The organism is Candidatus Kryptoniota bacterium, from assembly GCA_036567965.1.
Lineage (GTDB): Bacteria > Bacteroidota > Ignavibacteria > Kryptoniales > JAKASW01 > JAKASW01.
Genome location: DATCTN010000008.1, coordinates 1 through 57671, shown reverse-complemented (window position 1 = coordinate 57671; position 57671 = coordinate 1). Strand labels below are relative to the sequence as shown.

The 57671-nt window shown below is 50.2% G+C and carries 53 protein-coding genes and 1 pseudogene (1 of these 54 running past the window's edge); 33 read left to right on the top strand and 21 right to left on the bottom strand.

The annotated features are described in order from the left end of the window. The 12 genes from VIS48_03225 to VIS48_03170 all read left to right on the top strand — a co-directional run. Positions 1-582 carry the 3' portion of an FtsQ-type POTRA domain-containing protein gene (locus VIS48_03225; GenBank protein HEY9165153.1) on the top strand. Its footprint begins 210 nt before the window's first position, so the window shows 582 of its 792 coding nt (coding positions 211-792); its start codon lies beyond the left edge, outside the window; its stop codon occupies positions 580-582. 9 nt (positions 583-591) lie between these two features. Then, positions 592-1884 (top strand): cell division protein FtsA, encoded by a 1293-nt coding sequence (ftsA, locus tag VIS48_03220; GenBank protein HEY9165152.1) that lies wholly within the window; start codon positions 592-594, stop codon positions 1882-1884. Positions 1885-1901: 17 nt separating this feature from the next. Beyond that, entirely contained in the window at positions 1902-3143 is a 1242-nt protein-coding gene (ftsZ, locus tag VIS48_03215) for a cell division protein FtsZ (GenBank protein HEY9165151.1), read from the top strand. Between the two features lie 68 nt (positions 3144-3211). Further along, on the top strand, positions 3212-3901 hold the full coding sequence (locus tag VIS48_03210) for a response regulator (GenBank protein ID HEY9165150.1): 690 nt from the start codon (positions 3212-3214) through the stop codon (positions 3899-3901). Between the two features lie 4 nt (positions 3902-3905). Continuing rightward, on the top strand, positions 3906-5261 hold the full coding sequence (locus tag VIS48_03205) for a sigma-54 dependent transcriptional regulator (protein ID HEY9165149.1): 1356 nt from the start codon (positions 3906-3908) through the stop codon (positions 5259-5261). 166 nt (positions 5262-5427) lie between these two features. Next, positions 5428-5790 (top strand): metalloregulator ArsR/SmtB family transcription factor, encoded by a 363-nt coding sequence (locus VIS48_03200; protein HEY9165148.1) that lies wholly within the window; start codon positions 5428-5430, stop codon positions 5788-5790. 49 nt (positions 5791-5839) lie between these two features. After that, the gene (gene arsM / locus VIS48_03195; protein HEY9165147.1) at positions 5840-6598 is read left to right on the top strand and encodes an arsenite methyltransferase; all 759 of its coding nucleotides are present in this window, start codon (positions 5840-5842) and stop codon (positions 6596-6598) included. A gap of 88 nt (positions 6599-6686) precedes the next feature. Further along, entirely contained in the window at positions 6687-7127 is a 441-nt protein-coding gene (locus tag VIS48_03190; protein ID HEY9165146.1) for an arsenate reductase ArsC, read from the top strand. Next, a complete protein-coding gene (gene arsB, locus VIS48_03185) occupies positions 7124-8194 on the top strand; it encodes an ACR3 family arsenite efflux transporter (GenBank protein ID HEY9165145.1) in 1071 nt (356 codons plus the stop codon). Before VIS48_03190 ends, arsB begins: the two co-directional genes overlap by 4 nt. A gap of 91 nt (positions 8195-8285) precedes the next feature. Then, complete coding sequence (locus tag VIS48_03180) at positions 8286-8930, top strand: ferredoxin family protein (protein ID HEY9165144.1); 645 nt, start codon at positions 8286-8288, stop codon at positions 8928-8930. 47 nt (positions 8931-8977) lie between these two features. Further along, a complete protein-coding gene (locus VIS48_03175) occupies positions 8978-9229 on the top strand; it encodes a thioredoxin family protein (GenBank protein ID HEY9165143.1) in 252 nt (83 codons plus the stop codon). A 16-nt stretch (positions 9230-9245) separates the two neighbouring features. Then, on the top strand, positions 9246-10301 hold the full coding sequence (locus tag VIS48_03170) for a permease (GenBank protein ID HEY9165142.1): 1056 nt from the start codon (positions 9246-9248) through the stop codon (positions 10299-10301). A gap of 257 nt (positions 10302-10558) precedes the next feature. Here VIS48_03170 and pstS (VIS48_03165) read toward each other — a convergent pair whose 3' ends face one another. The 15 genes from pstS (VIS48_03165) to VIS48_03095 all read right to left on the bottom strand — a co-directional run bounded on the left by pstS (VIS48_03165) (position 10559) and on the right by VIS48_03095 (position 26419). Next, complete coding sequence (gene pstS, locus VIS48_03165; protein ID HEY9165141.1) at positions 10559-11605, bottom strand: phosphate ABC transporter substrate-binding protein PstS; 1047 nt, start codon at positions 11603-11605, stop codon at positions 10559-10561. 289 nt (positions 11606-11894) lie between these two features. Further along, positions 11895-12938 (bottom strand): phosphate ABC transporter substrate-binding protein PstS, encoded by a 1044-nt coding sequence (gene pstS / locus VIS48_03160; GenBank protein ID HEY9165140.1) that lies wholly within the window; start codon positions 12936-12938, stop codon positions 11895-11897. Between the two features lie 66 nt (positions 12939-13004). Beyond that, entirely contained in the window at positions 13005-14027 is a 1023-nt protein-coding gene (locus VIS48_03155; protein ID HEY9165139.1) for a hypothetical protein, read from the bottom strand. Between the two features lie 395 nt (positions 14028-14422). After that, complete coding sequence (locus tag VIS48_03150) at positions 14423-15460, bottom strand: lysylphosphatidylglycerol synthase transmembrane domain-containing protein (protein HEY9165138.1); 1038 nt, start codon at positions 15458-15460, stop codon at positions 14423-14425. Between the two features lie 40 nt (positions 15461-15500). Beyond that, complete coding sequence (lolA, locus tag VIS48_03145) at positions 15501-16178, bottom strand: outer membrane lipoprotein chaperone LolA (GenBank protein ID HEY9165137.1); 678 nt, start codon at positions 16176-16178, stop codon at positions 15501-15503. Positions 16179-16183: 5 nt separating this feature from the next. Beyond that, positions 16184-18682: a DNA translocase FtsK gene (locus VIS48_03140; protein ID HEY9165136.1), complete on the bottom strand. Its 2499-nt coding sequence runs from the start codon at positions 18680-18682 to the stop codon at positions 16184-16186. Position 18683: 1 nt separating this feature from the next. Then, complete coding sequence (locus tag VIS48_03135; GenBank protein ID HEY9165135.1) at positions 18684-19424, bottom strand: 2-phosphosulfolactate phosphatase; 741 nt, start codon at positions 19422-19424, stop codon at positions 18684-18686. A gap of 8 nt (positions 19425-19432) precedes the next feature. Beyond that, positions 19433-20548, bottom strand: coding sequence for a glycine cleavage system aminomethyltransferase GcvT (gene gcvT, locus VIS48_03130; GenBank protein ID HEY9165134.1), 1116 nt, complete (start codon positions 20546-20548; stop codon positions 19433-19435). Further along, positions 20545-21198 carry a fructose-6-phosphate aldolase gene (gene fsa, locus VIS48_03125; GenBank protein HEY9165133.1) on the bottom strand — a complete coding sequence of 218 codons (654 nt, stop codon included), beginning with the start codon at positions 21196-21198 and terminating at the stop codon, positions 20545-20547. Before fsa ends, gcvT begins: the two co-directional genes overlap by 4 nt. A gap of 187 nt (positions 21199-21385) precedes the next feature. Next, entirely contained in the window at positions 21386-23002 is a 1617-nt protein-coding gene (locus VIS48_03120) for a CTP synthase (protein ID HEY9165132.1), read from the bottom strand. Then, positions 22995-23801, bottom strand: a complete 807-nt coding sequence (gene kdsB / locus VIS48_03115) for a 3-deoxy-manno-octulosonate cytidylyltransferase (protein HEY9165131.1) — start codon at positions 23799-23801, stop codon at positions 22995-22997. Before kdsB ends, VIS48_03120 begins: the two co-directional genes overlap by 8 nt. Then, positions 23801-24160, bottom strand: coding sequence for a four helix bundle protein (locus VIS48_03110; GenBank protein ID HEY9165130.1), 360 nt, complete (start codon positions 24158-24160; stop codon positions 23801-23803). The genes kdsB and VIS48_03110 overlap by 1 nt, the downstream gene beginning before the upstream one ends. Positions 24161-24210: 50 nt before the next feature. Next, positions 24211-24501 carry an Asp-tRNA(Asn)/Glu-tRNA(Gln) amidotransferase subunit GatC gene (gatC, locus tag VIS48_03105; protein ID HEY9165129.1) on the bottom strand — a complete coding sequence of 97 codons (291 nt, stop codon included), beginning with the start codon at positions 24499-24501 and terminating at the stop codon, positions 24211-24213. A 32-nt stretch (positions 24502-24533) separates the two neighbouring features. Further along, positions 24534-25268 carry a lysophospholipid acyltransferase family protein gene (locus VIS48_03100; protein HEY9165128.1) on the bottom strand — a complete coding sequence of 245 codons (735 nt, stop codon included), beginning with the start codon at positions 25266-25268 and terminating at the stop codon, positions 24534-24536. After that, a complete protein-coding gene (locus tag VIS48_03095) occupies positions 25265-26419 on the bottom strand; it encodes a M48 family metallopeptidase (protein ID HEY9165127.1) in 1155 nt (384 codons plus the stop codon). The genes VIS48_03100 and VIS48_03095 overlap by 4 nt, the downstream gene beginning before the upstream one ends. Before the next feature lie 153 nt (positions 26420-26572). On the opposite strand from VIS48_03095, the gene VIS48_03090 reads away from it, so the two are divergent. The 10 genes from VIS48_03090 to VIS48_03045 all read left to right on the top strand — a co-directional run bounded on the left by VIS48_03090 (position 26573) and on the right by VIS48_03045 (position 36588). Beyond that, complete coding sequence (locus tag VIS48_03090) at positions 26573-27574, top strand: Gfo/Idh/MocA family oxidoreductase (GenBank protein ID HEY9165126.1); 1002 nt, start codon at positions 26573-26575, stop codon at positions 27572-27574. Positions 27575-27618: 44 nt separating this feature from the next. After that, positions 27619-28119: a hypothetical protein gene (locus VIS48_03085; GenBank protein ID HEY9165125.1), complete on the top strand. Its 501-nt coding sequence runs from the start codon at positions 27619-27621 to the stop codon at positions 28117-28119. Positions 28120-28314: 195 nt separating this feature from the next. Beyond that, complete coding sequence (locus VIS48_03080) at positions 28315-29235, top strand: NAD(+)/NADH kinase (protein HEY9165124.1); 921 nt, start codon at positions 28315-28317, stop codon at positions 29233-29235. After that, the gene (locus VIS48_03075) at positions 29232-29726 is read left to right on the top strand and encodes a hypothetical protein (GenBank protein ID HEY9165123.1); all 495 of its coding nucleotides are present in this window, start codon (positions 29232-29234) and stop codon (positions 29724-29726) included. The genes VIS48_03080 and VIS48_03075 overlap by 4 nt, the downstream gene beginning before the upstream one ends. Positions 29727-29805: 79 nt before the next feature. Continuing rightward, entirely contained in the window at positions 29806-30696 is an 891-nt protein-coding gene (gene prmC, locus VIS48_03070) for a peptide chain release factor N(5)-glutamine methyltransferase (GenBank protein HEY9165122.1), read from the top strand. Next, positions 30693-31148 (top strand): D-aminoacyl-tRNA deacylase, encoded by a 456-nt coding sequence (gene dtd, locus VIS48_03065; GenBank protein ID HEY9165121.1) that lies wholly within the window; start codon positions 30693-30695, stop codon positions 31146-31148. The genes prmC and dtd overlap by 4 nt, the downstream gene beginning before the upstream one ends. Next, positions 31141-31872 (top strand): hypothetical protein, encoded by a 732-nt coding sequence (locus VIS48_03060; protein ID HEY9165120.1) that lies wholly within the window; start codon positions 31141-31143, stop codon positions 31870-31872. Before dtd ends, VIS48_03060 begins: the two co-directional genes overlap by 8 nt. Before the next feature lie 24 nt (positions 31873-31896). Beyond that, positions 31897-32820, top strand: coding sequence for a metalloenzyme (locus VIS48_03055; protein HEY9165119.1), 924 nt, complete (start codon positions 31897-31899; stop codon positions 32818-32820). Positions 32821-32961: 141 nt separating this feature from the next. Continuing rightward, positions 32962-34800 (top strand): DUF4038 domain-containing protein, encoded by a 1839-nt coding sequence (locus tag VIS48_03050; protein HEY9165118.1) that lies wholly within the window; start codon positions 32962-32964, stop codon positions 34798-34800. An 870-nt stretch (positions 34801-35670) separates the two neighbouring features. Further along, the gene (locus VIS48_03045) at positions 35671-36588 is read left to right on the top strand and encodes a hypothetical protein (protein ID HEY9165117.1); all 918 of its coding nucleotides are present in this window, start codon (positions 35671-35673) and stop codon (positions 36586-36588) included. A 72-nt stretch (positions 36589-36660) separates the two neighbouring features. Here the strand turns inward: VIS48_03045 and VIS48_03040 are convergent, their stop codons facing one another. The 5 genes from VIS48_03040 to sufB form a co-directional block, all read right to left on the bottom strand. Further along, a complete protein-coding gene (locus VIS48_03040; GenBank protein HEY9165116.1) occupies positions 36661-37140 on the bottom strand; it encodes an Rrf2 family transcriptional regulator in 480 nt (159 codons plus the stop codon). Positions 37141-37201: 61 nt separating this feature from the next. Beyond that, positions 37202-37522 (bottom strand): SUF system Fe-S cluster assembly protein, encoded by a 321-nt coding sequence (locus VIS48_03035; GenBank protein HEY9165115.1) that lies wholly within the window; start codon positions 37520-37522, stop codon positions 37202-37204. A gap of 42 nt (positions 37523-37564) precedes the next feature. Continuing rightward, a complete protein-coding gene (gene sufD / locus VIS48_03030; protein HEY9165114.1) occupies positions 37565-38887 on the bottom strand; it encodes a Fe-S cluster assembly protein SufD in 1323 nt (440 codons plus the stop codon). Between the two features lie 30 nt (positions 38888-38917). Then, the gene (gene sufC / locus VIS48_03025) at positions 38918-39682 is read right to left on the bottom strand and encodes a Fe-S cluster assembly ATPase SufC (GenBank protein HEY9165113.1); all 765 of its coding nucleotides are present in this window, start codon (positions 39680-39682) and stop codon (positions 38918-38920) included. Positions 39683-39815: 133 nt separating this feature from the next. Then, complete coding sequence (gene sufB / locus VIS48_03020) at positions 39816-41267, bottom strand: Fe-S cluster assembly protein SufB (GenBank protein HEY9165112.1); 1452 nt, start codon at positions 41265-41267, stop codon at positions 39816-39818. Between the two features lie 404 nt (positions 41268-41671). On the opposite strand from sufB, the gene VIS48_03015 reads away from it, so the two are divergent. The 11 genes and pseudogenes from VIS48_03015 (at position 41672) to VIS48_02965 (ending at position 57423) form a co-directional block, all read left to right on the top strand. Next, positions 41672-43711, top strand: a complete 2040-nt coding sequence (locus tag VIS48_03015) for a S9 family peptidase (GenBank protein HEY9165111.1) — start codon at positions 41672-41674, stop codon at positions 43709-43711. Between the two features lie 180 nt (positions 43712-43891). Then, positions 43892-44380 carry a DUF2721 domain-containing protein gene (locus VIS48_03010; GenBank protein ID HEY9165110.1) on the top strand — a complete coding sequence of 163 codons (489 nt, stop codon included), beginning with the start codon at positions 43892-43894 and terminating at the stop codon, positions 44378-44380. 24 nt (positions 44381-44404) lie between these two features. Further along, on the top strand, positions 44405-45112 hold the full coding sequence (locus tag VIS48_03005) for a ribonuclease H-like domain-containing protein (protein ID HEY9165109.1): 708 nt from the start codon (positions 44405-44407) through the stop codon (positions 45110-45112). Next, entirely contained in the window at positions 45106-48672 is a 3567-nt protein-coding gene (locus tag VIS48_03000; protein ID HEY9165108.1) for a UvrD-helicase domain-containing protein, read from the top strand. The genes VIS48_03005 and VIS48_03000 overlap by 7 nt, the downstream gene beginning before the upstream one ends. 321 nt (positions 48673-48993) lie before the next feature. After that, complete coding sequence (locus VIS48_02995; GenBank protein ID HEY9165107.1) at positions 48994-49560, top strand: hypothetical protein; 567 nt, start codon at positions 48994-48996, stop codon at positions 49558-49560. A gap of 523 nt (positions 49561-50083) precedes the next feature. Next, entirely contained in the window at positions 50084-51619 is a 1536-nt protein-coding gene (locus VIS48_02990) for a carboxypeptidase (GenBank protein HEY9165106.1), read from the top strand. A 359-nt stretch (positions 51620-51978) separates the two neighbouring features. Continuing rightward, the gene (locus tag VIS48_02985) at positions 51979-52890 is read left to right on the top strand and encodes a hypothetical protein (protein HEY9165105.1); all 912 of its coding nucleotides are present in this window, start codon (positions 51979-51981) and stop codon (positions 52888-52890) included. Positions 52891-52962: 72 nt separating this feature from the next. After that, positions 52963-53496 (top strand): hypothetical protein, encoded by a 534-nt coding sequence (locus VIS48_02980; GenBank protein HEY9165104.1) that lies wholly within the window; start codon positions 52963-52965, stop codon positions 53494-53496. Beyond that, on the top strand, positions 53493-54920 hold the full coding sequence (locus VIS48_02975; GenBank protein ID HEY9165103.1) for an ATP-binding protein: 1428 nt from the start codon (positions 53493-53495) through the stop codon (positions 54918-54920). Before VIS48_02980 ends, VIS48_02975 begins: the two co-directional genes overlap by 4 nt. A 218-nt stretch (positions 54921-55138) precedes the next feature. Continuing rightward, positions 55139-55816, top strand: coding sequence for a hypothetical protein (locus VIS48_02970; protein ID HEY9165102.1), 678 nt, complete (start codon positions 55139-55141; stop codon positions 55814-55816). A gap of 1349 nt (positions 55817-57165) precedes the next feature. Further along, positions 57166-57423, top strand: a pseudogene (locus tag VIS48_02965) (transposase). Between the two features lie 142 nt (positions 57424-57565). Here VIS48_02965 and VIS48_02960 read toward each other — a convergent pair. After that, positions 57566-57671 (bottom strand): IS3 family transposase (locus tag VIS48_02960; GenBank protein HEY9165101.1); only part of this gene is annotated, 106 nt, incomplete at its 5' end.

Here is a 57671-nt window from a genome sequence, read left to right as displayed (position 1 = left end):
TCGAAGCGTGTCGAGAAGAATCCGTTCGTAAAACAGGCCATCGTGGTGCGGGCTATTCCGTACGATCTGACGATTACGATCCGTGAACGCAATCCGATAGGTCTTGTGGCCGCAAGCGGCCAGGTTCTTTCCGTGGACGACGCAGGCATCATCCTCCCGCTTCCGCTTGGTCGGAAAAACGATCTTCCGGTGATTACTAATGTGTATAGCAGCGTACAGGTGGGCGATACTGCCAAGGGTAGCTTGATGCAGGCGGTCAAGTTTCTCACCGATGCAAAACGTATCAGCCCGTCGATCAGTGCAGGTATTTCAGAGGTCAGGCTGGCGGGGGACGGACTTGTGGCTTACACCACCTCCGCGTCTCTTCCTGTCTTCATTGGAAAGAACGACTTTGATAGGAAACTTCTTTACTTGCAGGAATTTTTCTTGAAGCTCGCCGCCGGTGGCCTGCAATGCAGTTATGTCGATCTCAGATACAACGGACAGATTATCGTGGGAACCGATTCGGAAAGCTCTCTTGAGAAAGTTTCCTCGGAAGCCGTAGCGTCACAATCTCGGGGATCGGCTGGTAAAGTAAACTGAGGAGTGTAAATGAATAGTAACATTATCGTGGCGCTGGATATCGGGACGACGAAAGTCTGTGTACTTGTAGTTGAGAGTGACCAGAACGGGAAACTGAACGTCCTCGGCATCGGAACAAGCAAGTCCGGCGGGATGAGCCGCGGTGTCGTCGCGAATATCGATAGAACGGTCAAGTCGATTCAGGAAGCAATTCAGATTGCGGAATCGAAACCGGGCACGAAAATCAAGAGCGCTATCGTCGGGATTGCCGGCGAGCACATAGACAGTTTCAAGACGAACAGCATTATCACGATCAGCAATCCCGATCACGAAATTACCGAATCTGATATCGACCGGCTCATCGAAGATTCCCGGCGGGTCCATCTCTCGCGCGACAGGGAAATCATACATATCATACCACAGGAATTCGTGATCGATGGTCAGACCGTGACTCATGATCCGATCGGAATGGCAGGCGTCAGAGTGGAAGCATCCATGCACGTCGTCACCGGGCTCGTTACCGCCGCGCAGAACATCCACAAGTGCGTCGAGAGAGCGGGATTGAAAGTGGACGAGCTCGTGCTCCAGCCGCTCGCGTCGAGTTACGCCGTCCTGACCGAAGACGAGAAGGAAGTCGGCGTCGCACTTCTCGACATCGGCGGCGGAACGACAGACCTGGCTGTTTTCGAAGACAGGACAATCAGGCACACAGCAGTAATCCCTATCGCCGGCGATCACATAACGACGGACATTAGAAAAGGTCTGGGGATTCTGCCGGAGCAGGCCGAGGACCTAAAGGTGAACCACGGCTACGCGATGGTGTCGGAGGTCGTGGACGATGAACCGATATTAATTCCGGGAATCGGCGGCCGCAAGCCGATCGAGATAAACAAGAAACTCCTGGCGCAGATAATTCAGCCGCGCGTCGAGGAGCTGCTCGACATCGTGGCGATGGAAGTGAAGAGGTCAGGTTATTCACGGCATCTGTCTGCGGGAATTGTCTTGACCGGTGGAGGCGCGCTCCTGAAAGGGATGCCGGAATTGGTCGAATACGTGCTGGGCGTACCCGCAAAGATCGGGATACCGCAATCATTCGACGGCGGATTTGCGAGGGAAGTGGAGAACCCGATTTATGCCACCGCAGTCGGACTGGTTCAGTACGGTCTCAAGAGAGGCATGGGAAAATCGACGATCGAGTTTGCAGAAAAACAGCAGGCAGAGCGTGCAGAAGAGAAGGCTAATCGTCAGGAAGGCAAAGGCATCTTCGGCAAGGGAATGCAGTTTCTGAAAAAGTTTATTAATAAAAACATCGACAATGTTTAAAAAGGAGGCATAACAACGTGTTCGAACTTGACACAGAAAAACAAGGCCCGCGGATCAGAGTCGTAGGCATTGGCGGATGCGGCGGAAATGCTGTAAACAGCATCGCCAAGCGCGGCATCCACGGTGTTGATCTGATCGCGATGAACACCGACTTACAGGATCTCGAGCGAAGCGTTGTACAGAACAAGATCCAGATCGGGAAGAACACTACTCGCGGATTGGGTGCAGGTTCGAACCCCGACATCGGCAGGCGTGCCGCTATCGAAGCGCGTGAAGATATTTACCGCGCGCTGAAGGACAGCGACATGGTGTTTGTCACCGCCGGAATGGGCGGAGGAACAGGCACAGGCGCCGCGCCGATTGTTGCCAGCATTCTCAAAGGCCTCGACCGGGACGACGTCAAGAAAGAAGTCCAGGACGAGCGTACTCCCCTCGTAGTTGCGGTGGTAACAAAGCCGTTCGTGAACGAGGCGAAAGAGAGGATGCGGAATGCCGACAGCGGCATTGAAGAACTGAAGAAATATGTCGATGCATTAATTGTCATCCCGAATGAGAAACTTCTCACAATTTCGGACAAAACTGCGGGTTATCTTGCTTCCCTGCAGAGAATATACGATGTCCTCTACGACGCGATCAGAGGGATATCCGAGATTATCACGAAACCCGGCTTTGTCAATGTCGATTTCGCAGATGTGCGGACGGTCCTAGCCTCCAGGGGCGACGCAATAATCGGAACCGGCGTGGCAAGCGGAGAAAGACGCGCGGCGGAAGCGGCATCGGCAGCAATCTCCAACCCGCTCCTTGAGGAAGTTTCACTGGAACGCGTCGAAGGGATTCTCGTCAGCATCACTGCCGGCACCAGTTTCAGTCTCCATGAGTTCGATGAGATCGTCAAGACCGTAAGAAGCGTCGCGAAAAATGGAGACGACGAGACTAAAGTGATCGTCGGCGTATCTATCGATGAAAAACTCGAGAAGGACGTCATGGTCACCGTCATCGCAGCCGGACTTAACAGCCGTCCGCAGACTCTGCCGACACCGACGCCGGATCCGAGAAAACGCCTCACGTTTAAGGAGAAGGATCGGGCGAAAGAACAGACGTGGAGCATCAAAGACTGGCGTTCGTTCGACGAACCGACGTTCGAAAGAAATGGAATTAATATTCATCTCAACAAACTTGACGAAGAAAACGAATCCGGTCAGCCTGTGGAACAAAAGACGGGAGAAAGGCCGGCGTTTCTTAGGAAGGTGATGGATTGACAATTGACAATTGGATTAATCAAATGGAAGCTTTAAACTCTGTAACCGAGATAAGGAAGCTTTTTGCTATGGAAAAGCGCGAATTAAATATTATGATGATCGAAGACGATCCGGATATTCCGAAACTGGCGCGTCTTTACCTCAAACCTTATAAAGATGCCGAATTCAATCTCGTGTGGGTTGAGACCGGTGAAGATGCGATGAAGTTTTTGCAGGATAGTCAGAATCTCGATATCATCTTAGTCGACTATCAGCTTCCCGGAATGAACGGTCTCGAGACCACAAGGTTGATTCGCGAAAAAGGACTCAAGGCTCCGATAGTCTTTCTGACGAACGCGATCGATTTCAAACTCGCTATCGAAGCGATGAAGCTCGATGTGGAAGACTATCTCCTGAAAGAAGAGGCGATAACTTCGATTCTTCCGAGCATCATTCTCAATGTAGTTGAGCGTGTAAGGCTTCGTGAAAAATTGGCTGAGGCTGAAGTCAACAAGGTTGCTCAGCGTGAAAGGATCGACGGCATAAAGAGTCTGATCGTCACTATTTCTCACGAGCTGAACAATCCACTCGCGGCTTTGAAGCTTGCAATAAATGTTCTCCAGCGCAAGCAGCTTTCGCCCGATATCATGAGTTACCTTGCCATCATGAAGGAAAACACCGAACGCATTGAAGGTGTGGTTGCCAAACTCAGAGATCTCAAGGGCGACAAGGTGACGGCTTATATCGGCAACATCAAGATGATAGACCTGTCTGAATGACGAAATGGCCGACATTGTACAGGCGCTTGTAGTCGATGATGAAAAGAACGTAACCGATCTTCTCAAGCTTCAACTCGTAGAAATCGGTTATTCCGTCGACACGGCGGGCGACGGTGCAGTAGCTATCAACAAAATTCAGGCCAAGCACTATGATGTAATTTTGCTTGATCTGAAAATGCCGCGCATAAACGGGATAGAAGTCCTTAAATTCGCTAAGGAGAACCAGCCGGACGCGCAAGTAATCATTCTGACCGGCTATGGGGACATTAAAACTGCGGTAGACACGATAAAACTCGGCGCCTTCGATTTCATCACAAAACCGTATAATTTTGACGAGCTCCTCGTTTCAATTAAGAACGCCATAGAGATGCGGCGCCTCCTTGTCGACAACAAACTGATGAAGCTTCAGCTTGACGACGGGAAGTACGAGATTATCGGAGACAGCCCTGCGCTCAAAAGCGTTGTGGATCTAGCGCTGAAGGTGGCACAGAGCGACGCCTCGGTCATGATCACCGGTCCGAGCGGCTCTGGAAAAGAGCTGATAGCACATCTCATCCACCGCAACAGCGAGAGGGCCCAAAAGCCGTTTGTCGCAGTTAACTGCGCTTCAATCCCCGACACGCTTATAGAGAGCGAGTTGTTCGGCCACGAAAAAGGCGCCTTTACCGACGCGCACTCCCTCAAACAGGGACTCACGGAAATTGCCGATGGCGGCACCCTCTTTCTCGATGAAGTCGGCGACATCAGTTACTTGGTCCAACCGAAGCTTCTCCGGTTCATCGAAACCGGAACATTCAGGAGAGTTGGCGGCACGGTGGAAATGCTTGTCAATACAAGAATCATCTCGGCGACAAACAAGGATATTGAGCGCGAAGTAGAGGACGGGAAGTTCCGGGAAGATCTGTTGTACCGCTTGAATGTTGTGCACGTCGAAATCCCGCCTCTCAACCAACGGCGCGAAGATATTCCTCTTCTTGTCGATCACTTTCTTTCGAAAAAACAAACGTCGCGTCGTGTGAGAAACATATCACCAGAGGCACTCAAGCTTTTGATGAATTACGACTGGCCTGGAAATATCCGCGAGCTCGAAAACGTGATTGAGCGCGCCGCAATTCTCGCGACAGCTGAAGAGATCACACCTGAGTTCATCGCACTCGCGGCCAGGACGAGGACACCCGACCTGAGGAGGATTCCCACCAGACTTTCGATTGCCGAGCTCGAAAAGATTCACATAGAGAACGTACTTAAAGCAAACGGGTACAACAGGGCGCACTCTGCTCAGGCTCTCGGAATAAGCCTGAAGACGCTCTACTTAAAGATCAAGAGCTATAATATTCAAACCCCCACCGCAAAAGGCTGACTCTCCTTCGCTGCTTCCTGGGCTGAATCCAAAACTTCCTTTCATTTATCGCTGATGCCAGGAGCTTATTCCGCATTCCTCCGCCGGTAAAAAATCTCTTTCTGGAGTTGTACTTGCTTCTTAAATGGCGGTTGATTATCATATCAATACAAATTGATATGACTACATGGATAAAGTTCTAATATCGATCAAGGCCGTCTCCGAAGAGATCCGTGTAAGGCTGCTCATGCTTCTGATGGACCGGGAAGCATGCGTATGCGAGCTGATGTCGGTGTTCGGAATGGCCCAATCGAAACTCTCGCATCACCTCATCACCCTCCGCGATGCGGGGCTGCTGCAGGATGAGAAGCGCGGCAAATGGAATTACTACCGTGCCACGACGAAAGCTCTCGACACGTTAAACCGCGAGTTGGTAATCTCACTGTCACGCTGGCTTGTAAACGATGAGACACTCGAAAAAGACCGGAAGTCCCTCCTGAAGGCGAAACAGTGCAGCACTGTAGGTTCGTATAGGAAAATGCACGCCTGAAAAATTTTTTGTCAAAACGCATCAACTTAGTTTGATGAAAGGAGTTGTCATGAAAAGTGATTCTCAGATCAAGGAAGAAGTGAGAGAAAAGTATGCAGAAATAGCGAGGGGGGACATGAAGTCGATCAAGAACACTTCAAAATCCTGCAGCTGCGGAAGCAAGGAAGTCGTCGACCTTTCTCTTCACTACAAGGACTCGGACACCGCTTCCATCCCTGACGGAGCCGATCTAGGACTTGGCTGCGGGACTCCTACCGCGTTCGCGGACATCCTGGAAGGAATGACCGTGCTTGATCTCGGCTCCGGCGCCGGAGTCGATTGCTTCATTGCGGCGAAAGAGGTCGGGCCGCGCGGAAAAGTCATCGGAGTTGACATGACGAAAGAGATGATCGACAAAGCGAACCAAAATAAGGCTAAGATTAATGCCGGCAATGTCGAATTCCGACTTGGCGAAATCGAATCACTTCCTGTCGAAGAAAATACGGTCGACCGCGTCATCAGCAATTGTGTAATTAATCTTGTACCGAACAAGGAAAAGGCATTCGGCGAAATCTGTCGTGTCTTGAAAAAGGGCGGCAAGCTCACGGTTTCGGACATTGTGACAGACGGCCAGATCACAGAAGCAGAACGGCTCGACGCGTCGTTATGGGCGGGGTGCGTAAGCGGTGCGCTTGACAAGAAGGAATATCTGAACATCATTACCAACGCAGGCTTTGAAGATGTTCGTGTCACGGCTGAAAGCAAGACCGACTACCAGTTGTCAAGCGGAGCAAGTGTCTACTCGATAACAGTAACAGCAACTAAGTAGTGGTTTTCAATCGATCCCTCGATCGCAGTTGTGCGTCGGGGCGTTTAGAACGGATGAACAAAATAGGTTGGAGGTCCAGTTGGATATAATGAAAGTGCTCTTTGTCTGCGTTCACAACAGCGCAAGAAGCCAGATGGCTGAAGCGTTCCTCAACAAGTACGGCGGAGGAAAATTTGTGGCCGAGAGCGCCGGTCTCGAGCCGGGGAAACTTAATCCCATCGTTGTTCAGGCAATGAGTGAGATCGGAATAGATATATCTCGTAATGAAACGAAAAGTGTCTTGGAATTCTTCAAGCAGGGAAGAAGGTACAGTTATGTCATCACGGTCTGCGACGAATCAAATTCCGAGAAGTGCCCGATTTTTCCGGGGGCATTGAAGACGCTTCATTGGAGTTTCAACGATCCCTCGGTGCTGACGGGAAGTCGCGAGGAGAAACTTGCGGGGACAAGGATAATTAGAGATGAGATTAGCACCCGCGTGCAACAGTGGGTCAAAGAATTGGCTGCCGACCAGGTCGTTGTGAGATGAAACCGGATACACGCAGGCTCTCGTTCCTGGACAGATATTTGACGTTGTGGATATTCGGAGTAATGTTTTTAGGAGTATCGGCAGGATATTTCTTCACTTCAGTAGCCGGCTTCTGGAGTGAGTTCCAGAGCGGCACAACTAACATTCCCATCGCCGTCGGATTGATATTGATGATGTATCCGCCGCTGGCGAAGGTGAAATACGAGGAATTAGGGAAAGTCTTTCGGAACGGTAAGATTCTGTCGCTTTCTCTGATTCAGAACTGGGTGATTGGACCGATAGTCATGTTCCTGCTCGCGGTGATCTTCCTTCACAATTATCCTGAATACATGGCGGGATTGATATTGATCGGGCTTGCGCGCTGCATCGCGATGGTGATAGTCTGGAACGAGCTTGCACAGGGGAACACGGAGTATGCCGCCGGACTTGTCGCGCTCAATTCGATATTCCAGGTCCTGTTTTACTCGCTCTACGCTTATGTTTTCCTGACGATTCTTCCCAACTGGTTGGGACTGAACTCATTCAAGGTTGATGTGACCATTCGACAGATAGCTGAGAGTGTTTTCGTCTATCTTGGAATTCCGTTCATCGCTGGTATCATTACGCGGTTTACTCTTATCAGAGTCAAAGGAAAAGAATGGTATCATATCAAGTTCATTCCAAAGATCAGTCCGATTACACTGATCGCGCTGCTGTTCACAATCTTCGTCATGTTTTCGCTGAAAGGAAGATTGATCGTCCAGATACCGGTGGACGTGGTCAGGATCGCAGTGCCGCTCATATTGTATTTTGTGGCGATGTTCTTCGTCTCATTCTGGATGGGAAAGAGAGTCGGCGCAGATTACAGTAAGACGGCAACCCTTTCATTCACAGCAGCGAGCAACAACTTTGAGCTGGCGATAGCAGTAGCGATTGCCGTCTTCGGCATCAATTCAGGCGAGGCTTTTGCGGCGGTGATCGGGCCACTTGTCGAAGTGCCGGTGTTGATCAGCCTCGTAAATATGTCGCTTAGGTTTCAAAAAAAGTATTTCCATTCAAAGGAACGGCTAGAAACCTTGTCAGATTAACAAACGATCGAAATCTTCAGAAATAAATATTAGTCGGGGAGCTAAAAATGAAAATCAAAGTTTTCGATAGTGAAATCGAAGGGAGAAAAACATGTCAAAGGATTTGACCCAACTTAAATGGCACGGAATTCCACGGAGAGATATCCCATGGTTCCCAACACTTGATGAAGAAGCATGCATTGGCTGCGGTCTCTGCTACGTCTCGTGCGGCCGTGAAGTGTATGAGTACGACGACAAAAATCGTCATGTAGATGTTCCTCGCCCGTATAATTGTATGGTCGGCTGCTCGACCTGTGCAACTGTGTGTCCAACACAGGCGATTAGCTTCCCGCAGCGGGACGCCGTTTGGAAGATTGAGCGGGAGTTTAAGATATTTGGGATCGTGCGGCAAGCAGCGCGTACAAAAAAAGAAAAAGAGACCGTTCAGCGAGCACGCGAACAAGCACAGGAACAACTAAATAACCTCACCACGCATGTGCACATCGAGCTTGCAGGGGCATTTGGTGAAAAGAAATTTCTCGTGAAACTCCAGAGTCTGATTGCGGACAACCCGTATGATATCGTCAACCTAAAAATGGAAGTCCCGACTGTAAAAGGCTCTACAGAAGGTGCCCCCTCATACATGTCGTATGACCTGACATCAACAGGGCAGGAAGACGTGACTGGTTTTATGGATAAATTACGCAAGCTAATAAAAGATAACGGACTCGTTTTGGTCAATGAGATAAAGGCATAAGTTCGCTTTCAATAAAGCGAATTAACAAATAACAAAAAGAGAAAACAATGAAAATCAAAATTCTTGGTTCGGGATGTATGAATTGTCAGACTTTGGAAAAGAGAATGATCACCGCATTGAATGAGTTGAAGGTCGATGCCACGATCGATAAGATCCAGTCGTTCCAGGATATTGCCGCATACGGCGTTATGTCCACGCCTGCGCTGGTGATCGACGAGAAGGTCATATTTCAGGGAATGGTTCCGAAGATCGAAGCACTAAAGGAGATCGTCGCAAGGTTCAATAGCGCGCACGCTTAATAAAGAGAGAAGAGAAATGGCTTTAGCGGCTGCCGAAAAGCAAGATCATCCCGGTAACTTGAGGAAAAAAGCTCTTATCATATCAAGTCTGCTGCTCGTGTGGATAATCGTATATGTTTCTCTCCAATCGATCAGCGACGGAATAGTCTTCGGAATTATCAAAATGCAGCCGGCGAGTCGTGTGACTGAAACGGTTCGCTTTTTCCTTTTTGAAGCACCGAAGGTATTGATGTTGCTGGTCCTAATCGTGTTCGGAATTGGAATAATCCGGACGTACTTTTCTCCGGAAAAGACAAAGAGACTTTTAGGTGGAAAGAAAACTTTCGTTGGGAATATTCTTGCGGCTGCGCTCGGCATAGTGACGCCGTTCTGTTCATGTTCAGCGGTTCCGCTCTTCATAGGATTTGTCGAAGCGGGCGTTCCGCTCGGTGTGACTTTCTCATTCCTTATCTCGGCACCAATGATAAATGAAATTGCACTGGTTCTGTTATTCGGGTTGTTCGGCTGGAAAACCGCACTTCTTTATATCTCGACTGGACTGGTTATTGCAATCGCGTCTGGATTTGTAATCGGCCGTCTGCGAATGGAGAAGCACGTTGAGGATTGGGTTTACAAAACGAGAGCCGGCAACTCTGGAGAACTCGAAGAAACCTTGACTTTTTCTGACAGAATCAACCGTGGCATCTATTCGGTGAATGAAATCGTCGGAAAAGTCTGGCCGTATGTCCTCGCAGGCATAGCAGTCGGCGCATGGATTCACGGTTACGTACCTGAAAACTTCATGGCTGGGTTAATGGGAAAGTCTGCATGGTGGTCGGTGCCCGCTGCGGTAGCCATCGGCATTCCGCTTTACTCGAATGCAGCAGGGATCATCCCAATAGTTCAGGCGCTTCTCGAGAAGGGGGCATCGCTCGGCACTGTGCTGGCATTCATGATGTCGGTGATCGGTCTGTCACTACCCGAGACAATCATCCTTCGTAAGGTGCTGAAGCTTCGCCTTATTCTCATATTTGTCGGAGTCGTTGCCGTCGGCATTATTATCGTAGGCTATCTGTTCAATCTTATCTATTAGTAAGTCGGTCTTTGATTCTGGAAGGCGTGAGACCGCCAGGAAAAGTATGCCGGGAGTCGGGCGTTCCCGGATGCGAATAACTCGGAGGTGATCCTGTTTTTTTCCAGCTGCACCGCGTCATCTTTCCGCTGGCATCGAGCGAATCGTGCTTGTAACCACTCGCGGCGCTTTAGGTCTTGTGGATGAGTGAAGATAAGAAACGGAGCCTGAGCTTTCGCTTTCGGCTCCGCACTCATTCGGTTTAGCGGTTTGGCTGGTTACTTTAAGATGCTGCTTCCGTTGTACTCTACCATTTTGAGTTTTTGAACATCCAGCTCCTGGATCTTTTTTGGAAGCGGTGCATAGTCCAATGCAGTCGAATATTGCTGTCCTTCGGTGACTACCCACTTCATAAACTCGACTGTCGCCTTTCCAAGTTCGTAGTTCGTCTGGTGAACGTAAATAAGGAGCCATGTTGCACTGGAGATCGGATAGGAATCTTTTCCCGGCGCGTTCGTGATCGAGAATCTCAAGTCTTCTGGTAATGTCTTCGCAGCGTTCGCAAGAGCTTCTGTAACTCCCTTGATTGAAGGGTGAACGAACACACCCTCCACATTCTTAACGTCCGCAAATGGAATGTTGTTTTGAAGAGCGTAAATCAACTCGATGTATCCGATTGCTCCTGGCGTACGAGAAACCTGTCCGGACACTCCTTCGTTGCCTTTTCCACCGATTCCGACCGGCCAGTTCACGCTTGTTCCTTTGCCGACTTTGTCGTTCCACTCTTTCGAAACTTTGCAAAGGTAGTCCACGAAGATGTACGTTGTTCCGCTTCCGTCTGCGCGATGAACGACGATGATCTGTTGGTTAGGAAGATCGACTTTTGGATTCAGCTTCTTTATGCTTTCGTCGTTCCACATCGTTATCTTTCCGAGAAAAATATCTGCAATTGTTTCTGCGTCGAATTTCAAAATCTCATTGACGCCGGGGAGGTTGTAGGCAATGACATCGGCACCCAGAGTTTCAGGAATATGAAGGATCGGGCCGTGCGCCGAGTCGGCAGCATGGAGCTGTTCGTCGTTAAGTGGAGCGTCACTGGCTCCCCAATTTACCGTTCCGGCAATCATCTGTTTTATGCCGCCGCCGCTGCCGATCGATTGATAGTTGATCTGTACATCCGGCTTGAGGTTGTGGTACTCGTTGGACCACTTCGAAATCAACGGATAAGGAAAGGTAGCGCCGGCACCGTTTATGATTGTCTGTGCGTCCGTAAGGGCTGCGCAGAGTGCCACAATTGCAAACGCCAACATCACTCGCTTAAGCATATTATGTCTCCTAATTTTACTGTTATGGAAGTGTGTTTATTTTGCTGCGGAAACTTAAACCGCTCGCAATAAAGGATGCTTGTGGTGCCCAATTGCTCGCGATAATTTAACTGGTTGGTATGAAGTATGCGTTAATCCTCCGTTAAGGAGAAGTGAAACGCGGTTGAGAACCCGTGTGGAGACTCTTGGAAGTGGGGATAGGAAATGCCGGCCGGCGTCTCTAAAAATAGAAGCGGAGCCTTGGCTTTCGCTTTCGGCCCCGCATCCTCTTGCCCCGATGTTGCTAAGACTATTTCAACAGTTTCTTCCCGTTGTACCTGATGAGGCTCAGTTTCACCAAGTCCAATTTTTCGAGTTGCTTTGGTATTGGAGCATAATCAAGATCTGCGCAGTACTTCTGGCCGTTGGTGATCACCCAATGGATGAACTCCACGCTTGCTTTCCCGGACGCATAATCCGTCTGATTCTCGAAAACGAGAAGCCATGTTGCGCTCGAAATGGGGTACGATGCCTTTCCCGGCGCATCAGTGATAGAAAACCTGAGATCCTTGGGGAAGCTCTTTGCTGCTGCGGCAGCCGCAGCCGTGACGCCGTCAAGGCTCGGGTGGATGTAAACGCCAGCAGCGTTCTTCACATCTCCATAGCTTATGTTATTTTGGAGTGCGTAGATTAAGTCTGCATAACCGATCGCACCCGGAGTCCTTTCGACTTGGCCCGCCACACCCTCGCTTCCCTTCGCGCCGAGACCAACAGGCCAGTTTAGACTTGTTGAAACGCCGACTTGGTTCTTCCAGTCTGAGCTGATCTTTGACAGGTAGTCGGCAAATATATATGTCGTGCCACTGCCGTCAGCGCGATGCACCGGGATAATCGGTGTACTGGGGAAATTCACGCCGGGATTAAGATCCTTCAATCTCTGATCATCCCACGACTTGATCTTGCCGAGGTAGATGTCCGCGATGGTCGGACCGTCAAATTTCAACGTCTGGTTTACACCCGGGATATTGTACATCATTACTACTCCACCCATTGTCTCGGGAATGTGGAGCACCGGCCCGTGAGCTTTTTCCGCCGTTGCAGTTTGCTGGTCGGTCAGTGGTGCATCGCTTGCGCCGATGTTTACCGTGCCGGCAATAAGCTGTTGTATCCCACCTCCACTGCCAATAGACTGGTAATTGATCTGAATATCGGGTTTCATCTTATGATATTCTTCCGACCACTTTGAGAATAGCGGATAGACGAATGTGGACCCCGCTCCATTGACCACTGTCTGTGCCTGTGAAGCAGCTGCAATGAAAACAGCTGCTACCAGTATTAGAAACTTCTTCGGCATCTCTTTCCTCCTCCTAAGTTATGTGCTTTGTTATCTTTTTAGGATCGTAAAATTTCACGAGCCGGTCTAAAAGGTGATGAAAAAGGTCGCTCGCAGAATCGCGTCCGCCTTGCTGCCGGACAAGCCATAAGCGGTATAATAGAAGTTCGGCATTAAGTGAACGTTCTTCCTTACACTCCAATCGAGTCCGGCGAGTATGAAACTCTGTGTGCTGGTAGCAAACGTCGTGTTTTTTATGTCGGCGTTCGGCGTGTAATTGTCGAACCTGGCGACTAGCCGCAACTCATCCATGAATGCGACCCAGCCGTTTATGCTGAAACCGTTTCTCTTCAATGTGGTTCCACCGGCCTGGTTTATGCCATTCATGAAATATTGTCCGCCGAGGCTGAACATGCTGTTTGCATAGTTAATAATGATATCAGCGGTCCTGTTGAAGAGATCGACACCGGCGCCGTTGTATTGCCCGTTTAAGAGAATTGTGAATTCTTTCATCGGGTTGTACTGAACGTAAAGGTAGGCAGCCTTGTATTTATTGCCAGGTACGCTGTTACCGCTGTTGTTTCCTACAAGTAACCCAGCCATGAACTCGTCGGAGAATTTCTGATTGTACGAAACGCCGAGATCTCTCGATGACGAAATTCCGTGTAGATCCTGGATCGTCTTCTCCAAAGACCTGTAGCCGAATATTCCTTCCGCCATGTTTATTTCCGGCGTTCCCTGCAGACCGATCATGACGTTGCCACCGTCGGTGATATTCTTCCAGTTGATGAAAGCGTCCTTGACCATTGTGGTCAGCTTACCGTTTCCTAAGGCTGATGCGGTCGGATCAGACTCGAGGCGAAACCTCGCAGCGAAATCCTGTGCGATATCGTAGTCGGCTGTAAGATAGATCCGCCTGTACTCGAACTGTTGCATGGAGGTCTGAAGCGGAGTAGCCGTGAAGCTTCCAAGCGGATTACTCGGATCGTGCGCTAGCACGTAGTAGTAATCGCCGAAGAACAATCCTGAAAATTTGGGAAGATTTTGAGCGGATGCCAGTCCTGAAAACATCAGGATGGCGGCAAGAGTGTACGTCTTACGCAAATGCACGTTATCTCCTTTTTTGAAAATAAGATATTCCCAAGCTTTGACGTGTTTGTTAAAGTTGTGTTAAGGATTTGTGAACCGGTGTGGGTTATTCGGAGACGAATAATTTTCGAATTGAATGGGAATCAGCGATGCATGGCGCGTATTTTCGCCCTGAATGGCGGCGAAGCTCTGACAGCGTGCCATCAAATACTAGAACCAGAAGTCTGCATGCGTATAGGTGTTTGGACCCGTCGCGTAAAACACCCGAAGCGCTCTTTCTGCCCGGCCGCCGAAAGTCGCAGCCATTAAGGACGGGAATTCCAAATGTGAAACTATTTTACATTGAGGGGAAGAGGGGTCCGAACTCATTTGGCAGCAACCGGATGCAAAATTTAAATCGTTCCGGGCAGGGAGGATCAATGTGGTTTCTCAATTTCTTCGCTCCCCTGCCATAACCTGCGGATTGATCTCACTTTCAGTTTTTGTGCAAACGCGAACAGAAAGATCGAACCCACTACAGTGATTGCCACATACCCAAACAAATGAGTCAAAGTTGCATAGGCGAGAGCCTGGTCAGGGGAAACGCCGAAGAGTTTTATCAGAGACTGCGAGACAAAAAGGTGGTACACACCTACCGCGCCCGGTGTGGGGATCATCCAGGCAATGGAAGTAATCAGGATTAGAATGAACGCGTCGTATAGAGTAAGTCCTGACGTGGCGCCGAAAGCGAAGAACGGAATGTAGAGAGTGAAAACATAAGCGATCCAGACAAAGGCTGTATAGATTGAAATTTCCAGCATGCATCGCGGAGAACGCAGAAGCGAGAACGACGTCAGGAACGACCCGACAGTGTCTTCGGCGCGGTCATGAAAACGTTTCGGTAGAAGAAACTTCACGGCGGTCATCAACCATCCTCTCGCCTTCGGAAAGGTAGTCGCGATGTAGAGTGTCGCGCCTGCAGCGACCGATCCGGCGATGAGAATAAATCCCGCAAATTTAAGGAACGGAAAAGTCTGTGTGATATGGCCACTGTAAGTTGAGAGGGCGAGGCCGAATAGTATACCCGCCGACAGCATGTCGAAGAGTCTCTCCAATACGATTGTTCCAAAGACACCGCTGACACTGATGCTCTCAAGCCGTCCGGTGGAGTAGGCGCGCACAAGTTCTCCGAGCCGCGGGACAAAATTATTGGCAAGATACCCAACCATCACGCTTCCCCAGGTATCTATCAATGAGATTTCTTTCTTCAGCTCCCGGAGTATTACGCGCCAGCGGAGCGCGCGGATAACGTGACTCGAAAGGACAACCGCGGTTGTCAGAAGCAGAATTCCGAAGTTGGCCTTGAGCGCGTCTCTGATCAATGAGCTGAAGGATATATCTTTAAACGCAATGAAAACGAAAAGGAGGGCTATAATTATCCCGACCAGCGATCGCTTCCAGCTCGATTGCTTCAATGATTAATTTCCGTAAACAGAGATGATGAAGATTCTCAATTCAGCGGCTTCTCATGTCCACGACCTGGGCGTCCTTCGGGGGAATGAATTTGAAATCAGAATCTGATAATCCCGTGTTGATCTTCAGATCGTCGACAGTGTAAGTGGATTTCGTATCGTTCATGTCGGAGACTTCCGCTCTGCGCACCGTCCAGCTTCCGTCGATCGAAATCTTTATGGCGCGAATGAATGAGTCGTCACTCTTCGGGGTGAGGCGAAGGATGTAAGTCGTATCTTTGTCGGACTTCTGTGTCGCGAGGAGGACGGCAAAATAGTCCGTCGGGACATCGAGGAGGAATCTGTCGGGGTTCACCGTGTTCTTGTCGTCGCGGTAATTGTCGATGACGACCTGCTTCGGTCCGGCAAGATAGAACCAAGAGGTTTTGCCGTCGGTGACAACGATCCGGTTTTCCGATTCTATCCTGTATTTGTTTCCCTTCTTGAGATAAAGAGTTCCCTCGGTAGTTTTCACGATCTTCGAAAGCGGAAGTACAACTGTCTGTGTAAATTTTATTACCGCGTCATCGATCTGCTTGTACTTGTCCTGAACGTTCCGGACGATTTCGGAAGCCGTGGGATTGTCCCCCGCCCGGGATAATTGAATAGGAGAGAAATAGAATAAGAAGAATTGCGCCGACGAAATCAGGAGGAGTCGGACTTTGAAGTTCCGGCTTGGCATGGGCATTATATTCCCATCTCGCGAAGTTTCTGGTCGAGTTGTTCCTCGTTTTCAACGAGGACTTCTCGTCCTTTACTTCCCTCGAACGGTCCGATGATGCCGGCATTCTCGAGTTCGTCTATCACCCTCGCTGCTCTTCCGTAACCAAGTTTCAGACGTCTTTGAAGGAACGAGGTCGATGCTTGCTGATGTCTGACAACCAGGATAGCGGCTTCCTCAAACATATCGTCGAATTCGCCCGTCTCGCCGCCGCCGTTCTTCTTTCTTGTGAGGACCGAAGGGAGCTGGTAGGGCCTCGAGTAACCTTTCTGGGCTGCAATAAAGTCTACCACCTTTTCGATTTCGTCAGACGTGAGGAACGAGTTCTGCATTCTTTCCGGCTTGGAGCTGCCGGCGGGAAGATAAAGCATGTCGCCGTTCCCGAGAAGTTGTTCCGCTCCATTCTGGTCGAGAATCGTGCGGGAATCTATGCGCGACGCAACCTGGTACGCAATACGGGCAGGAAAGTTTGCTTTGATGAGCCCGGTGATGACATCCACTGAAGGTCGCTGTGTCGCGAGGACGAGATGTATCCCTACCGCTCTTGCGAGCTGTGCCAGCCTGGTGATTGGGTCCTCAACTTCGTGCGCGGCGGTCAGCATAAGGTCGGCGAGCTCGTCGATTACAATCACGATATATGGTAGTTTAATGAACTTCGACTCTTCGGAGTCTTTCAGTTTGCCATCTTCGAGTTTCTTGTTGAAATCCTGAATATTTCTGACGCCGGCTTTCGCGAGAAGCGAATATCGCGCGTCCATTTCCGCCTCGGCCGATTTCAACGCGAGTACCGCGTTGCCGGCTTCCGTTATGATTTCCTCCGGGACATCCGGCGACACCGCGAGAAAATGTCTGTTGAGTTTCCTGTACAGCGACAGCTCGATTTTTTTCGGATCTATAATTACAAATTTGATTTCGCTCGGATGAAGCTTATAGATCATGCTCATCATTATCGTGTTGATCCCGACGCTCTTGCCTGATCCCGTCGCACCGGCGATCAGGAGATGCGGCATGCGTGACAGATCGTCGACAAAGATTTCACCGGTGATGGTCTTCCCCATTGCGATGGGAAGATTGAAGCGGAGGTCCTGGAATTTTGCGGATGATACCACGCTTCGGAAATTAACGAGCTGCGGCTTGTGGTTCGGGATCTCGACTCCCACGGCGCCTTTTCCCGGTATCGGCGCGATTATCCTGATGCCGCGAGCCTGAAGCGCGAGCGCCAGATCGTCTGAGAGACTTGTGATACGGCTGATCTTCACCCCGCTTGCCGGCACAAGTTCGTAAAGGGTCACCACCGGTCCGGGGATTACGCTGACGCTCTCTATCTGGATATCGAAGACTTCGAGTTTTGATCGCAGGAGCTCCGCGTTCGCGCGTAGTTCCTCGTCCGGGATTTTGTCCACCTGTATCGGAATATCGAGCAGGTCGAGCGGCGGCGCGGTATATTCGATCTCTTCCTCGACATTCCCGGCAGTCGATTCGTCGGCTTCATCCCGAACCGGCACGCTCTTCCTCGTGTAAAGCGTGCGTTCCCCGGCCTCTTCCTCCTCCGGCTCCTCTTCCGGAACCGGCTCTTCCTCGTCTTCGGTTCTGGAAAGGGTCCTTCTCACAAGTTCCTTCGCTTCATCGATGAGGCCGGTATCAGGTTTCGATTTCAAATCGTCGCGGACGATCTTGACCTGTGTTTCCTCCTCACGTGAGGACCTCGGCTGGTCGGCCGGTTTCGCGATTCTGATTCCTTCTGCTTGAGTCTTCCTCGAGAAAATTGAAACCGCAGCGTTCCTTATACCGGCGGCAAGAGTTGCTGCGGCCCAGCCGAACGCGGAGATCAATTCCTGCGGCGAGATCTTCAGCGTAAACACCACAAGAGCAAAGATAAGGAGGAAGATGACGGCTCCCCCGCCTACGGCACCGAACGCCCGGACGAGTGTAAGCGCCGAAAATTCGCCGACGAGTCCGTACCACTCTTTTCCGAATTTATCGGTACCGAACAGGGTCTTCAAATATCCCGACAAAACCGCAATTGCAATCGAGTAAATCAATACCATCGTGCTGACGCGGGCGGCTTTCTTAAAGTCCTTCTTCAGAAGTGCGGTCCAGCTGAATACAAACAGGATTAGCGGGAATCCGATCGCGAAATACCCCAGCGTTGAATTGACAAAGAATTCAGCGATGTACGCGCCGAAAATTCCAAGCCAGTTATGCACGGTGTCTGCAGTCGTACGTATGCTTTCGTCGCCGATAAGGAGTTTGAAAATGTTTTTGAACATATCGGTGAATCCGGATCCGATTTGATCCAGCTTCGAGTCGTCCGCTTGAGAGTAGGAACAGATGCTAAGAGTTACGAGGATTGAAATCACGATCAGGGAAAAGTTAATTAATTCTGATCGGAGGGATTTTTTCGGCTTTCTTTCTTTCGGCGCGCTGTCCTGCGCCTTTTGATTTTTCTTAGGCGATTCTTTTATTTCAACCATTTGCCGCAAGTTTATTTGCCTTCAGTTTTACTCCGAGCCCGTCCGCCGAAGGAAGCACCGGTACGCTATCTACGGCCGCGCAAAATTCCAGATCGTCGGCGAACCCGATGGAGATTAGATACTTCCCGTGAGCAGACTTTCTCAACATGCCTAAAATGCTTTTCTTATAATTCTTGTAGAGAATGACCGCGTTCAGTCCCGCGTCATCCGTCTCAACTTCCGATACCGCTTCGACTTTTGAAATGATCATTCCGGCACATGTCGCGTCTTCGACAGAGAATGATCCCTGCTGTCCGGAGCAGAGAATCGTCCACGTCCCGCCTACGTCGACAATTGCCTGGACCACTGAGGAGACATTAACGAAACTTCCTATGAGCGCCATTGACGCGTACCGACATTTGTGAATCGCGCCGGCTCCGTTGGTGGTAGTAAACACGACGGTCTTGCCCCCGACTACAAGGGGAGTGTATTCGAGTGGGGAATTCCCAAGGTCGAAGCCGTCGATCTTCTTTCCCATGCGCTCACCGCCGAGAAGTTTCGACTCGGCGCTCAGGTTTGATGAGATCTTGGTCGCGTTTTCCAGGTCAGGTGTTGGGATGATTTCGCGCGCACCGTTTCGGAGAGCTGTGCAGATCGTCGTGGTCGCGCGCAAGACATCGATGATGACAACGTTCCTGCCGCGCATGCCGAGTTCGTCCACACCCGCGGGTGAAAAGAAAACTTCAATCTTCATCTATCCTCTCAGTTTTTCTTTGGCACAAATGGCAGCTTTACGACTTGCGCCCGGGCCTTCTTGCCGCGAATATCGACGAGTATCTCGCTGTTTTCCGCCGCGTGTTTTATTTGAACGTATCCCATTCCAATACCGCGTTCCAGGCTTGGTGAGAATGTTCCGCTCGTAACGCCGCCGATTTTTCCGCTCTCCGTGTGGATCTCGTAGCCGTGGCGGGGAATGGCGCTCTTACCGCGGACGGGATCTTCGATTTCCATTCTAAATCCCACCAGCCTGCGAGAAATGTTCTGCTTTGCTTTTAATATTGCATCTCTACCGACGAATTCACCTTTGTCGATTTTGGTGATCCAACCTAAACCGGCTTCAATGGGGTTAGTCGTTTCGTCTATGTCGTTTCCGTAAAGACAATAGCCCATCTCAAGCCTTAACGTATCTCTCGCGCCCAGCCCGATCGGCATGATTCCGAATTCTTTCCCCGCTTCGAAAATCGAATTCCACATCTTATCTGAATTTGTTCCGTCAACCGTGAAGAATATTTCAAATCCGATTTCGCCTGTATAACCCGTTCGTGAAATCATAGACTGTATGCCTGCGATCTTTCCCTCGACAAAATGATAATATTGAATCGATGCGAGATCGACGCTTGTAAGTTTCTGCAACGTCGAAACGGATGCGGGTCCCTGAACCGACAAAAGCGCGGTACGGTCGCTCGCGTCCTCGAGCTTCGCATCACCTGAGACGCGCGACGAGAAAGCTTTGAAATCCTTGTCAACGTTCGCCGCGTTCGCAACGATCATGTGACTGCAATCGGGATCGGCAAGTCGGTATACTATCAGGTCGTCGAGGAGATATCCTCCTTCGTTTACGAGTGCGGTGTACTGTGCTTTTCCCGGCGTCAGTTTGCTTACATCATTCAAAGTGTTTTGTTGGAGAAATTTCTGAGCGTCCTTTCCGTGTACGAAGAACTCACCCATGTGGGAGACATCGAACACGCCGACCTTCTCGCGAACGCAGTTATGTTCGCTGACGATGCTCGAGTACTGGACCGGCATTTCGAACCCGGCGAACTCGACCATCTTCGCACCTAATCCCTTGTGGATTTCGTTAAAAGGAGTCTTCTTCATTTTGTGTTTGTCTTTTTCCAATCCGCGAGAAACTTCTGAAGTCCGATGTCCGTCAGAGGATGTTTTATGAGCTGGTCGATCACTTTGAAAGGCATCGTGACGATATCGGCGCCGATCATCGCCGCCTGGACCACGTGCATCGGATGGCGGACGCTGGCGACGAGGACTTCCGTATCATAGCTATAGTTTCCGTAAATGGTGACAATCTGTTCGATCAATTCCATGCCTTCGTAGCTTATATCGTCCAACCTTCCGATAAATGGGCTGATAAACGACGCGCCCGCTTTCGCTGCAAGAAGCGCCTGGTTGGGAGAAAAGCAAAGAGTGACATTGGTCTTGATTCCTTCTGCCTTCAACTTCTTAACGGCCTTCAGCCCGTCCTTAATCAGGGGAATCTTCACGACAACATTGTTTGCTATCTTCGCGAGCTCCCGGCCTTCGTTCATCATTCCGTCGACGTCCGTCGATACGACCTCCGCGCTGACCGGGCCGGGGACAATTTTGCAGATTTCTTTTATTAGATCTTTGAAACTAATGTCGTATTTCTCTTTCGCAACCAAACTCGGATTAGTGGTGACTCCGTCGAGCACACCTAACTCTGAAGCTTCCTTTATCTCATCAAGGTTTGCGGTGTCTATGAAAAATTTCATTAAATGAACCTCCAATTTCGTTCAATTCGTGCGCACAACAGGAACATTAACGGGTGTTTACGCAATGCTTATCCTCTGCTGTGAGTAACTTTTAAATATTAGCAACCGGCCGTGAGAAATGAAAGTGACAGATGAAATGGGGTTTCACCTTCCGCCGGATTGATAAAATGAAATCGAGACGAGAGGTTCAGTCTTTCAATTTGCCCTCAAGTGAGGCGCGCACGAATTCCCTGAACAGCGGATGTGCTTTCGTCGCGCGCGATTTTAGTTCGGGATGAAACTGACAGCCGACGAACCACGGATGATCAGGAAGCTCCGACATCTCGACGAGTTCTCCGTCCGGCGACAACCCGCTGAATCTCATTCCCGACTCGGCAATTTTCCTCCTGAACTTGTTATTCACTTCGAACCTGTGCCGATGGCGCTCGCTGATAACCTCTGTCCCGTAAGCGTCGAACGCACGCGATCCCTTCTGCAGCATGCAGATGTAAGCGCCGACTCTCATCGTCCCGCCTTTTTCCTTTACGTTCTTCTGACCGGGCATTATGTCGATGACGTTGTGTGCGGTCTTCTTGAATTCTGTGGAGTTCGCGTCCTTCCAGCCCACCACATTACGGGCAAATTCAATGATGGCGGTTTGCATGCCGAGGCATATCCCGAAAAAGGGAAGCTTGCTTTCCCTCGCGTACTTTATCGCCATTATCATTCCTTCGATTCCCCGCTCACCGAATCCGCCCGGCACCAGGAGCCCGTCCATACCCGAGAGGTGAGCCTGGGCGCCTTCTTTTTCGACCTGCTCTGCCGCAATCCACTTGAGTTCAACCTTCGCGTCGTTCTCGGCGCCGGCGTGAATGAAAGCTTCGCGGATACTCTTGTATGCGTCCATGAGTTCGGTGTACTTTCCGCAGATGCCGATCTTGACGGAGTGTTTCGGGTTCTTGATACGTTCGACGAGCGTCTCCCATGGCGTCAAATCGGGCTCTCTTGCCTGTAGTCCGAGTTTGTCGAGAACAATCTGGTCCAGGCGCTGCTTCCGGAAAATCAGAGGCACCTCGTATATTGTCTCGACGTCGCGCCCCTCGATCACAGAATCCGCCTCGATGTTCGTGAACATCGCGATCTTTTCCTTCGCTTCCCTTGTAATCCTTCTGGATGTCCTGCATATCAGGATTTCCGGCTGTACCCCTATCTCGAGCAGATTCTTCACGCTGTGTTGTGTCGGTTTCGTCTTTATCTCGCCGGCGGCCTCGATATAGGGGACAAGCGTAACGTGAATGTTGATCGCGTTCTTTCTCCCGATCTTAAGCATGAATTGTCTCATTGCCTCGAGAAACGGGAGGCCCTCTATATCGCCAACTGTGCCGCCGATCTCGGTAATGACAACGTCGTAATTCCCGTTTTCGTAAGGTGCAGAAAATCTTCTTTTGATCTCGTCCGTAACATGCGGGACAACCTGGACGCACGCTCCAAGGTAGTCGCCGCGTCGCTCCTTCGAAATGACTTCATAGTAGACCTGACCGGTTGTAGTGTTACTCGCGCGGGTCGTAGTAATGTCAAGGAATCGCTCATAATGGCCGAGGTCCAGATCTGTCTCGGCCCCGTCGTCGGTAACGTAGACTTCGCCGTGTTGAAAAGGGTTCATCGTTCCGGCGTCCACGTTTATGTACGGGTCGAACTTCTGCATCGCGACGCTGAGGCCTCTTGACTTTAGCAATAGTCCGAGAGATGCCGCTGCGATTCCTTTTCCGAGCGACGATACCACGCCACCCGTCACAAAAATATATTTGATATTCCGTTTAGCCAAGGCTGCTCCTCTTATTCTTTGAGGTTGAGTCCGGTCCGATCGACCCATCGGACAGATACTTTTCAACCGCGATCACGTCTGACGGGACGTCGACAGAGATCGAGTCTTCGTCCACGATCGCGACTTTTATTCGATAACCGTTTTCGAGAATCCTGAGTTGCTCGAGTTTCTCCGCTGCCTCGAGAGGCGTTTGTTTCATCTTTGTGAGCTTTTGTAGGAAAGCGTTCCTGTAAACATAAATTCCGAGATGTTTGAGAAAATGGGGGTGTTCCAGGTAATGATTGGAGTTTACGCCGCGCAGGAAAGGAACCACAGCCCGGGTGAAATAGAGCGCGTCACCTCCCCGGTTCAACACTACTTTCACCGCGTTTTCGGAGAAAAGTGTATCGTGATCTGAAATAGGGAATGCGGCCGTAGACGCGTCACAATCCGGAGATTTCAGGAGAATTGAAATTGCCGCGTCAATTGTCTTAGGCGAGATGACGGGTTCGTCTCCCTGCACGTTCACGACCACATCGGCTTTTATTTTTCTTGCAGCGAATGCGCACCTGTCGGTTCCACTTCCAAGTGCAGGTGGAGTCATAATGTATTTTCCGCCGAAGCCTTCAACCGCGTCCGCAATTCTCTTGTCGTCCGTCGCGACATATACTTCTTTGACTTTCCTCGCCGAACTTACACGTTCATACACGTGTTGGATCATCGGCGATCCGTCGATAAGTGCGAGCGGCTTGCCGGGGAACCGGGTGGAAGCATACCGGGCGGGAATGAAGGCGATGATTCTGGGTGAGCGGGCAGCCATCAGCTTTCAGATTTCAGCTTCTTCAAAAATGCGTACAGCATCTTTCTTACTTCGATTATCCTCGATGATAATTCCTGGTGTGTTTTAGAGTCTATAAAACCAAGATCGTGGGCGAGGAGGACGTGATACTCCAACTCGCTCGTTGAGCCGGCGGATATTTGCATAAAACGCGCCAGCTCGGCACTGCTGTCCTTTCCGCAACCTTCTGCGATATTTGCAGGCACAGATACCGCCGCTCGCTTGATCTGGCTGGTAAGTCCAAAGGCTTCCTCCTTCGGAAATGATTCGGAAATTTTGTACAAGCTCAACGTCACCTCATGCGCTTTTTGCCAGACTTTCAGTTCTTTAAAATCCTTCATCTTCTTCACACGACTTTAATAACTGAACGCTGACTGCTGATAGCAGACAGCTATTTGTCGATCACCTTCGGCACCTTGAAAAACTTATCGTTCTTTGCCGGCGCGTTCTTGAGAGCTTCATCGGTCGTGAGGGATGGTTTGACTGCATCTTCCCTGAAAACATTTTGCAACTCGATTACATGCGACAAGGGCTCAACATTTGATGTGTCCAGCTCTTTCAGCTTCTCAACGAAGGCGAGGATCTCATTAAACTGCTCTGTGAATTTCGATTTCTCGTCTTCTGTGAAACTAAGCTTGGCGAGCTTCGCAATATGTTCGACGTCTTTGATTGTTACTGCCATATGTATCTCCTGTAAAGCCGCTCTACGAGCGGTCAGTGAAGCGACACCGCCATCTGTGCGGCGGGTTCCTTCGCGGTGTAATTCCTTTCTATTATGCCGTGAACTCTGTTCATCAGTTCTATAGAACCCTGTTTGTCGCGGTACGGCGTTACATCGATCGGCGGATCGACGACTATGATTATCTCACCTTTCCTTAACCCGACGCTTCCTCTCTTCATGATTTCGTAACTCCCGAGGATCGTCAGGGGGACTACTGGTACTCCCGCCTCGATCGCGAGGACAAATGCTCCGCGCTTGAATGGCTGCAGCTTCCCGTCGCGTGTGCGCGTCCCTTCGGCAAACAGGATCGCGCTTTCGCCGAGCGATATCCTCTCGGCTATTTTTTTTAAGCTCTTCACCGCTTCCGGCCCGCTCTTCCTGTCGACCATGATATGCGCCCGCCCGGTTGCCCATCCGAATAATGGGACTCTTCCGAGCTCTTTCTTCACGAGAAACCTGACGTACCTGTTTACTCCCACTACGACCGCCGTTATGTCGAACATGCTTGCGTGATTCGACACGTAGACGTATGGTTTCGAAATGTCGATGATTTCCCTGCCGATCGTCCGCACCTTGATTCCCGCCACTTTCAACACCGTGTTCGACCAATGGTAGGCGAAAAACGAGAAGCTCCTGTTCTTCTTGTCGAACGGGATCGTAAGGAGGTAAAACGCGGAGAACACGATCGTCAGAACGCCTGCGGTTATCGCGCCGAGGAAAAATCTCATTTCATATTCTCCGCGGTGCGGATCCGTGCGCCGATGGATGGATGACTGAAAAATATCTTCTCGATCCACACCGGCGGATTCTCCGGCGTCAGGTTGAGTCTCCCGAGCTTTCTCATCGAGCTCGTGAACTGGGACACCATCCCGGTGGACTCGAGTGCGAATTGATCCGCCTCTCGCTCGAGTTTCCTCGAAAAATAGTTGCCTGCCGGCAAGGCAAATACGCCAAAAACAGCAAGGATCAGAGCCAGAAATAGGATTGCAGAAAGTGCGATCGGAGCGAGCATGTTGCTAGTGGTATAAATTGAGTAGATCTGTGCCATCACGAAGAATCCGATCACGCTCGTAATTCCGCTGACGGCTATACCTTTCATCATGTGATGCTTGACCAGATGTCCGAGCTCATGTGCCAGTACTACCTCTATTTCTTCATGCGAAAAATCCTCGAGCAGGGTGTCACTAATGATAATTTTCCTCGACCTTCCGAGTCCGGTAAGGCCCGCATTCGCTTTTCTCGTTTCGCGGCTGAGGTCGAATGAGTAGACCCCGCTCATGGCATACCCGAACCTGTGAACCAACGATTCAAGTTTCGTGGTAAGCTGTTCGTCTTGGAGCGGCTTCAGTTTATAAAAGAGGGGAAGTATGAGCGATGGGAAAAGCTGAGCAACCACTACCTGGAACAGGAAGAAGAACGCCGCGAAGAGCATCCACCACGTCCCAGGAAACGTGGTGAGTAAGAAATAAAACACTACCAGGACCACGACACCGAGAATGCTTCCCACTAAAGCGCCCTTGAGTTTCCTGGTGATCCACCTGCTGAAAGTCTGGTTCGAAAGATGGAATTTGTGTTCGAGGAGGAAATCCGCGTAATAGTCGAATGGAAATTTTACGATCGAGAAAAATAATTCTATTGAGAATGCAAAAATCAGAAAACTTAAGTACAGGTTAGTCGATAACGCCGCGAGGTGAACGAACGACGATTTCAGTCCGGTGAACGCGAGAAGCGCCAGATATATAATTGTAAACGTAAGGCTGAAGATCGATAGAGAGATTCTTTTTCGGAGATAAGTTCCTGATGGATCGGACTCGTCAGGGGATAGATGGCGTGTAAAGGCTGGAAAGAAACGGTTCGCGAAATTCGTTCCGCTTTGCACTTGATAAAATATATATGAGAGCCGTGAAAATCAATCTTTTGATTGATTTCCGGCAATTATTCTTAAAGATTTGTCTTTGAACGTGGGAAATAATCGGATAGATTTACTGTTGAAAACACGTTTCATGCTGATCACCGAGAGATGGATTGGCCGATGACTATCAAGCTTGGTATTATCGGTACGGGTATCGCCGCGCACGACCTGCACCTTCCGGCACTGGAAAAGCTAAAAGACAAATTTGAAATAGTCTGCGTTTGCAACCACACCGAACCAAAAGCCAAGGAGTTTTCGGCACTCGTGGGCGGAGTACCATACTTTCTGGACTACCGTGATCTCCTGAAGAACCGCGAGGTGGAAGCTGTGGATATTGTTCTCCCGATCGAGCTGAATCTGCAGGTGACAAGAGATTCGCTCGACGCCGGAAAACATGTCATAGTGGAAAAACCGATCGCGCCAAACCTCCAGGACGCCGATACAATGTCGAGCTTTCCGGGCAAATATGACCGTGTAATGATGGTCGCGGAAAATTACCGGTATAATCCGGTCTTCAAGAAAATCAAGTCGTTGACCGAGGACGGCACAATCGGTGAACCGTATTCGGTTTTCTGGGATCAGTTCACAGTCACCGATACGGATAACAAATACGCGAAAACGCAATGGAGAATCAATCATAAATATCCGGGCGGGTTCGTGACCGATGCCGGGATCCACAACATCGCTGTGTTCCGCGACCTCTTCGGAGAAATCGAGAAAGGGATCGCGTTCACGAGAAGTGTCAATCCCGCTATCGGTCGAATGGACTCCATGTCTTTCCAATTTGCGTTCGGCAGCGGCGTGAACGGCGTGTTCAACATGTATTTCAGCGCGCAGGGTTTAAACGAGAACCGGTTGATGATTCTCGGCACCACAGGAACGATTGTCGCCGAGGGAAACAAAATTGTATTGAAGCGGCAGGGGAAAACAGATGTGGTAGAAAGTATTGAGACCGACAGGGGTTATGGCGGGCAATTTGTTGATTTCCACGATTGCGTTGTCCACGGGAAGAAACCGCTGAGCAGTTTCGAGAAAGCGTGCAAGGACTTTCGCGCGATGGTCAAAGCGCTGGATTCCGCGCGTAAATGGGAATCGGGTGCCCTCGATTTTCCGAAGGGGTAATATTCTTTATAATGATTTTCGATTAAAGCTGCGGAGGAATAAAAATGAAGTTTATGAAAATCGCCAATTGTAACTTGCTCTTACTTCTCACACTGCTCGGTCTTGCGCTGGTTGATCCGCTGCAAGCTTCCGCACAGGAGCTGATGCCTGGCGCACAGAACGGACTGACGTGGAGAAACCTTGTCATTGGCACCCAGGACGAGACTACCACGAGAAAGACTTTCTACGTCGAGGGGATGTTCAACCTTTCCGTTTTCTGGTCACAGCATGCACAACTCAAGCCGGAGGCGGTGGACTACAATGACGCCTTTCTGGGAATGAATGTCGGACAAGTCAGGGATGGCCTTGATTCATTTTACGTAGACGATCGCAACTTGCAGGTCCCGATAATCGATGCTGTTCTGATTATCAGGTTGCAGAATGCGGGAGTGGGAAAATCAAACATAGACAACGTAACAAAGGAATTCAGGGAAGCTACGGTGAACGGAATGGATCCCACACGTGAGAACAAGATCTGGGAGTCCGCTACAAAACTCCTCAGATGATTTTTGACTGAAGGCTCTTCAATATCTCCGGAACTTAAGCGGACAAAGACGCACCTGTCATTATGGTCGCAAAATTGCGATAGTTACGTTAACCCTATGCGGTCCGGCCTAATTGACCGGGAATATTCCACGTCAGATTGAAATTTTCTTCGGTAATCGATAAACTAAGTGAGGATTGCACTTCACGACCGACAAATGAAAAAGAAATTCATTCCATCGAAAAATCTCACGATCGGTATTCTCGGTAACACCGATAAGCCGTCAACTTTCGATACCGCCTACGAGTTGACGAAAATACTCCAGGAACGCGGAATCAGATTCGTTCTTCAGGAAGAGATAACGCGCGAACTGGAGAAGCGGTTCGGTCATAATGCCAATTACAAGAGTGCCTCGTCGTTTGATGTCGCGAAGGAATCCGATGTAATCGTGTCGCTCGGCGGGGACGGCACGATACTGCGAACCGCGAGGACGGCCGGTGAAATCGGGAAACCGATACTTGGCGTCAACCTGGGCAAGCTCGGGTTCCTAGCGGAGCTGAACTTCAGCGAACTGCGAGACAGCATTGACGAACTTCTCAAGGGTGACTTCAATCTTGAAGAAAGAACGGTGTTGAAAGCTACGTTCCGCGAGGAATCAAAGACGTCGACATTCTATGCGCTTAACGATATAGTGGTTGATAAAGCCGGATCGCCGAGGATGATCGATCTCGAAACGTACGTCGACTCCGAATACCTGATAACATACAGGGCAGACGGGATCGTGCTAAGCACGCCGACAGGATCTACCGGTTATTGTCTCTCGACCGGCGGCCCGATCATCACGCCTGAGAGCCGCGTAATAGCTATCAGTCCGATTTCACCTCACACGTTGTCGGCTCGTCCGGTGATTGTGCCCGATACGTCTGAGATCAGGATTGCCGTGCGGGCTGCGTTCAAGAAGGTCATGATCTCGGCAGACGGGCAATCGTCCAGCCTTCTTTCGGCGCCGGCCGAATTTAATATTTCGATCGCGCCGCATCGTATAAATCTTTTGAGAAAAAGGAGGAACGGATTTTTCGGTTTGCTCAGGTCAAAACTGATGTGGGGCGTTGACATAAGATCGGAGGAACACGAATGAAGGTTTTGTTGGTTTTGATTTCGATATTTGCTTTCATCGCGGACGCCGGCGCACAGATGGTCGCTGCCGATTCGATCACTCAGGAGCGTGTCCTCATTGGACCGGTCTCAAGGTCGGCGTTTCAAGATTCCACGTGGTACCATGCGAACTACAACCTCTACAATCCGTCCGGAGAATTGATCCGCAAGATCGATTCTACCGGCGCCGGTGATTCGGTGGCTGTAGTGTTCGGGTCGTGGTGTTCCGACAGCTACATGTGGGTCCCCATGTTTCTCCGGATTACAGATTCGACCGGCCTTGCGAAGCATATTTCGTTTATCGCGGTGCCGAGGTCGAGAGGCTGGCGGGATCAGTTGACGCCGGGCCTCGCCATCGAAAAAGTCCCGACGTTCATATTCTACCGTGGAGGCCGGGAGCTAGGGAGGATCGAAGAAGAGCCTAAAGGTGATCTCGGAGACAACGTCGTAAAGATCTTGCGAGGCGAAAAGTAATATTCTGTAAATGGAAAAAGGATAAATCGGTCGCGGGCCGGAATCCGAATTCGCGGAAGATAAGTGCGTGACGGTTAGAATGGCTGTTGAAGAGAAGACCTGGACAATAATCGAGATGATAAGATGGGGGACGGAGTATTTAGGCTCGCGCGGATTCGACGAGGCCCGGCTGAACATGGAGCTCCTGCTTTCCGCCGCACTCGGGATGAAACGGTTTGATCTGTATGTCAAGCACGATCAGCCTTTGAAGAAATCCGAGCTCGATATACTCAGGCCGCTTCTCAAGAGGCGGCTTGCACATGAGCCTATCCAATACATCCTCGGGAGCACGAATTTTTATTCCATCGAGCTGAAAGTGGACAGTCGCGCGCTTATTCCGCGTCCTGAAACCGAAATCCTTGCCGATACTGTCATAAGTCACTGCAAATCGCTTCAAGCCGGAGGAGACAAAGTGCGCGTCCTTGACATAGGCACCGGGTCAGGGTGCATTGCCATTGCGATTGCAAAGTTCGTTCCCGATTCGGAGGTCACCGCGATCGATAGCAGTCGCGATGCTCTTGGTCTCGCGGGAGAGAACGCTTCGGGATCCGGGACCTCGGAAAGGATTGTTTTTCGTGAACTCGATTTCCTCAACGTGAAAGCAGATTCATTCGACAAGGAATTCGATGTAATCGTATCAAATCCGCCTTACGTTTCCGTAAGTGAGTTTAAGACGCTGGATGAACAGATAAAGAACTACGAACCGGTCAAAGCGGTCAGCGATAACGGAGACGGGTTCACCTTCTTCAGGAAAATTGCTTCCATGGCGAGATCCCTGCTGAAGAACGGCGGCATGGTTTTCGTTGAAACCTCGTACGGACAATCAGGGAAGGTCTGCGAAATCTTTTCTGAGCATGGCGGGCGAGATTTGATTGTAAAGAAGGACCTTTCTAACATTGACAGAGTTGTCGGCGCGAGGTTTTTCAAATGAAGGCCGTCGTGCAGCGCGTTAGCCGGTCCGAGATCAGGATAAAAGGGAAGACGCACTGCCGGATCGCCGGCGGGCTCTTGATTTTGCTCGGCGTCCACGAGTCCGATACTCCGGACGATGCCAAATCGCTCGCGGAAAAATGCGCCGGTCTAAGAATATTCGAAGACAACGAAGGAAAAATGAATCTTTCCGTGAAAGATGTGGACGGTTCCGCCATGGTCGTTTCTCAATTTACTTTGTACGGAGACACGCGAAGAGGTAACCGACCGAACTTCATGCAGGCTGCCAGACCGGAGCCGGCCAATCAACTTTACCAGAAATTTGTGGAGCGACTCGGGGGCGCTCTCGGCAACGGAAAAGTGGTGACCGGAGTCTTCCGGGAGATGATGGAAGTAGAACTCGTTAATGATGGTCCTGTTACAATAATAATGGAGACGAAGGAACATGATTAACTTATTACTTGTAGGTGCGATGCTCATGGGAGCTTCCTCCTCCCAGGCGGGCGTACATTCAGTCGCGGATAGGCACGTCACGGTTTTTTATCCTTCGACGGTGTCGGCCGCCTTTGCAAATACCTGCCTGAGTGTCACGGAACAGATGTACAAAGTTGAAAGTGATCGGTTCAGGATCGGGACAAGCGATAAAATGAGAGTAAGGATATGCGGTGACGGTTTCGAGTTTTCCAACCTGACGGGCTCCGACTCTATCGCTGCTCCTCTCAATAAGGACGAAGTGCTTTACTTGATCAGGGGATCCGATTTCAAGGACGTTGTTTTCAAATCGAGAGTTGAGGCCGGAGTCATCCGCATCATTCTCGATCGTATTCGCATAAACGGTGCCCCGTGGTGGTTGATACATTCGGCTGCGGTTTATGAAAGCGGCCAGTATAAGGACTGCGGAGCGCCGCCAATCGAAAACGTCCAGTATTTCGCCGACCTGGATGAGAAGATCCAGAACGCGACCACGCCCAGCGAGCTGAACGACCTATGCTTTTATTTCGGCGCCACCGGAAAGTTTTTCGATTTCAAGTACGGTTCTGGATCGTTTATCAAGCTCATCCAGCAATTCAACCATCCGACGACGATGCGCGAGGCTGCCGGGAGATTGTTTCATGCGGACCTCGACAGGGTAGAGCAGGACTGGCACGACTTTCTCGCGAGCCAGACCCACGGATAGCCGGCGACCGTTCCTGATTTACCGATGAGACCCCGGATCCATTTCCTGTTCCTTTTCCTCGACGGGGTCGGGATCGGAGATGAGGATCCCGTCTCGAACCCTTTTTTTGCTGTTGAACTTGAGAACTTCAGGAAAATATTCGGCGGCGTTCCCTCTTCGAAGAATCGGTTCATCGGTAATGGCACGGGGTTCGTTCAACCCGCCGACGCTCTTCTGGACGTCGAAGGTTTTCCTCAAAGTGGTACGGGGCAGACGGCTCTGTTCACGGGAGTGAACGCGGCGAAGGCAATCGGAATGCACTTCGGTCCCTACCCGCATTCGGGAATCCGGCCGGTCCTGGAAGAGAAAAATATTTTCAAGGTACTGAAATCTCTCGGCGCCGACGTGCATTTTGCCAATGCATTCCCCCGCCAGTTCTTCGATTACGTCGAGTCCGGGCAGCGCAAGCTGAGCGCGACAACATTATCGTGCATGCTCAGCGGCATCCCGCTCTGTACCGCCGATTCGTTGAGGAACGGTGAGGGAATCTCCGCCGACATCACGGCGGGCAGATGGCAGTCTGATCTCGGATATCCTGATATTGTGCCGGTCGATCCGGTCGAAGCGGGTAAGACTCTCAGGAAAATAACGGATAAACACGACTTCACCATGTTTGAATATTTTCTGACGGACAAAGCGGGACACGATAAAGACATGGACCACGCCAAAGTTGTCCTTCGCAATTTTGACGGACTCCTCGGAGGAATCATGGCAGGAGGACTTGACGGGATCACGATACTTATATCAAGCGATCACGGCAACATAGAAGATCTGTCGATGAAGACGCATACTTTCAACCCATCATTGCTGGCAGTCGCGGGCGAAGGCGCCAGTTTCTTCAGGAACAAAATCGATTCAATCATGGACGTCACACCCACAGTGATGCAATTTTTCAAGGAGAAGATTTAAGTCGATCGCTCAAAAATGAATTTGGAAGATCACAATGAATGAGAATGTGTGTCATAAGGCAGCTCGTTCTGGGATAAATCCCATAAGGAATCTACCGGAACTATTTAGAGTAATCGCCCAGATCTCTCAGGAGAAATTGAAATGAAATCTGTGAATACGTGCTTGATGACTCTTCTAGTTGCTATCTCTCTCGCAAATGCGGCGGACGTCCACGTGTGGGAAAAGCAGGAGCTTGCGTTCACGGCGGTCAACAAGTATTCAAACGCTTACAAGGAAGTAATGGTTTGGGTCGACTTGAAGGGACCGGGGTTTGAAAAAAGAGTATACGGTTTCTGGGACGGTGGGCAGACATTCAGAGTGCGGCTCGTTGCGACCGTTCCAGGTGTCTGGACCTGGGAGAGCGGGTCGGATCCTGAGGATCCGGGACTTGCAGGCAACTCGGGTTTGTTTACTGCGGTTGAGTGGACCGACGCGGAGAAGAATGAAGATCCACTCCGCCACGGTTTCCTTCGGGCGTCCGTCAACAACCACGCGCTCGACTACGCTGACGGAACTCCGTTCCTGGCAATCGGCGATACATGGTACGCCGTCGGCACGAACCGCTTCAAATGGTACGATGACGATAAAGAGCGCCCGATCGGTCCAACTGCTGGATTCAAGGATTACGTTCGTTTTCGCAAAGCTCAGGGTTATAATTGGGTGAACGTCATTGCCGCGTTTCCCAACTGGATGACCGACGGCAAACCATGGCATCTTCTCATGGATGATTCCGCAAAGACCACGATCAGGTCGGCCTGGCTCGAGTTCGGCACAGGCAGCGCGAAGAACATGGACAACGAAGGCGGACGCCCGTTCTACTTCCCGGGAAAAGTCCCCGGCTACCCGATGGAATTTCCGAACGTCGACAGCATTAACCCGGAATATTTTAAATATCTCGACAGGAAAATCGATTATCTTAACGCAAACGGTTTCATTCCCTTCATTGAGGTCTCGCGGCGTGATGCAGGTCTGTGCTGGTACAAGTACTACGGCTGGCCCGATTCATACGCGCGGTTCATCGAATATATTTTCGCACGGTACCAGGCTAACAATTCGGTACTCAGCCCGATTCATCTCGACATAATCGACGAGACGGTGAGCCCGGCCGACTACACCGCAGCGGTGCGCGAGGTGGAAAGAAAATTCGGCCCGCCGCCTTTCGGCCTGCTGCTCTCGGCGAATGCTAATCCTTCGACACTCGAGAACTGGGGTGACTCGTCATGGGTGACGCTCCACCAGATCGGGAATATGCGGGAGCACAACAATTACTGGTACCTCACGGAAATTTTCAATCTCAAAGATCCGAAGCCGGCGCTCACCGGAGAGCCGTATTACGCGGGCTACAAGGATGCGCGAGGACCGGGTGCGGCGAATTATACTCGCGGCGCCGCTGGAGGATCGGAGCTCGACGACGCGTTCGTGCGGTCGGGAATCTACGGAAGTTTCCTCTCGGGCGGACTCGCGGGACATGTCTATGGAGCTGAAGGTATCTGGGGCGCAGACATCGAACCGACTGCACCGACGCACATGTGGGATGCGTTCCAGTGGAAGTCGGGTGCCGAGATGCAATACCTGAAGACCTTCGCGTTCTCAATAGGCGAGCGGTATCAGGATCTCGTTCCCCTTGCAGACCTTGTGTCACCGAACAAGACGCAGACTACGCTCGGCTACCAGGGGTGGGCATACTGCGCGCGAACCGACGACAAGAATATATTCATGATTTACTTTGAGAGAGGGTGTCCTCAATCGCAGGTGAGAGGCGCGAGGCTCAACAGCATCTATCACGCACAGTGGTTCAACCCGAGAGACGGGACGTGGAAAGACATCGGGAACGTGACCGCGAACAAGATTGGAATCATAAATCTTCCTCCGCCCCCGAATGAGGAAGACTGGGGTTTGAAACTTGTATACGTCGGAAAAGCAGCGGGACTCGTAAATTGAAAAGCGAGCACTGTCTCAGTTTGAAATCGCTCCTCGATCTACCCCCTTGCGAAAATGTCCCGCTCCGAAGGAGTCCCTTAGGGAAAGGGATCCCTTCGGGAGAGTCCTGCTTAAGAGGAACAGTCTATTCATGCCCCCAGAGAATGGTTATAGCGATTTTTTGTTAAGAGAGGACCTAACGGAGCTATTCAAAAAATCGCGTACAACGGAGGGCGGGACGATCCGCCGCAGGCGGACCATTTTCGCGGGGCGTCTTTTTTGCACCTCGATTATTACATGTGGCGCATCCGCAGAAGGCGGACTTTCGGTCCACTTTTCGCGTTCATTAATACTCTCATATGTAAGGGATCCCTGCGGGACTTTTGGACGAGCAAAAGAAAGTGGACAAGATAAAGTGTACTAGATACAATGATTGATTATGTACTTTCCTTTGTCTTGACATCCCGATCAAAATCGGGACAGGCGCCGGAAAGTAGCAAAGTCTGCCGAAGGCGGATCCGTCCTCTGGCGGAGAAAAATCAAGCGTTCACTACGCGAAACGCTTCGTGAAGTGTAGCTATCGGAAAAAATGGCTGGAAATTTCCGCTCAAGTTGGAAACAAATCAAGCCTCCGCCTGACGGCGTCGGCGATTTGTTTGTTAGGGCCAGGTCAGGGCACTACAGGAAATTTCTGCCGCTTCTACATTATGGTTCAATTTATGATGCGGCATCCTCGATCCTGCAGGGCGGGATCGGGACTAATCGCCATTTTTTTCGAAGGCCGTTTATGCAGGTATCTGATTAGAACTCACTCTGATACGATACCGAAAAGTGGTAACAACTCGGGAATAACCGCCGGTTGATTTCCCAGGTTCAGAAAGGGGTTCCGTAATGTCATCGCACAAATCGAATCTAATGACCGACATTTCTCGTTACGTGTATGGCACTACTCGCCTCGGCGACGCGAAGATTCCCTTTGATGACCGCGTCAGAATTGCGAGAGCCGCAATGAACGCGGGCGTCTGGTTCCACACGAGTCATACCTACGGCAACGCGCTCGAGGTTTTGAAAACGGCCTTCGACCAGGATCGATCTCGCGTACCGAAGCTGATTGTCAAGATCGGGTGGAACAGCGCCGAAGAGCTGAGAGACGTGATACACCAGAATCTGGACCCGCTGGGACTGAATACACTGGAGGTGGGTCAGTTGTGCCTTGGCGGAAAACTTGCTGAGGAATTCGCCTCGGGAGGGAAATGCTACTCGACTTTTTCCCGGCTGAAAGAGGAAGGGTTGGTGAAACGTTTTCTGCTCGAAGTATTTCCATGGACGTCGCATGTTGCGCTGAACGCGCTCCGCGGCGGTTATACTGAACGCGTCGTTGACGGATTTATTTTCTACTTGAATCCACTTCAGAGATTTGCTTCGAATGAATTGTGGGACATGTTGAGAGAGCGGCATGAGCCAATGATCGCCATGCGGACGGTATGCGGAGCGCCCGTCCACCGGCTTCGCGACGTGCCCGGCGCGGCATGGAAAGATTATATCCAGAAACGCGCGGTGGAAGTAGCGCCGATATTTGAGCGCTCAGGAATAAAGAGCTGGACTGAATTCTGTGTCAGGTTTGCTTTCGGCTTTCCTCAGGTACGTGCCACAGTGGGCTCGACAAGCCACAAGGAAAACCTGGACGAGTTCCTGTCAGCAGTTCGAGATGTTCAGCCGCTGCCGGCCGATATCCGGAATGAGATCGTCAAACTTCACCACCGCTGGTCAGATGAAGTTGACATGCATGCCGAACAGTGGACGATGTGACGGGTGAATTTCCTATCTGAATCCGGCCCGATAGACCAGCCGCGATGGGAGAGAAGCTCGTTATGGCGTTTCTCAATTCACCGACTGCTGCTCACCTATACTGCTGCTCAATGCCATAACAAGATCCGTCACAACTTTTTCGTTCCCGAGCATGTCTTTAAGAGTAACCTTGCTGAGAACGACATCTAGCGCGTTCTGTATCGATCGCCATAGCGATCGCATCGAGCAGTCGATAATATGATTGCAGACCGGGTTTGTTCCGGTGTGGGCGTCGCAGAACGTGGGGTTATAAATTCTTCCGCCGAGTGCAGCCAGCACTTCACCCACGATTATATTCTCAGCCGGTCGTGCGAGTTTATAACCGCCCGATCGACCGCGGGCACTCCCGATGAACCCGCCGAGCCGAAGTATTCGCAGGAGCTTCGCCACATTCGCGGGACTGAGACCTTCCAGCTGGCTGATATCCGGTATTGTCATTCCTTCCGGGAGATTGGTACTCCCGATGCGCAATAGGCAGCGCAATCCGTACTCTTCCTGTGCGGTGACTTTCATTTGTCCTCAACTCGTTTTATTTGTTGAACGGCAATCGGTGCGATGTTCCGCGGCTGCCATTTTACATAAATCCTAATTCCAGTTTCGCTTCCTGTGACATCATCTCGGGCGTCCACGGCGGATCCCAGACTATTTCGACATTCACATCCTTCACCTCCGGTATCTGTGCTACTCGCTCATGCACTTCGATCGGAAGCGAACGCGCCGCAGGACATCCCGGCGCAGTCAGTGTCATCTTTATGTTGACAACCGGGTCATCGTTGACATCGATCTCGTATATCAGGCCGAGCTCCCAGATGTTCACCGGTATCTCCGGATCGAAGCACTCCTTGACTGCCTCGATCACCTTGTCTTCTATTACTTTTTTATCTGCCTGTTCCATTACTCCCTCTTCATGTCGATAGGGATGATTCCGGGGGCCGAATCACTTCTCAGTCCCGAGGAATCTCTGAGAAAGTAAATTCTCAAGTCTGGTCTTCAACTCATCGGTGGTCATGTCTTTCAGCACGTCGCTCGCGAAAGCGTAAATCAATATGAGCCGAGCTTCCTCTTCGCTGATGCCGCGCGATCTCAGGTAAAACATCGATTCTTTGCTAAGCTGTCCGACGGTCGCGCCGTGCGAGCATTTCACATCGTCTGCAAATATTTCTAGCTGCGGTTTGGTGTCCACCTTCGCGTCGTTCGATAAAATTATGTTCCTGTTTTCCTGGTACGAGTTGGTTTGCTGCGCGCCTTTGCGCACCATGATCTTCCCGTTAAAAACGCCTCGCGACCTGCCGTCTAGTATTCCTTTATAATGCTCCCCGCTCGTGCAATGCGGCGCAATGTGATCTATGAACGAGTGAGTGTCGGAAAGCTGGTCGCCCGATAGTAAATACAATCCTTCGAGGTTCGTGCTGCTTCCTTCGCCGGTCAGGGCTACGTTCAGGTTGTGCCGGTATATTTTCGCGCCGAGAGAGATCGCGTGCGACGTATACCCGGCGCCGGATTCCAGAGACGCCGCCGTCGTCGCGACGTGGTACGAGTTCCGGCTTTCCGATTGCACGATCGTCGAGTCGATTGTCGAGCCTTCCGAGCCGTGTATTGCCGTGACGGCATTTGTGAAGTACACCCCGTCGTTCGCACCCACATACTGTTCGATGACTTTCACGCGGGAGTTTCTGCCTGCGATCACAAGGTTCCTCGGCTGGATAATGATTTTATCGGTCGGTTGAGAAATGAAAATCACATTTATCGGATCTTCAACGGTGGTGTTGTCGGGTACCGCAATGTACGCGCCGTCGACGGCAAACGCGGAGTTGAGCGCAGTGAAAGCGTCTTCGACCGCAGGCGCATAACGGCGGACATTCTCGACGGCAGACGAGTCGCCAGATTTGAGCAGACGTGCGAGACTTCCGGCAGTCACTCCATCAGGAAGCGAAGAAATGTCGGACGCGTTTTCATTAATGAAGCCGTTTACGAATACGAGTGTGTGGCCGCTCGACAACCGGTTTCGCTCCAGAACATTCTTGTCGGGTGCCGATGGATTGGTGCCGGGCGCGAACGCAAAGCTATGCTCCAGTATCGGACCGATGTCCGTGAACCGCCAGTCTTCCTGGTGTGTGTCGGGAAAATCGAGATGCGCGAACCGATCTATCGCCTCTTTCCGGAACCTGTGAAATGCTCCCGATTTCTCTCCGTTCAACTGGTTTTCGAAATCCTTGAATAAAGTCAAGTACCAGTTCTTAATACTGCTTGTATCAGGCATCCAATCTTCTTTTAATTGATATTTGTTGCGTTAATCTGCGGTGACAATCTCGTTTTTGTCCTTTGCCCAATCGTATCCCTTTTCCTCAAGCTCGAGTGCCAGCTCCTTGCCGCCGGATTTCACGATCTTACCCTGGTAAAGAACGTGCACGAAGTCGGGAACGATGTAGTTTAAAAGTCTCTGGTAATGCGTGACGAGAACTATCGCATTTTCCTTTGTCCTGAGTTTGTTGACGCCGTTTGCCACCGTCCTCAAAGCGTCGATATCGAGTCCGGAGTCGGTCTCGTCGAGTATGGCGAGTTTCGGTCCGAGTACGGCCATCTGGAGGATTTCGTTCCTCTTTTTCTCGCCGCCTGAAAAACCTTCATTGACCGCGCGGCTCAATAGCGTGTCGGGCATTTCTACAAGCTGCATTCTCTTCTTGAGGAGAGAAAGGAATGCGCCCGCACTGATCTCCGCTTCGCCGCGGTACCTTCTGATCTCGTTAAGTGCCGTGCGGAGGAATGTGGTGTTGTTTACGCCCGGCAGCTCCACTGGATATTGGAACGCCAGGAACAGGCCTTCACGAGCCCTTACTTCCGGAGTCATGGCAAGAAGATCTTTGCCTTCGTAAGTCACTTCGCCCGCGGTGATTTTGTAGTCCGATCGGCCGGCGAGCACATTCGCGAGCGTGCTCTTGCCTGAACCGTTCGGTCCCATTATCGCATGAACCTCACCGGCATGGACAGAAAGAGAGATACCCTTCAGGATTTCCTTGCCTTCGACAGAGACAAACAAGTTTTTAATTTCTAACATCATTCACCGATAGTTCTAAATTCAATTATTCGCGCAAAGCGCATGGAGCAGAGAGCAATGCGCATATGGCATGGCGCGATGTGCGGCAATTCCACCTGCTTAAAGCTGACTGCTGACGGCTCATAGCTGCTCCTCAACCGACACTTCCTTCGAGGCTCATCCCGAGGAGACGCGTCGCCTCAACCGCGAATTCCATCGGGAGCTGCTTGAAGACTTCTTTGCAGTACCCATTCACTATCATCCTGACCGCGTCTTCGGTCGAGATTCCCCGTTGGTTCAAATAGAATATCTGATCCGCACCGATCTTTGATGTCGTGGCTTCGTGCTCAACCTGCGCCGTGGGATTGTTCGTCTCCAGGTACGGGAAGGTATGAGCGCCGCATTTATCACCGATGAGAAGAGAATCGCACTGCGAGTAGTTCCGGGCGTTCTCAGCTTTCTTCGTGATTCTTACCTGGCCGCGGTAACTGTTGTTGCTTCGTCCCGCAGAGATGCCTTTTGAAATAATAGTACTCCTGGTGTTCTTTCCGATGTGTATCATCTTAGTGCCGGTGTCCGCCTGCTGAAGGTTATTTGTCATTGCGACCGAGTAAAATGCACCGACAGAATTATCGCCCTGCAGCAAACAGCTCGGATATTTCCAGGTGATTGCGGAACCGGTCTCGACCTGTGTCCAGGAAATTTTGGAATTGACTCCCCTGCACGCGCCGCGCTTGGTGACGAAGTTGTAAATTCCGCCCTTGCCTTCCTTGTCGCCGGGATACCAATTCTGAACGGTCGAATATTTTATTTCCGCGTCATCAAGCGCGATGAGCTCCACCACCGCGGCGTGAAGCTGGTTCGTGTCCCGTATGGGTGCCGTACATCCCTCGAGGTAGCTGACATACGCGCCATCTTCCGCGACGATGAGAGTTCTTTCGAATTGGCCTGTCTCGGAAGCGTTAATACGAAAATAAGTCGATAGTTCCATCGGACAGCGGACGCCCTTCGGTACATATGCAAATGAGCCGTCGCTGAACACAGCCGAGTTGAGTGACGCGAAAAAATTATCCGTGTACGGTACTACCGTTCCAAGATACTTCCTTACAAGGTCAGGATATTTCTGAAGAGCTTCCGACATCGAGCAGAAAATAATTCCGAGCTCGCTCAGCTTTTCTTTGAATGTAGTCGCGACCGAAACACTGTCGAACACCGCGTCCACAGCAACGCCGGCAAGCCGCTTCTGTTCTTCGATCGGGATTCCCAGCTTTTCAAAGGCCTTGACGAGACTCGGGTCCGCTTCGCCGAGGTCATTGAGCTGTGGTTTCCTTTTTGGGGCGGCGTAATAAATGATGTCCTGGTAGTCGATCGGACCGTACTTCACGTTCGACCAGTGCGGTTCCTTCATCGTGAGCCAGTGCCGGTAAGACTTAAGCCGCCACTCGAGCATCCATTCGGGCTCGTTCTTTTTCTTCGAGATGAGCCGGATTACATCCTCGTCCAGACCCTTTGGGATTTTCTCTTCCTCGACGTCAGAGACGAATCCGTACTTGTATTCGCTGTTGGCTAGCTGTTCGACAGTAAGATCGTTGCTGCTGTTCTTCATTAAATTCTCCAAACTAAAATCGCGAGCCGGTTCCAGGCCGGCGTCAGTATTATTTTACCTAATCTGGATTTTAAAGTCAAGATTGAAGCTTTTCCCCCGGGAATCCTGATTTTTTCGGCTATTTGTAGTTATTCCGCAGATAAATTCCGTCGAACAGGAATTTAGACGGTAGCGATGACTTGCCTCCTTTTGATCGCCCCCTTTGGCAAGTAGATGGGAGAATCACATCTATGCGTACTTTGCGGTTAGGCACGGAGGAGTTCTTAGCCGCAGAGGACGCAGAGAGCGCGGGGACATCCGTCACCTGATCGGTGAGTTGACCTCAGCTCAAATTCAACCGCGAATATTCAGCTAGTGAGACTTAAATTTGTTCAATCAATTCATTAACCGAACTGGAGCCAGTCATGTTGAAGAGAGCCGCAGTATCATTTCTCGCTCTTCTCCTTTTTCAAACACTTACAAACGCGCAGAAGCGCCCGATAACCGTCGAAGATATGTGGAAGATGAATAGAGTCTCCGCTCCGCAAGTCTCTCCCGACGGAAAAACCGTTGCGTATGTCATCACGTCATACGATATGGAACAGAACAAAGGAACATCCAGGATCTATCTTGTCCCGGTTGGCGGAGGCGAATCGAGCGAGTTAAGCAACGGCATGAAGTCGAGCAGCGATCCGGTCTGGTCGCCCGACGGAAAAGATCTAGCATTTGTTGCCGACGACTCGACAGGGACATCGCAGATCTATATTTCAACTGCAACCGGTTCGAATGTCACGGAGCTGACACATATTGCACTTGGCACGGGCGGTCTCCTGTGGTCGCCGGACGGGAAGTACATTGCATTCACTTCGGATGTTTATCCGGATTGCAATTCGGATTCGTGCAATGCCGTGCGTGCCAAGCAAGTCGAAGAGAGCAAGGTGAAGGCAAAATTATTCACGAGCCTACCATACAGAGTCTGGAATTACTGGAAAGACGGCAAGCGGAGTCATCTCTTCGTGGTCAATGTCGACAGCAGCACGACAGTCGACCTGACACCCGGCGATTACGACACGCCGCCGATCGATCTTGGTGGAAGAATGGATTACGCGTTCTCTCCCGACAGCAAGGAAGTGTGTTTTGTGCGCAACACAGATCGCATGGTAGCGGTAAGCACGAACAACGATCTCTTCACCGTCAGTGTCACGGGCGGAAAGGCAAATAGAATTACCACAAACCCGTCGAACGACAATCAACCTCTTTACTCACCCGACGGGAGATATATAGCTTATCGTGCGCAATTGACCGCGGGATTTGAATCTGACAGGTCGCGACTAATGCTGTACGACAGGAAGGATGGAACCATCATAAACCTCACGGACAAATACGATCGATCCGTGGATGAAGTCATCTGGTCTCCGGACAGCAAGAACCTCTACTTCAACTCAGACGACGAAGGCTATCATAATATTTATCGGGCTGACGCGACTTCAGGACGGGTCACGAAAATCACGGACAAGTTCACCGCGACAGATCTCTCGATAACGCCCGACGGAAGCGGATTGATTTTTCTGAAACAGACAGTTACTCATCCGAATGATATTTATGGGCTCGATCTTTCATCCCGGTCGCTAACCCAGCTCACTCACGCAAACGACGTACTCCTCGGTCAGCTCGACATGAATCCGTGGGAGCCGTTCTGGTTCAAGGGAGCGGACGGGACGAGAGTCGAAGGGTTTATTATCAAGCCGCCCAACTTCGATCCGCACGCCAAGTACCCGATGGTGTATCTCGTCCACGGAGGTCCGCAGGGACAATGGCTGGACGAATTCCACTACAGGTGGAACGCCGAGCTTTTCGCTGCGCCGGGATATGTGGCTGTCATGGTTAACCCGCGCGGCTCGACCGGTTACGGCCAGGAATTTACAAACGAGATAAGCGGAGACTGGGGAGGGAGAGTCTTCACCGACTTGATGAACGGAGTCGATTACGTCACCAGTCATTATTCATTTATAGACAGAAACAGGATCGCGGCCGCGGGCGCTTCGTACGGCGGTTACATGATGAATTGGATGGAAGGCCACAACGACAGGGGAATATTCAAATGTCTTGTGAGCCACGATGGAGTGTATGACGCGGCGAGCATGTTCGGGTCGACGGAAGAATTGTGGTTCCCGATCTGGGAGTTGAAAGGCACGCCCTGGTCGAACCCGACCTTGTATCACAAATGGTCTCCAAGCAGTTACGTCCAGAACTTCAAGACGCCGATGCTCGTGATCCACAGCCAGAACGATTTCCGGCTCGACGTGAGCCAGGGCTTCCAGCTCTTTACGGCGCTGCAGATGCAGGGAGTTCCGTCCGAAATGCTCTATTTCCCGAACGAATATCATTTCGTCGTAAAGCCGCAGGACTCCAAGTTGTGGTACCATACTGTCCTCAACTGGATCGGGAAATACATTGCTCGATGATCGTTGACGATGATTCTGAAAATATTCTCGTGATATGCTGTCTTCTCGTGCGGATGAAAAAACCAACAAGCGAGCCAATCCGCGCGAAAAGTTTTGCTTTCTCCTCCTCAAATGAGAAATTGATTGAAGAGGCGGGATGTCAGATCACAAGAGATTATTTAATAGAAACGGGATAACGCTATGTTAGGATCAGATCAAAGTCTGGACGCGTCGAAACTTATCCAGTTAATGCTGTCGCCTGCGGTGATGATTAGCGCGTGCGGACTCCTCCTTCTCGGCGCGAACAATAAGTACTCGAGCGTTCTCAACCGGATTCGACTCATAAACGACGAGAAGCGACGGCTTACAAGCCGAGCGGTCGACCGCAACTTCACCCCCGAGGAAAATCTTCGCCTCGAGAGCACCGCCAGACAGTTGAAGCATCTCGGTGAGCGCGCGAGACTCGTGAGAAACTCCGTCATGAGCTATTCCATCGCGGCCGCTTTCTTCGTCCTGAGCTCGCTTCTCCTTGGAGTCGCTCTGTTCCAGGGGTTCGTGGAGCTTCATTATCTCTCGACAGGTGCTTTCCTCATCGGCATGGTCATGGTTTTCTCCGGAGTCGTATTCGGCGTGCTGGAGTCGAAGAAGGGCTACGACATTGTCCAGCTCGAGATAAACGCGGAACAGTAGATCCAAAAAAGTCAGGAGGGAGAAATGGCGGCGGTTGTATTCGATATTGAAACGGCGGGGTTCCCGCCTGAGGATTTCGACAAGGCTCAGATCGATTACCTTATGAAGAACGCTGAGAAAGAGGACGACGACGAGAAGCGCCAGGAAGCGCGCGACGAACTCATTAAGCAGTTCAATCTCTGGCCCCTCACAGCCAGGATAGTGGCGATCTCTCTTCTCAATGTCGAGTCCGGGAGCGGCAGCTCTCTGTACATGGCGGATGAAGAATCGGAGACGGAGCGGAAAGACGGCGACAAAACATTCACGTACGTTGCCGGGGACGAGAGGAGAATACTCGAGAAATTCTGGGAATACATTTCACATTTTGACGACTACATTACATTCAACGGCAGGAGCTTCGACTGTCCGTTTATAATGCTTCGCTCGGCGATACTCGGAATCAAGCCAACGAGGGACCTGATGGCGGGAACCAGGTACCAGATGCCGCACCATGTCGACCTTCTCGAGGAGTTAAGCTACCACGGGGCTACACGGCGATTCAATCTCGACTTCTACTGCAAGTCCTTCGGGATTGAGAGTCCCAAGTCGCACGGCATGACGGGATACGACATCAACGATTACTTCCGGCAGAAGAAGTTTGTCGATATCGCCGAGTACTGCATGGGCGACGTGATAGCCACGGCGCAACTCTACAGGAAATGGAAGGAACTCCTCACCGGTATAAAATGGTAGGACTGACAGAGAGGCAAAGGGAAGCGCTCGAGTTAGAGAAGCACATTTCGGTAACCGCGAACGCCGGCTCTGGCAAGACGCGAGTCCTCGTCGAGCGGTACGTGGAAGCTGTCGGCGGCGGTGTCGACATCGAAAACATTCTTTGTCTCACGTTCACGGATAAGGCGGCGCTCGAGCTCCGGCAGAAAGTAATCGAGAGGATATCCTCCGAGATTTCCGTCCCCGGGCAGAAACCGGGAAACTCCGAACGCGCCCGTCTCCTGCGGCGGGCATCTCGAAAGATGCTCGAAGCAAACATAAGTACGATCCATTCGTTCTGCTCCCAAATCTTGAGAGAGTTTCCGGTAGAAGCGGGGATAGACGCAAATTTCAAAGTCCTCGAGGAATTCGACGCCGCCACACTCAAAGAAGAATCTTGCGATGAGGCCATTCGAAGCAAGCTGGTTGAGGAGCGCACAAATACTGAGGAGCAGGACCGGAAGGCGCACAACTTCCTTGTCCGCATCGGTTACAAGAAAACGATGGAGCTTCTTCAATTGCTCCTGGCGGGAAGAGAAAAGATCGAACATCTCGAGATTGCGAAAAAACCTCTGCTGCTGGATGAAGACGAGATTCGCAAAAGCTGGACCGGAATAGCAAGTGAAGTAGTGAAGATAGTCAGAGAATTCGTAGACCTCGCGAGAAATGACGGATTCGGGGATGCGGTTATTTCACTTGAGAATGCAATCTCCGTAAAGAATGTGGGTGTCGCGGAAATTCTCAAGCCGCTTTCCGATCTCCTCGAAATACTTCTCACGAAGGATGGCACTGTCAGGAAAAAAGTGAAAATGAAATCCGGTGTCGCTGGAATTCCGGATAGTGCGGCGGGACTACTCGATCTCGCGTATTCGCCGTTCAGAAAGAGTTCCGGCGGCACAGTAAAGACCTCTCCCGCGGAATATCTCGGAATGCTGAAAGTCATGATGCAGTTGTATGAAGTGAGCGCGTCAAACTACTCGCGGAAGAAATACGCGATGGGAGCTCTCGACTTCGACGACCTCCAAATCTTCATGGTGCGGTTGCTCCGTTCAAATGAGGCGGTGAAAGAGATGCTCGCGTCGAGATTCTCTCACATAATGGTCGACGAATTCCAGGACACGAATTTTTTGCAGTACGATATTTTCAGGAGCATACTGAGAGATTTTTCAGGCGCCGCGAAACTGTTCGTGGTAGGCGACCCGAAACAATCGATATATCGTTTCAGGAACGCGCAGGTCGAAGTCTCCAGGAAAACCGAAAACGATCTTGTCGGGTTGCCCGACGGCAAGAGCGTCTCGCTCACAGAAAGCTTTCGGATGAATACCGGCATCGCTTCATTCGTGAACGAAATGTTCTCGGGCGTAATGAGTTCATCAGGTGATTACGGTATCATGCCTCCTCGGACCGGTTACGATGCTCTGGTCCCGAAGCGCACGGAGGGGAAGGCGGATCCCGTCGAGATCTTCATACCTGAGGAGTATTCATCCGAGGACGAAACCGAAGAAGCACCAGAGAGGGCGTTGGCTCTCAAAGCGGATGAGTTGCAGGCTGCGTTTACTGCTTCTCGTATAAGGACAATGGTCGACTCGAAAGAAAAGCGCAAGGACGTGAAGTCTTCAGAAGGACTGAAGGAGATAAAGTTTGGCGACGTCGCCATTCTCTTGAGGTCGCGTGTGCGACTCGCGCTCCTCGAAGAAGCGCTGACCAGGTACAGAGTGCCGTATATCGTGAGCTCGGGGATCGGGTTCTATTCGTCCCAGGAAGTCTACGACCTGACCGCTTATCTCTCTTTCCTCCTCGACAACAATTCCGACATTTCACTTCTGACCGTTCTCAGGTCTCCTTTCTTCGGCATTTCAGAAAATGAATTATTTGAAATGTCCTTCTGCGGCGGAAGGACGCTCTTAGAGCGGTTAAAAAGTTTTGCGCAATCGGAAAAAGGGACGGAAGAAACGAAGTACGCGGTCGCAGTTCTGGACGAAGAGATCGACCTGGCTCACCGGCTTACAATACCCCAGCTTCTTGACAGGATCCTCGGGCGAACCGGCTGGCTCGGAGCGTATTTGCAGTCGCCTACAGGCGGACAGCGGATTGCAAACCTCAGGAAACTCATGGGTATTGCGCGCGAGTTCGAAGGACGCGGGTTCAATAATCTTTATGACTTCGTCGAACGCATAAAATATCTCAAGGTAAACGCGCGCGAAGGGCAGGCGGCATTTGAAGAGAACGTGGACGCTGTGAAGATCATGACGGTCCACGCCGCGAAGGGACTCGAGTTTCCAGTTGTGTTCATCCCCTTCTGCGATTCGCGTACAAACCGCGGAGACGATCTAATCATTAACGATAATGTCGGTGTACTGCCGGTCATCTCAGGGGAATTCCCGCCCGAGATGAATATTTACAGGCGGCTCGAGGACCTGAGCGAGCAGGCGGAGACCGCAAGACTTTTCTATGTGGCATGCACTCGGGCGATGGACAAGGTCGTTCTCACAACGAAGCGGAGGAAGAGCGCTCCAAAGCCGGGCATCGGATGCTTCGGCGACATAATCGCGAAGAGAATGGATTTCTCAAAAATTCCGGGCGACAGTTACTACGATCTCCCGGGGGTGCGCGTGAAGATACAGACCGGGCTCCCTGAGGTAAAAGTGTCAGTCCCGCGCGGGAAGACCGCGACCCGTCGGCTTGGAGAACTGTTCCTTGGTCCAGTTCCCGCGGAGATAGACGGCGAGATGTATTCGGCGACGCTCCTCCAGACGTTCAAGTTATGTCCAACGAAATATTTCCTCAGGTATCTCCTGGGAATGCCCGTTCCGGGAGCGAAAGCCGGATCGGCCGACGACTTTGACTTCAGCGATACGATCAAGTCGACGTTAAAGGGCGAGATCATACACGAAGTCCTCCAGCTGATTTTGTCGGGCGGGAAATCCGGAGACGATGCCATAAAATCTGCATCGGAGATTTCGATCAAATCCCGCATTGCGGAAGAAGAGGGTGTCGGGTTGGACGAGCTCGTCGGGACGGTGAGTGAAAACGTTCATAATGCGATTCAGACACTCGGTCAAATCATAAATGGCGGAGAGAAATTTTACGAGCAGACCATAACTAGAAAGTTCGGGAGTGATTTTCTTACGGGGACACTCGATTTGTTGGTTAAGGATGAAAAAGGATATCACATTTACGATTACAAGACAAACCGGCTCGATCGCCCTGCTTCCGAAATTTTTTCAGACTACGATGTCCAAATGAAATTTTACGTGACTCTTTGTGCGAGTCTCGCGCCGGAGCAGGACGAATTCGACGCCACTATAATATTCACGCGCGAGCCGGGGAAATATCTTACAAAGAAGTACACGCGGACGGAGATCGGTGAATTCGAAAAAGAGATGGAAGGAATGATTCGCGAGATAAAGAAAATAGAATCGCCGAGCGGCTTTATTCCGGGCGGGCTGGAGAAGTCTCTGCCGGTCCGTACTCCGCATTGTCAGGAGTGCGACTATTATTCGGGGAAGAGTTGCCTGTTGGGAAAGGGAGCGAGGGGTTAGCACTTAGGAATTTAGCTCTTAGCATTTAGCTAACAGCTAACTTCTAATGGCTAATCACTGATCCCTGATCTCTGATCGCTGATGGCCTATTGCTGACCGCTCCTCTTGACACTCCGTTTCGTGCAATCTATATTCGTTCAAGCCTGTCCTGACGACAGGAAGGAATGGTCCGCTGCCTAAGGGTCGGGCTGATGGCGGAATCTCATGGAAGGGCGGCGGGAAATCTCCGGAAGAACGCGACTACGACTCAGCTGTATAGAGTTCTATGGGATTCTGATACTCCAATGGTGAGTCGCAGTTACAAAAACGAAAGGTGAACGGATGAAACCACGAGACTTCTCCTTTGTCGGATTGAGGCTGATTGCCATATTCTTCGTCCTGGAATCGTTCAGGCAGATGATCCAGTTCGTTTCGGTTGCAGCCAGCTATCGTACGGAGAACATGGGGCCGGTCGCCGCACTATGGGGTCTGGGGGTAAGTTTCATATTGTACCTTCTGATCGGGGTGCTGATGTTCGTGTTCGCCGGCACGGTTGCCGACAGAGTGTTGAGGGGCGGGGAAGTTCAGGATGAAGAGGGAGAGGAGACGGAGGAGGGCCGCGCAACTTCTGACGAACTCGAGTCCATGATCTTTTCGGGGATCGGACTTCTCATATTCGGGTTATCGCTCGAGCGAACATGCATATCTGTGGGACAGCTGCTTGACAGGATCTCGATCGCGAGCGGCCCGTACGGATCGCGCTATTCAGCGGCATCGTGGTTCAGCATCATCGGCTCTTTCCTGGTGACTCTTTTCGGGTTGTACCTCTTTGTCGGAGTCGAGCGGGTGAAGCGCATGTGGCATAACATGAGGTCCTTCCCCGAAGCGAATGATAATCCGAAAGAATAGACACGGACCGTCAGGCGCGCGTCGGGCTTGCTGTGTTCTGCGGCGCTGAAACCTTGCGAAGGTATCTGAGAGATAGCTGTGAAACCTTCGCAAGGTGACTGAGCTGTTGCCAGGGGGGTCAGCTGGTAGTGGGCTATTTTGACGCTACTGAAATGTCCCATCGTTGAGTATTCTACGGCGTTCAAAAAAAACACAAATGTCATTCCCGAACGCTCCTATGCCGCTCAATTATTCTATACGAGTATGTCCCGTCAGAATTATTTATATGTCGGGATGGCGCAAAAAGCGCTCACGGCATGCCGCAAGGCGGCATCGGGAATCCATGGTGGAGAATGGAGATAGATTCCCGCTAAGAGCATGTCCCCACGATCCGGCCGCCGATCCTGCGGTCGGACCGGAATGACAGTGAGAGAATTTGTCAATGTCACTTCACTTTGAAAGTAGCCCAGCACTGGTCAGCTTGTTTGCTAAAGCCACCACGCTTAAAATGAACTCGTTGAAAAATCAAAAGTGGGAGTTGGAAATGTATAAGTCGATTCTCGTGGTCCTCGTGATTTCTCTTTCTGCCATGACGGGGTTCGCCCAGCAGGGAGAACAGAAACATGATTCCACTCAAGCTGGAATACCAAAACCTGTCCAGGTTGTGACACACCATACCATTACCATCAACGGTGAACAAATCCCATATACTGCCACGGCGGGAACGTTCCTCCTGAAAAATGACAGGGACAGCGCAATCGCGTTGATCGGGTTCGTTGCTTATACAAAAGATGGCGTCAGCTCAAAGGACGACCGGCCGATAACGTTTGCGTACAACGGCGGCCCGGGTTCATCCTCGATTTGGCTTCATATGGGCGCGCTCGGGCCGAAAAAAGTAGTGATCGATGATCCGGAAGCGACTCCGCCACCTCCGTACAAAATGGAAGACAACCCGTATTCGATTCTCGACGTGACGGACCTGGTCATGGTGGATCCCGTCGGGACAGGTTTCAGCAGGCCTGTGGGGAAAGCGAAAGGCTCCGACTTCTGGGGCGTCGACCAGGACATTAAGTTGGTCAGCCAGTTTATTTTTCAATATATCGGTGCGAACAATAGATGGAATTCACCGAAGTTTCTTCTGGGCGAGAGCTACGGAACTACGAGGTCTGCGGGAGTGGCCGACTACCTGTTCGAAAACATGGGCATCGAGGTGAACGGTGTCATTCTCGTGTCGACCATCTTAAACTTTTTGCCGGACGATTTCACGAATGTCAACGATTTGCCGTACGTACTTTATCTCCCGACATACGCGGCAATATCATGGTACCATCATGTACTTCCCGTGCAAGTCTCTGATCTCGATTCTTTTCTTGTGGCAGTTCGGCAATTCGCAAAAGGAGAATATGCGGATGCGCTCTTCGAGGGCGCTTCAATCGACAGCTCGAAACTCAAAGACGTCGTCGACAAACTCAATGAATATACCGGCATCTCCAAGTCGTACTGGTTGAAAGCGAATCTGAGGGTGAACGAGCCGCAGTTCACGGAGGAGCTGCTTCGCAGCCGCGGAGTGACGGTCGGAAGGTTGGATTCCCGTTACCAGGGTCCGACTCCCGATCTTCTCGGCGAATATTCCGAGTACGACCCGCAGAGCAGTACGATCAGCCCCGTATTCGTGACCGACTTCATGAATTATTTGCATACGGATCTCAACTTCCCGACAGACCAGACATATCACCCGGACGCCTACGACAACAAGGATTTTAGATGGGACTGGAAACCGCAAGGGAGGTCGGAATGGATGGGGTATCCGGATGTGACCAGGAAGCTGGCAGATGTAATGCAGAAAGACCCATACTTAAATGTTCTAGTCCTGAACGGCTACTTCGATCTCGCGACGCCGTTCTTTGAGACCGAGTACACCATGGATCACCTCGGAAGCAACATCCCGGGCATCAAGGACAGGATTCACATGAAATACTTCCAGGCAGGCCACATGATGTATATCAATTCCGAATCCCTGCCGGTTTTCAAATCGACCGTCGCGGAATTCATAAAGAGCATGGTACACCCGAAGAAGTGATTGCGGCAGGATAGCTGATAACCGGGGGGCAGCTGTTAGCAAATTAGCTATTAGCTTTTAGCTAAACGCTAGTTCCTAGCAGCTGACTGCTACTTGCTGATGGCTGATAGCTGATTACTGACAGCTGATCCCTGATCGCTCCGCTTGACACTCCCTCCTGTACCATCTATATTCGTTCAAGCCTGTCCTGACGAATGTCAGGAATGGTCCACTGCCAATGTGTCGGGCTGATGGCGGGATCGTAAGGAAGGGCAGAGGGAAAACATCAAGAGGGAGTTTGGCAACAGGTCATAGCGTTGCAAGAGCAGGTGGCATTAGTCAAACATTGGTAGGCTCCCAAACCAAGCGGGAATTGCTCAATGAGTAACGTTCAAATAAAATCCATCGGGGACATCCTTTTTTTAGAGGTTGATCAACCACATTTCTTCGGTCCCTGCTCTCGTTCACCTAATGGTCGTTTCACTATAGCCTGGTCTGATGCCGATCCCTCGGGTAGAGTTGGTGGTTCGCGGAAGGAAGGATTGGGCACATACTTATTGCTCAACGGCTCCAACATTGTCCTTACAGGTAAGATGGAGAGACCCAATGACGGAAAAGTCTCGGACACAGGAATTTTTATTCTTAATGATTGGATGTTTGGGGATGAGTTGAATGGAACATTTTATGCCTTTTCTCCGTCCGGCCATGTGTTAATTAAGGAAACATTCAGAGCTAACCTATACGACAACGGTTTGTCGACCGACGGGCGACTAGCCGCCTGTGGGACTGCCGGTAGTGAATATAAAGATGACAGTAATGTGCTGTGCATCTTTGATCTTGAGAGTAAAAACATGGTCGGCAAATTTGTTCCAATTACTGGCCATGCAAAGGAATATAAATTTGACGGGCCTGACCGCACAGTCTCTCTTGTCTACAAAGACAATACATCTTACAGGTATAGCTTCAACGGTACCTTTCTAGATATAGCTCAATGGCAAAAAGATCGAGCACTAAATGGTTCAGGATATGAGATCCTTTATATTGCGGAGATTCTTTTGGACAATCTTCATGGTTCGGAACTTGCACTCTATTCAGAAGTGATTGATATGCTGTATCGAGCTTTAGACAAGGGCGTATCAGAAAACACCCAAGCGCTTATTCATAGGCTCCTAGGAGAAACGTATAATCGTTGTGGAGAAACGACTAAGGCAATCGACCACCTTGGTAATGCTCTACGATTAAACTCTAAAATTGGTGTTAAAAAGTTGTACCAGTCGCTTACTGGGACATAAAGCAGGTCCGAACAATTTCCGACCTGTTTTCATACTCAGCGTACAATTATCATCATCAGAAAGGAACATATCATGGATACATTCTTCGCAATGAACGTTCAGAGGGCAGCGGTACAAGCTTTAGAATCTCTCTATATTATCGCATCATCAAAGAATCTTGAAACAATTGAAAGCCGATACAACTTTCTTCTAATGATTCCTCAAGGTCTCAACGAGTCAGTAACCGGAACATTGAGGAGCGCTCAAAACAATCCGCAATACCCAACATTGATTCAAGGGGCTATAAGCCAACACAAGACGATGTATCCGAATAGTATTCTTCAAGATTATCAATTTTCATTTCTTAAGAATCCAGACAAGTTTGATTTGAACGAATTCTATTGTACTTCACTTGTTAACGCCATGAAAAGATTTTCCGGGGCACGATTGGCAGAAATCGAAACTCTAAAGAACGAATCCGCTAAAACAAGGAGAGTCGCCAAGATTATTGAAACAATAAAACTTGTGCAAGCGGAACTTCAACAAAAGTGTTCGGGGGCGTCGTCTTACTCAACAGCAGTAAATGAATTAGATAAATTGGAGACGGAAATGGGTGCAAAAGCATGAAGAAGTTTGATCTTAACATAGAAAAAGTTCTTGAGGATTGGGAAGTTTACCACGCTATTAGGGAGGTTATCGCCAATGCTCTTGATGAGCAGGTTCTGACTGGAACTAAGGATATCCAAATCTTTCAGGATGGAGACAGCGACTGGCATATTCGTGACTTTGGTCGCGGTTTGAGTTATGATCACCTTACTCAAAACGAGAACGAAGAAAAACTGAAGAATCCGCAGTTGATCGGTAAGTTCGGAGTTGGCCTGAAAGATGCGTTGGCAACCTTTGATCGAAGAGGAATCAAGGTGTTGATAAAATCTAAGTTCAACGATATAACACTTGGGAAATCTGAAAAGCAAGATTTCGAGGACATCATCACATTGCACGCCAATCTTTCCGACGCTACGGACCCCGAGATAGTTGGTACTGATTTCGTTTTACAGGGTTGTGCGAAAACGGATGTCGATAAAGCAAAGAACCTATTTCTGAAATTCTCGGGTGAAACCTCTTTAGAAGAAACTCAATATGGAGAAGTTCTTCAAAAGAAGATCAACTCAGGCATTATATACTTAAACGGAGTCAAGGTTGCTGAAGAGGACAATTTCTTGTTCTCCTATAATATTACCTCGTTGACTGCGGCGATTAAGAAAGCCCTTAACAGAGAGAGAACAAACGTTGGGCGGACAGCATATTCAGAGAGAGTAAAATCTATTTTACTTGCTTCTAAAGGGAAAATTGTAGCCGAGCGTATGGTAAACGACCTGCGCCAGTTTCAAACCGGTACTATTCACGATGAACTCAAATGGGCAGATGTATCAGCGCATGCCACCAAGATTTTGAATTCACAGGAAAGGGTAGTATTTATCACTCCATCCCAGCTTATACAGGCACCCAAATATGTCGATGAGGCGAAGAAAGCAGGTTTTGAAATAGTCACAATCCCCGACAACGTGAAAGACAAGATTTCAGGCCAGAAAGATTTTTCTGGCAATGTGATTCAAGACTTATCACAATTCCAGACAGATTGGAACGATAGTTTTCAATTCAAGTTTATCGAACCACATTCTCTAATGCCATCGGAAAAGGCAATTTATGATGCAGTTCCAGGAATTGTCGAACAGATAGGCGGACTGCCAAACAACGTGAAACATATAAAGATTTCTGAGACGATGAGAATGGAATCCTTTGCCTTTGTGGAAGCAGCGGGGCTTTGGGATCCTGCTACATCTAGTATCATCATTAAACGAACTGAACTTAGGAGTTTGGAACAGTTTGCTGGAACATTGCTCCATGAAATAGGCCATGCGCGCAGTGGTGCATCTGATATATCAAGCGAATTTGAAAAATCGCTGACCGAACTTCTGGGAAAGACGGGATCACGAATCGGAGATAGTCAGCGCAAGTCGAGTGTATTTTCAAGGATATTCGGTGTTTAACGGTGTGAGTTCTAATCAGACACGTCATAAAACAACGCTCGATTATTCAGATCGCTACCACGGAACTGGGAATAACGAGTCATCAACAGTTACAACAGAAAGAATAGTTTTGCATGGACATTAATGAACACCCCTTTGTCGATTATCGACGTACAATAGCTGCGAATCGAGAGAATTCTTTACTCAAATACTCAAACATTTTCCAGGATTTCTTAAGGATGGATGATTATTACAGCGCTCTCTTGGTTGCTGTGTCTAAGGGAAGGACAAAGCAAGACAAAACACTTGTCAGTTTCGTTCCCTTTATGGGTATCGCACAGCGACAGATAAGAAATGCATTCGAGTCTTTCATGGAGGCACATTCGTATCAGGGGTGGGTTCTTCTCCGTCCGGCACTTGAAGCAGCCCTGATCATGGGGAAATGGATTGATGATAAGAGGTATGCCGAAATCTGGAAGAATCGGGAAGAGGATTGGCAGTCATATCAAAGAGAATATTCTGGTGGGAAACTTGAGTCGAGAAGCCTTCCCAATTCTGCAGACATCCGTGCTGTGCTTTCAAGGATAAACGATGACTTTATGCACCTCAATCCCGTCTACTACTTCCGTCATTCCAGATTAGATGCAACAAGCATTGATACTTTTCTTCTCAGCATCAGTTATTTTGATGACACCGTGGAGCAGGATTTTCATATATACGCTTTTATGCATCTATGTTTGGTTGTAGCACGCAGCATTACTGCAATGCTTCAAAAACACATTGTGCAGCCGATTGGCATAGATGTGGATGTAAAGGGATTTCGAAAAGCATATAGCAAAACGATTCATCAACTCACTCACGACCATCCGGATGGTGTGCCCGTTTTGAAAGAATTAGGACTTTGGACGTTAACCTGAGAGTGTTAGGAGACACATTCCTTTTCCTATCTTTCCTGAGCTTTGCATCGATCCCTGCGGTCACGCGCGCCTTCACAGATCTTTGGTTCTTCCTCTTGGGATTCCTTTTAACGACGACTATATTCCCTAAGTGTTCCGCAGTATACGTGAAACGTTGGGAGCACGGCTCAATACTTGAAAGGGCTTGCGGGATCGGGCGATCTTTTTATGCCGTATTTAATACCATCACAAGCAGGAAGCATGAGGAGTAGCTTCTAGTTATCGGCTAATACCTGACACCAAACCGCTAACATTTTCTTTCCATATAGATTCGGTTCACGAGCCCTTTTGAGGTTTCACGGTCGAACCGCGCGGACTCATAGCTATTTACAAAGTGAGGAGCAAGTTGGAAGTGTTCACCATGCCTACAGTAAAAAGCGAAAGAACCTTATCAAGGCAGTTGGGCCGCTACCAATGTTACTATCGCTATCTGACCGGAAACATAAACAACTATCCCATGGTGGCGGACCTTAGTAACCCGGGCAAACAACGGCTGTACCACCTTATTACCTTATCGTTGTGGACCAAGCGAGGAAGAGATACTCTGATGCCGCATAAGTTAATAAGGTTTGGCTATGAGGAGTGTGGCGTGTTACTAAGGTTGGAAGACCGGAATAAGGTTTTGATCTCTATGAGAACATTGAACAGACGAACTCAACGAGCGAACGGAGAACCTTATCGATGCGCAGACGCTCCTTCACGCCGACAGACCTTAGTAACCAGAGCAATCAGCCCTTCTCAACCTTATTACCTTATTCCCACAAGAATACTGAACGACCAAACCCGAGGAACGAACGAAGAACCTTATCGATGCGCGGTTGCTACTTCACTCCAACGAACCTTAGTAACCAAAACAACCGGCCCTTGTCAACCTTATTACCTTATCGCTGTGGACCAAGCGAGGAAGAGATACTCTGATGTCGCATAAGTTAATAAGGTCAGACCGTGAGGAGTGTGGCGTGTTACTAAGGTTGGAAGACGGGAATAAGGTTCTGATCTCCATGAGAACACTGAACAGCCGAACCCAAGGAAGGACCGCAGAACCTTATAAGAAGGTGGCCGCTACTTCATGTCAAAAGACCTTAGTAACCAAAACCTACAAGCGTCCTTACGAACCTTATTACCTTATTCCCACAAGAATACTGAACGACCAAACCCGAGGAACGAACGAAGAACCTTATCGATGCGCAGTTCCTCCTTCATGCCAACAGACCTTAGTAACCAGAGCAACCAGCCCTTCTCAACCTTATTACCTTATCGCTGAGGAATAAGTGAAGATAAAGTACAACAACCTGTACACACATTTCGTCATGGTAACACGGGATCGCCAGCCCGTTATTCACGAAAAGAACCGGGAGCGAATAGAGAAATACATTACCGGCATTGTGAATAATAACGATTCGAAATTATATGCAATTTATGCCAACCCGGAACACTTACACTTTCTGGTTTCACGATCTCCGAAATTATCGGAAGACGACCTGGCTACGATCGTTGCTGAGAGCTCTGAACGATTCATAAACAAAAACAGGCTTTGCGTCGGGCGCTTCTCATGGCAAGACTCGGCGGCTGCCTTCTCGGTGTCGAAGGCTGATGTGGATAAGGTCTGCAAATACATACTTAATCAGCCGCGGCATCATCATAAGGAGACGTTTGCAGAAGAGTATGAATCGTTTATGATGGAGTTCACCCCGAAAAGTGGACAAGGAGTTAAGCCACAGTTGATAGTTCATTTTCAAAAGCCACAGGTGATTTGTAACCGAGTGCGGAGTGGCGACGAACCCGGTTGTAGAATATCTCGAGATACTCAAAAAGT

Excerpts from the sequence above, each read along its gene's own strand:
- VIS48_02970 (HEY9165102.1), top strand. The coding sequence starts at position 55,139 with ATGGATGATTATTACAGCGCTCTCTTGGTTGCTGTGTCTAAGGGAAGG.
- VIS48_02995 (HEY9165107.1), top strand. The coding sequence starts at position 48,994 with ATGAAACCACGAGACTTCTCCTTTGTCGGATTGAGGCTGATTGCCATA.
- lolA (HEY9165137.1), bottom strand. The coding sequence starts at position 16,178 with ATGCCAAGCCGGAACTTCAAAGTCCGACTCCTCCTGATTTCGTCGGCG.
- VIS48_03075 (HEY9165123.1), top strand. The coding sequence starts at position 29,232 with ATGAAGGTTTTGTTGGTTTTGATTTCGATATTTGCTTTCATCGCGGAC.
- VIS48_03015 (HEY9165111.1), top strand. The coding sequence starts at position 41,672 with ATGTTGAAGAGAGCCGCAGTATCATTTCTCGCTCTTCTCCTTTTTCAA.
- pstS (HEY9165140.1), bottom strand. The coding sequence starts at position 12,938 with ATGCCGAAGAAGTTTCTAATACTGGTAGCAGCTGTTTTCATTGCAGCT.
- VIS48_02975 (HEY9165103.1), top strand. The coding sequence starts at position 53,493 with ATGAAGAAGTTTGATCTTAACATAGAAAAAGTTCTTGAGGATTGGGAA.
- gatC (HEY9165129.1), bottom strand. The coding sequence starts at position 24,501 with ATGGCAGTAACAATCAAAGACGTCGAACATATTGCGAAGCTCGCCAAG.
- sufB (HEY9165112.1), bottom strand. The coding sequence starts at position 41,267 with ATGAAGAACAGCAGCAACGATCTTACTGTCGAACAGCTAGCCAACAGC.
- arsM (HEY9165147.1), top strand. The coding sequence starts at position 5,840 with ATGAAAAGTGATTCTCAGATCAAGGAAGAAGTGAGAGAAAAGTATGCA.
- pstS (HEY9165141.1), bottom strand. The coding sequence starts at position 11,605 with ATGCTTAAGCGAGTGATGTTGGCGTTTGCAATTGTGGCACTCTGCGCA.
- VIS48_03170 (HEY9165142.1), top strand. The coding sequence starts at position 9,246 with ATGGCTTTAGCGGCTGCCGAAAAGCAAGATCATCCCGGTAACTTGAGG.
- VIS48_03055 (HEY9165119.1), top strand. The coding sequence starts at position 31,897 with ATGAGACCCCGGATCCATTTCCTGTTCCTTTTCCTCGACGGGGTCGGG.
- kdsB (HEY9165131.1), bottom strand. The coding sequence starts at position 23,801 with ATGGCTGCCCGCTCACCCAGAATCATCGCCTTCATTCCCGCCCGGTAT.
- VIS48_02990 (HEY9165106.1), top strand. The coding sequence starts at position 50,084 with ATGTATAAGTCGATTCTCGTGGTCCTCGTGATTTCTCTTTCTGCCATG.
- fsa (HEY9165133.1), bottom strand. The coding sequence starts at position 21,198 with ATGAAATTTTTCATAGACACCGCAAACCTTGATGAGATAAAGGAAGCT.
- VIS48_03200 (HEY9165148.1), top strand. The coding sequence starts at position 5,428 with ATGGATAAAGTTCTAATATCGATCAAGGCCGTCTCCGAAGAGATCCGT.
- VIS48_03090 (HEY9165126.1), top strand. The coding sequence starts at position 26,573 with ATGACTATCAAGCTTGGTATTATCGGTACGGGTATCGCCGCGCACGAC.
- VIS48_03035 (HEY9165115.1), bottom strand. The coding sequence starts at position 37,522 with ATGGAACAGGCAGATAAAAAAGTAATAGAAGACAAGGTGATCGAGGCA.
- VIS48_03050 (HEY9165118.1), top strand. The coding sequence starts at position 32,962 with ATGAAATCTGTGAATACGTGCTTGATGACTCTTCTAGTTGCTATCTCT.
- VIS48_03180 (HEY9165144.1), top strand. The coding sequence starts at position 8,286 with ATGTCAAAGGATTTGACCCAACTTAAATGGCACGGAATTCCACGGAGA.
- VIS48_03010 (HEY9165110.1), top strand. The coding sequence starts at position 43,892 with ATGTTAGGATCAGATCAAAGTCTGGACGCGTCGAAACTTATCCAGTTA.
- prmC (HEY9165122.1), top strand. The coding sequence starts at position 29,806 with ATGGCTGTTGAAGAGAAGACCTGGACAATAATCGAGATGATAAGATGG.
- VIS48_03135 (HEY9165135.1), bottom strand. The coding sequence starts at position 19,424 with ATGAAGATTGAAGTTTTCTTTTCACCCGCGGGTGTGGACGAACTCGGC.
- VIS48_03060 (HEY9165120.1), top strand. The coding sequence starts at position 31,141 with ATGATTAACTTATTACTTGTAGGTGCGATGCTCATGGGAGCTTCCTCC.
- VIS48_03080 (HEY9165124.1), top strand. The coding sequence starts at position 28,315 with ATGAAAAAGAAATTCATTCCATCGAAAAATCTCACGATCGGTATTCTC.
- VIS48_02980 (HEY9165104.1), top strand. The coding sequence starts at position 52,963 with ATGGATACATTCTTCGCAATGAACGTTCAGAGGGCAGCGGTACAAGCT.
- ftsA (HEY9165152.1), top strand. The coding sequence starts at position 592 with ATGAATAGTAACATTATCGTGGCGCTGGATATCGGGACGACGAAAGTC.
- sufC (HEY9165113.1), bottom strand. The coding sequence starts at position 39,682 with ATGTTAGAAATTAAAAACTTGTTTGTCTCTGTCGAAGGCAAGGAAATC.
- VIS48_03110 (HEY9165130.1), bottom strand. The coding sequence starts at position 24,160 with ATGAAGGATTTTAAAGAACTGAAAGTCTGGCAAAAAGCGCATGAGGTG.
- VIS48_03175 (HEY9165143.1), top strand. The coding sequence starts at position 8,978 with ATGAAAATCAAAATTCTTGGTTCGGGATGTATGAATTGTCAGACTTTG.
- VIS48_03000 (HEY9165108.1), top strand. The coding sequence starts at position 45,106 with ATGGTAGGACTGACAGAGAGGCAAAGGGAAGCGCTCGAGTTAGAGAAG.
- VIS48_03190 (HEY9165146.1), top strand. The coding sequence starts at position 6,687 with ATGAAAGTGCTCTTTGTCTGCGTTCACAACAGCGCAAGAAGCCAGATG.
- arsB (HEY9165145.1), top strand. The coding sequence starts at position 7,124 with ATGAAACCGGATACACGCAGGCTCTCGTTCCTGGACAGATATTTGACG.
- VIS48_02985 (HEY9165105.1), top strand. The coding sequence starts at position 51,979 with ATGAGTAACGTTCAAATAAAATCCATCGGGGACATCCTTTTTTTAGAG.
- VIS48_03205 (HEY9165149.1), top strand. The coding sequence starts at position 3,906 with ATGGCCGACATTGTACAGGCGCTTGTAGTCGATGATGAAAAGAACGTA.
- VIS48_03085 (HEY9165125.1), top strand. The coding sequence starts at position 27,619 with ATGAAGTTTATGAAAATCGCCAATTGTAACTTGCTCTTACTTCTCACA.
- VIS48_03210 (HEY9165150.1), top strand. The coding sequence starts at position 3,212 with ATGGAAAAGCGCGAATTAAATATTATGATGATCGAAGACGATCCGGAT.
- VIS48_03045 (HEY9165117.1), top strand. The coding sequence starts at position 35,671 with ATGTCATCGCACAAATCGAATCTAATGACCGACATTTCTCGTTACGTG.
- VIS48_03100 (HEY9165128.1), bottom strand. The coding sequence starts at position 25,268 with ATGAGATTTTTCCTCGGCGCGATAACCGCAGGCGTTCTGACGATCGTG.
- gcvT (HEY9165134.1), bottom strand. The coding sequence starts at position 20,548 with ATGAAGAAGACTCCTTTTAACGAAATCCACAAGGGATTAGGTGCGAAG.
- sufD (HEY9165114.1), bottom strand. The coding sequence starts at position 38,887 with ATGCCTGATACAAGCAGTATTAAGAACTGGTACTTGACTTTATTCAAG.
- dtd (HEY9165121.1), top strand. The coding sequence starts at position 30,693 with ATGAAGGCCGTCGTGCAGCGCGTTAGCCGGTCCGAGATCAGGATAAAA.
- VIS48_03005 (HEY9165109.1), top strand. The coding sequence starts at position 44,405 with ATGGCGGCGGTTGTATTCGATATTGAAACGGCGGGGTTCCCGCCTGAG.
- VIS48_03040 (HEY9165116.1), bottom strand. The coding sequence starts at position 37,140 with ATGAAAGTCACCGCACAGGAAGAGTACGGATTGCGCTGCCTATTGCGC.